This is a genomic window from Sedimentibacter acidaminivorans, assembly GCF_017873955.1.
GTDB lineage: Bacteria > Bacillota > Clostridia > Tissierellales > Sedimentibacteraceae > Sedimentibacter > Sedimentibacter acidaminivorans.
This window is the reverse complement of sequence record NZ_JAGGKS010000008.1, coordinates 1-57,671: the sequence shown is the minus strand read 5'-3', so window position 1 is coordinate 57,671 and position 57,671 is coordinate 1. Positions and strand designations below refer to the sequence as shown.

General features: G+C 30.1%; 54 protein-coding genes and 3 pseudogenes (1 of these 57 running past the window's edge). 53 read left to right on the top strand and 4 right to left on the bottom strand.

All coding sequences use genetic code 11. From position 1 onward, the window contains the following. From J2Z76_RS12810 to J2Z76_RS12575, 49 genes and pseudogenes are all read left to right on the top strand, one after another. On the top strand, positions 1–957 hold the 3' portion of the coding sequence (locus tag J2Z76_RS12810) for a DUF3991 and toprim domain-containing protein (RefSeq protein ID WP_209512468.1). The gene continues 48 nt to the left of window position 1, outside the view; 957 of the gene's 1,005 nt are visible here — the last part of the coding sequence; the start codon falls outside the window, past its left edge; the stop codon is at positions 955–957. Positions 958–1,055: 98 nt separating this feature from the next. Further along, entirely contained in the window at positions 1,056–2,579 is a 1,524-nt protein-coding gene (locus tag J2Z76_RS12805; protein ID WP_209512467.1) for a hypothetical protein, read from the top strand. After that, a complete protein-coding gene (locus tag J2Z76_RS12800; protein ID WP_209512466.1) occupies positions 2,576–3,310 on the top strand; it encodes an SAF domain-containing protein in 735 nt (244 codons plus the stop codon). The genes J2Z76_RS12805 and J2Z76_RS12800 overlap by 4 nt, the downstream gene beginning before the upstream one ends. 4 nt (positions 3,311–3,314) lie before the next feature. Next, complete coding sequence (locus J2Z76_RS12795; RefSeq protein ID WP_209512465.1) at positions 3,315–3,512, top strand: hypothetical protein; 198 nt, start codon at positions 3,315–3,317, stop codon at positions 3,510–3,512. Next, positions 3,509–4,216: a cellulose synthase operon protein YhjQ/BcsQ gene (locus J2Z76_RS12790; protein ID WP_209512464.1), complete on the top strand. Its 708-nt coding sequence runs from the start codon at positions 3,509–3,511 to the stop codon at positions 4,214–4,216. Before J2Z76_RS12795 ends, J2Z76_RS12790 begins: the two co-directional genes overlap by 4 nt. Beyond that, positions 4,206–5,504, top strand: a complete 1,299-nt coding sequence (locus J2Z76_RS12785) for a CpaF/VirB11 family protein (protein ID WP_209512463.1) — start codon at positions 4,206–4,208, stop codon at positions 5,502–5,504. Before J2Z76_RS12790 ends, J2Z76_RS12785 begins: the two co-directional genes overlap by 11 nt. Next, positions 5,491–6,411, top strand: a complete 921-nt coding sequence (locus J2Z76_RS12780) for a hypothetical protein (protein WP_209512462.1) — start codon at positions 5,491–5,493, stop codon at positions 6,409–6,411. Before J2Z76_RS12785 ends, J2Z76_RS12780 begins: the two co-directional genes overlap by 14 nt. A gap of 52 nt (positions 6,412–6,463) precedes the next feature. Beyond that, positions 6,464–7,357: a hypothetical protein gene (locus J2Z76_RS12775; RefSeq protein WP_209512461.1), complete on the top strand. Its 894-nt coding sequence runs from the start codon at positions 6,464–6,466 to the stop codon at positions 7,355–7,357. 52 nt (positions 7,358–7,409) lie between these two features. Then, positions 7,410–7,610 carry a hypothetical protein gene (locus J2Z76_RS12770; protein ID WP_209512460.1) on the top strand — a complete coding sequence of 67 codons (201 nt, stop codon included), beginning with the start codon at positions 7,410–7,412 and terminating at the stop codon, positions 7,608–7,610. Between the two features lie 17 nt (positions 7,611–7,627). Further along, a complete protein-coding gene (locus J2Z76_RS12765; RefSeq protein ID WP_209512459.1) occupies positions 7,628–7,840 on the top strand; it encodes a hypothetical protein in 213 nt (70 codons plus the stop codon). A gap of 56 nt (positions 7,841–7,896) precedes the next feature. Beyond that, positions 7,897–8,334 (top strand): hypothetical protein, encoded by a 438-nt coding sequence (locus J2Z76_RS12760; protein WP_209512458.1) that lies wholly within the window; start codon positions 7,897–7,899, stop codon positions 8,332–8,334. A 5-nt stretch (positions 8,335–8,339) separates the two neighbouring features. Continuing rightward, positions 8,340–8,858, top strand: coding sequence for a hypothetical protein (locus J2Z76_RS12755; protein ID WP_209512457.1), 519 nt, complete (start codon positions 8,340–8,342; stop codon positions 8,856–8,858). 243 nt (positions 8,859–9,101) lie between these two features. Next, positions 9,102–9,629 carry a hypothetical protein gene (locus J2Z76_RS12750; protein WP_209512456.1) on the top strand — a complete coding sequence of 176 codons (528 nt, stop codon included), beginning with the start codon at positions 9,102–9,104 and terminating at the stop codon, positions 9,627–9,629. A 446-nt stretch (positions 9,630–10,075) separates the two neighbouring features. Then, positions 10,076–10,408, top strand: a complete 333-nt coding sequence (locus J2Z76_RS12745) for a hypothetical protein (RefSeq protein ID WP_209512455.1) — start codon at positions 10,076–10,078, stop codon at positions 10,406–10,408. A gap of 771 nt (positions 10,409–11,179) precedes the next feature. Continuing rightward, complete coding sequence (locus J2Z76_RS12740; RefSeq protein ID WP_209512454.1) at positions 11,180–11,728, top strand: HD-GYP domain-containing protein; 549 nt, start codon at positions 11,180–11,182, stop codon at positions 11,726–11,728. Between the two features lie 93 nt (positions 11,729–11,821). After that, on the top strand, positions 11,822–11,911 hold the full coding sequence (locus J2Z76_RS17085; RefSeq protein WP_425347566.1) for a putative holin-like toxin: 90 nt from the start codon (positions 11,822–11,824) through the stop codon (positions 11,909–11,911). A gap of 310 nt (positions 11,912–12,221) precedes the next feature. Continuing rightward, positions 12,222–12,902 carry a peroxiredoxin gene (locus J2Z76_RS12735; protein ID WP_209512453.1) on the top strand — a complete coding sequence of 227 codons (681 nt, stop codon included), beginning with the start codon at positions 12,222–12,224 and terminating at the stop codon, positions 12,900–12,902. A 63-nt stretch (positions 12,903–12,965) separates the two neighbouring features. Beyond that, positions 12,966–14,252, top strand: a complete 1,287-nt coding sequence (locus tag J2Z76_RS12730; RefSeq protein WP_209512452.1) for an S-layer homology domain-containing protein — start codon at positions 12,966–12,968, stop codon at positions 14,250–14,252. 73 nt (positions 14,253–14,325) lie between these two features. Next, positions 14,326–20,766, top strand: coding sequence for a hypothetical protein (locus tag J2Z76_RS12725; protein ID WP_209512451.1), 6,441 nt, complete (start codon positions 14,326–14,328; stop codon positions 20,764–20,766). A 158-nt stretch (positions 20,767–20,924) separates the two neighbouring features. Further along, the gene (locus tag J2Z76_RS12720) at positions 20,925–22,223 is read left to right on the top strand and encodes a WG repeat-containing protein (protein ID WP_209512450.1); all 1,299 of its coding nucleotides are present in this window, start codon (positions 20,925–20,927) and stop codon (positions 22,221–22,223) included. A 105-nt stretch (positions 22,224–22,328) separates the two neighbouring features. Next, positions 22,329–22,772, top strand: coding sequence for a prepilin peptidase (locus tag J2Z76_RS12715; protein WP_209512449.1), 444 nt, complete (start codon positions 22,329–22,331; stop codon positions 22,770–22,772). A 13-nt stretch (positions 22,773–22,785) separates the two neighbouring features. After that, on the top strand, positions 22,786–23,007 hold the full coding sequence (locus J2Z76_RS12710) for a hypothetical protein (RefSeq protein WP_209512448.1): 222 nt from the start codon (positions 22,786–22,788) through the stop codon (positions 23,005–23,007). Positions 23,008–23,254: 247 nt separating this feature from the next. Beyond that, complete coding sequence (locus J2Z76_RS12705) at positions 23,255–23,602, top strand: plasmid mobilization protein (protein WP_209512447.1); 348 nt, start codon at positions 23,255–23,257, stop codon at positions 23,600–23,602. Positions 23,603–23,605: 3 nt separating this feature from the next. Then, positions 23,606–25,093, top strand: a complete 1,488-nt coding sequence (locus J2Z76_RS12700) for a relaxase/mobilization nuclease domain-containing protein (protein WP_209512446.1) — start codon at positions 23,606–23,608, stop codon at positions 25,091–25,093. 1 nt (position 25,094) lies between these two features. After that, positions 25,095–26,483 (top strand): hypothetical protein, encoded by a 1,389-nt coding sequence (locus J2Z76_RS12695; protein WP_209512445.1) that lies wholly within the window; start codon positions 25,095–25,097, stop codon positions 26,481–26,483. Then, on the top strand, positions 26,483–27,412 hold the full coding sequence (locus tag J2Z76_RS12690; protein WP_209512444.1) for a DUF3801 domain-containing protein: 930 nt from the start codon (positions 26,483–26,485) through the stop codon (positions 27,410–27,412). Before J2Z76_RS12695 ends, J2Z76_RS12690 begins: the two co-directional genes overlap by 1 nt. Further along, positions 27,412–29,331, top strand: coding sequence for a VirD4-like conjugal transfer protein, CD1115 family (locus J2Z76_RS12685; protein WP_209512443.1), 1,920 nt, complete (start codon positions 27,412–27,414; stop codon positions 29,329–29,331). Before J2Z76_RS12690 ends, J2Z76_RS12685 begins: the two co-directional genes overlap by 1 nt. A gap of 4 nt (positions 29,332–29,335) precedes the next feature. Continuing rightward, positions 29,336–29,647, top strand: a complete 312-nt coding sequence (locus J2Z76_RS12680; RefSeq protein WP_209512442.1) for a hypothetical protein — start codon at positions 29,336–29,338, stop codon at positions 29,645–29,647. Positions 29,648–29,835: 188 nt separating this feature from the next. Beyond that, on the top strand, positions 29,836–30,414 hold the full coding sequence (locus J2Z76_RS12675; protein WP_209512441.1) for a hypothetical protein: 579 nt from the start codon (positions 29,836–29,838) through the stop codon (positions 30,412–30,414). 142 nt (positions 30,415–30,556) lie between these two features. Beyond that, positions 30,557–31,435 (top strand): hypothetical protein, encoded by an 879-nt coding sequence (locus J2Z76_RS12670; protein ID WP_209512440.1) that lies wholly within the window; start codon positions 30,557–30,559, stop codon positions 31,433–31,435. Positions 31,436–31,518: 83 nt separating this feature from the next. Continuing rightward, positions 31,519–32,082, top strand: coding sequence for a hypothetical protein (locus tag J2Z76_RS12665; protein ID WP_209512439.1), 564 nt, complete (start codon positions 31,519–31,521; stop codon positions 32,080–32,082). 114 nt (positions 32,083–32,196) lie between these two features. Continuing rightward, positions 32,197–33,012: a VirB6/TrbL-like conjugal transfer protein, CD1112 family gene (locus tag J2Z76_RS12660; protein ID WP_209512438.1), complete on the top strand. Its 816-nt coding sequence runs from the start codon at positions 32,197–32,199 to the stop codon at positions 33,010–33,012. Further along, positions 33,012–33,395 (top strand): PrgI family protein, encoded by a 384-nt coding sequence (locus tag J2Z76_RS12655; protein ID WP_209512437.1) that lies wholly within the window; start codon positions 33,012–33,014, stop codon positions 33,393–33,395. The genes J2Z76_RS12660 and J2Z76_RS12655 overlap by 1 nt, the downstream gene beginning before the upstream one ends. Further along, the gene (locus J2Z76_RS12650; RefSeq protein ID WP_209512436.1) at positions 33,392–35,773 is read left to right on the top strand and encodes a VirB4-like conjugal transfer ATPase, CD1110 family; all 2,382 of its coding nucleotides are present in this window, start codon (positions 33,392–33,394) and stop codon (positions 35,771–35,773) included. The genes J2Z76_RS12655 and J2Z76_RS12650 overlap by 4 nt, the downstream gene beginning before the upstream one ends. 200 nt (positions 35,774–35,973) lie before the next feature. Then, on the top strand, positions 35,974–37,794 hold the full coding sequence (locus J2Z76_RS12645) for a C40 family peptidase (protein ID WP_209512435.1): 1,821 nt from the start codon (positions 35,974–35,976) through the stop codon (positions 37,792–37,794). 9 nt (positions 37,795–37,803) lie between these two features. Continuing rightward, positions 37,804–38,055 carry a hypothetical protein gene (locus tag J2Z76_RS12640; protein ID WP_209512434.1) on the top strand — a complete coding sequence of 84 codons (252 nt, stop codon included), beginning with the start codon at positions 37,804–37,806 and terminating at the stop codon, positions 38,053–38,055. A 110-nt stretch (positions 38,056–38,165) separates the two neighbouring features. Next, positions 38,166–38,378: a hypothetical protein gene (locus J2Z76_RS12635; RefSeq protein ID WP_209512433.1), complete on the top strand. Its 213-nt coding sequence runs from the start codon at positions 38,166–38,168 to the stop codon at positions 38,376–38,378. A gap of 1 nt (position 38,379) precedes the next feature. After that, positions 38,380–38,721: a type II toxin-antitoxin system RelE/ParE family toxin gene (locus J2Z76_RS12630; protein WP_209512432.1), complete on the top strand. Its 342-nt coding sequence runs from the start codon at positions 38,380–38,382 to the stop codon at positions 38,719–38,721. Positions 38,722–39,078: 357 nt separating this feature from the next. Then, positions 39,079–40,104, top strand: coding sequence for a helix-turn-helix domain-containing protein (locus tag J2Z76_RS12625; RefSeq protein ID WP_209512431.1), 1,026 nt, complete (start codon positions 39,079–39,081; stop codon positions 40,102–40,104). Between the two features lie 820 nt (positions 40,105–40,924). Beyond that, positions 40,925–41,410: pseudogene (locus J2Z76_RS12620) on the top strand (TIR domain-containing protein). A gap of 370 nt (positions 41,411–41,780) precedes the next feature. Then, positions 41,781–43,205: an SIR2 family protein gene (locus tag J2Z76_RS12615; protein ID WP_209512430.1), complete on the top strand. Its 1,425-nt coding sequence runs from the start codon at positions 41,781–41,783 to the stop codon at positions 43,203–43,205. A gap of 32 nt (positions 43,206–43,237) precedes the next feature. Continuing rightward, on the top strand, positions 43,238–43,921 hold the full coding sequence (locus tag J2Z76_RS12610; RefSeq protein WP_209512429.1) for a TIR domain-containing protein: 684 nt from the start codon (positions 43,238–43,240) through the stop codon (positions 43,919–43,921). 468 nt (positions 43,922–44,389) lie between these two features. Next, on the top strand, positions 44,390–46,450 hold the full coding sequence (locus J2Z76_RS12605; RefSeq protein ID WP_209512428.1) for a hypothetical protein: 2,061 nt from the start codon (positions 44,390–44,392) through the stop codon (positions 46,448–46,450). A 489-nt stretch (positions 46,451–46,939) separates the two neighbouring features. Then, positions 46,940–47,167: a helix-turn-helix domain-containing protein gene (locus tag J2Z76_RS17000; protein WP_209512427.1), complete on the top strand. Its 228-nt coding sequence runs from the start codon at positions 46,940–46,942 to the stop codon at positions 47,165–47,167. Next, positions 47,161–47,253, top strand: a pseudogene (locus J2Z76_RS12595) (IS3 family transposase); the annotation flags it as partial. The gene J2Z76_RS17000 and the pseudogene J2Z76_RS12595, both read left to right, overlap by 7 nt. A gap of 43 nt (positions 47,254–47,296) precedes the next feature. Continuing rightward, on the top strand, positions 47,297–47,698 hold the full coding sequence (locus J2Z76_RS12590) for a hypothetical protein (RefSeq protein WP_209512426.1): 402 nt from the start codon (positions 47,297–47,299) through the stop codon (positions 47,696–47,698). Between the two features lie 93 nt (positions 47,699–47,791). Next, positions 47,792–48,787 carry an AAA family ATPase gene (locus tag J2Z76_RS12585; protein WP_209512425.1) on the top strand — a complete coding sequence of 332 codons (996 nt, stop codon included), beginning with the start codon at positions 47,792–47,794 and terminating at the stop codon, positions 48,785–48,787. A gap of 549 nt (positions 48,788–49,336) precedes the next feature. After that, the gene (locus tag J2Z76_RS12580; RefSeq protein WP_209512424.1) at positions 49,337–50,647 is read left to right on the top strand and encodes a hypothetical protein; all 1,311 of its coding nucleotides are present in this window, start codon (positions 49,337–49,339) and stop codon (positions 50,645–50,647) included. Next, complete coding sequence (locus tag J2Z76_RS12575) at positions 50,637–51,722, top strand: hypothetical protein (protein ID WP_209512423.1); 1,086 nt, start codon at positions 50,637–50,639, stop codon at positions 51,720–51,722. Before J2Z76_RS12580 ends, J2Z76_RS12575 begins: the two co-directional genes overlap by 11 nt. 65 nt (positions 51,723–51,787) lie before the next feature. On the opposite strand, the gene J2Z76_RS12570 is transcribed toward J2Z76_RS12575, so the two are convergent. The 4 genes from J2Z76_RS12570 to J2Z76_RS12565 all read right to left on the bottom strand — a co-directional run bounded on the left by J2Z76_RS12570 (position 51,788) and on the right by J2Z76_RS12565 (position 52,794). Then, a complete protein-coding gene (locus J2Z76_RS12570) occupies positions 51,788–52,015 on the bottom strand; it encodes a hypothetical protein (RefSeq protein WP_209512422.1) in 228 nt (75 codons plus the stop codon). 141 nt (positions 52,016–52,156) lie between these two features. Then, positions 52,157–52,291 carry a hypothetical protein gene (locus J2Z76_RS16885; RefSeq protein ID WP_280922404.1) on the bottom strand — a complete coding sequence of 45 codons (135 nt, stop codon included), beginning with the start codon at positions 52,289–52,291 and terminating at the stop codon, positions 52,157–52,159. Continuing rightward, positions 52,272–52,400, bottom strand: a complete 129-nt coding sequence (locus J2Z76_RS16880) for a hypothetical protein (RefSeq protein ID WP_280922403.1) — start codon at positions 52,398–52,400, stop codon at positions 52,272–52,274. The genes J2Z76_RS16885 and J2Z76_RS16880 overlap by 20 nt, the downstream gene beginning before the upstream one ends. 163 nt (positions 52,401–52,563) lie before the next feature. Next, entirely contained in the window at positions 52,564–52,794 is a 231-nt protein-coding gene (locus tag J2Z76_RS12565; RefSeq protein ID WP_209512421.1) for a hypothetical protein, read from the bottom strand. A gap of 196 nt (positions 52,795–52,990) precedes the next feature. Here J2Z76_RS12565 and J2Z76_RS12560 point away from each other — a divergent pair. The 4 genes and pseudogenes from J2Z76_RS12560 to J2Z76_RS12545 all read left to right on the top strand — a co-directional run bounded on the left by J2Z76_RS12560 (position 52,991) and on the right by J2Z76_RS12545 (position 57,578). Then, positions 52,991–53,214 (top strand): annotated as a pseudogene (locus J2Z76_RS12560) (helix-turn-helix domain-containing protein). Positions 53,215–53,223: 9 nt separating this feature from the next. Further along, the gene (tcmP, locus tag J2Z76_RS12555) at positions 53,224–54,351 is read left to right on the top strand and encodes a three-Cys-motif partner protein TcmP (protein ID WP_209512420.1); all 1,128 of its coding nucleotides are present in this window, start codon (positions 53,224–53,226) and stop codon (positions 54,349–54,351) included. Between the two features lies 1 nt (position 54,352). After that, a complete protein-coding gene (locus J2Z76_RS12550) occupies positions 54,353–55,129 on the top strand; it encodes a radical SAM protein (protein WP_209512419.1) in 777 nt (258 codons plus the stop codon). Between the two features lie 10 nt (positions 55,130–55,139). After that, positions 55,140–57,578 carry a site-specific DNA-methyltransferase gene (locus J2Z76_RS12545; RefSeq protein ID WP_209512418.1) on the top strand — a complete coding sequence of 813 codons (2,439 nt, stop codon included), beginning with the start codon at positions 55,140–55,142 and terminating at the stop codon, positions 57,576–57,578. The last annotated feature ends 93 nt before the right edge of the window (positions 57,579–57,671 follow it).

Sequence of the window (57,671 nt, the reverse complement as noted above, 5' to 3'; positions counted from 1 at the left end):
GACTATATTGAAAGCAGAGGATATGAACTAATTTATAGTCATACAGACGTTAGGCTAAAAGAACATGACAGCTTAGTTATATCAAACAATAAATGGAAGTGGTTTTCAAGAAATAAGGGAGGTGGTACATTAGATTTTTTAATTGAATATGAAGGTAAAAATTTTAAAGAAGCTATGCAAACTCTACTTGGTGAAAAAGGTATTGATGAAAGTAAACCACAATATAAGGAACATATTCAAAAACAACATGAAATTAAACAAATTAGCGAATTACCAGAGAAAAATAATAGCTATAGAAGATTGTATGCATATCTAAGTAAAACACGTGGAATTGATGTCGAAATAATTAACGATATGGTTAATTATAAAGTTCTGTATGAAGAAAAAGAGCATAACAATTGCGTTTTTCTTGGAAGAGATAAAGCTGGTGAAGTAAAGTATTGTTTAAAGGTAGGTACAAATACATTTAAAAAGTTTAAAGGAGAAATACCAGGATCGGATAAAAGATTTAATGTTGAGTTATATTCTTCTCAAGAAAACAAAAGTGTTTGTATTTATGAATCAATAATAGACGCTATGAGTCATGCAACGTTAATTAAGCAAAGAGGATTGGACTATAAAAATCAAAATAGAGTATCTTTGGGAGGTGTATCAGATTTAAAACTTGAACAATATTTAAAAGATAATCCAAACATTAAAAAAATAGTTGTAGGACTTGATAATGATGAAGCAGGTATTGAAGCAGGACTAAAGATAAAAGATAAATACACTAAATTAGGGTATGAAGTGACAAAGATAGTACCTAAACATGGTAAGGATTTTAATGATGAGCTTGTAGGATTCAGAAGCAGAAAATCTCTTAAGGATATTAATCAAGGGGTATCACAATATAAATCAAATGCAAATAATAAGCTTCCTGAAAGAAAAGATATTTCATATGCAAGTCAAAGTAGGTGATTTTTATTAATACAAAAGTTATAACATTTTGGTCCTCAGTTAAACGCCAAGGATGCAGTACCAATACAGCTTTATACGCATCATATTTATCAAAGGTAATGAATGAAACAGAGAAAGCAGTAATATTTAGTATTAACACAGGTATAGATGCAACAGATTATATAACTTCTAATCAGATAAGAAATGGTGTAGATGATTTAATTTTTTTAAATGATACAAATAACATTAATACCAAAGAAGATATTTTAGTCTATACCCACAAATTATCAGAAAACCTTGATATACTTGGGACAGGAAAAAATCAAAACAATATTCAAAAACATTATAAAAAGATTATTGATCTTCTATCATTAGCCTATGATTACATACTAATAGATACTGTAACCGGTAATGATTTAATATATAAAAATGTAATGAATCTATCAGATTTAATAGTTGTTTGCTTACCCCAAGATAGATTTGTATATGAGAAATTGGATTTAAGCTCATTCGAAAACAAAAAAATTATTTTTCTAAGTTCAATACATAACTCAAAGAATGAATTTAATCTTAGTAAAATGCAATTGATGTTACCAGGACAAGTATATACATTAAATCAAAACGATAAAATCAATCAAGCTGTGTATTCACAAAATTTATACAACTTTATTGATAATGAATTTAAGAAAAAAACTAATATAATTACAGAGCTTTATGAAATTCATAAAGAAATAAACAGGCTTATTAACTTAGATAATTTAAAAATTACATATGAGATAAATAGACTTAAAGCCCATGATAAACAGCATACAGACAATTTATATATAGAGCCTGAAGTAAAAGTTATAAAAGAATACAAGTTTATTAAGGTAAAAAACAATATTGCGATAATTAATTTGAGTCAAGACGCAGGCTCGACTTTTGTAGCATTAAACATTGCATATTTGCTAAATGATAAAAGCATTGATATATCTGTAATAGAGATACCGCATAAAGAAATGAAAGCAGATATATACAATATTATTAACATTATTGATGATGAGTATATATCTCTTGCAGAGAGAATTAGTAATAATGAAGTAGATTATTACAGTAAAAGTACATTCCTAAAGGATAATATAAAATTCTATATAAATAACAAAAAAATAAGTAAATGGACTAGGGATAATAACATGGAATTTATAAATGTTATTAGCAAGGACAGCACAATAAATATTTATGATATTGGAAGCCAAGAAATAGATGAAAGCATAAATTTTATATTCAACATCATAGATGTCGTTATTGTAATAATAGATCCTTTGCCATATAAATTATTGCAGGCTGAAGAAAGAATAAAAACAATTAAGAAACTTGAAGAAAGAAATATTAACGTAGTTTACGCTTTAAATAGGTATATTAAGGATTTAAATATAAGAGATATTGAGAAGTATTATGATATTAGAATTACATCCAACATACCTTTTATAACTCCTGAAACAATATATTCTGCTAATTATTCTAATCAAACTGTATACAAATTTGAAAAAGACGAAATATTTCAAGATAGTTTATCGAAAATACTTAACCAAGCAAATGTATTAGAACATGTAACCCAAAAAAGTGATAAGAAATTTAAAATATTTAATTGGAGGCATAAGTGAAATTAAATAAAAAAGTGAATATTTTTAAGGCAACAGCAGCCTTCTTAATAATATTGGCTGCCGTTTTTTACTACTACGAAGAAATAAAGGTTCCCGAAGCAAACATAGAAACAATTGAGGTTATTGTTGCTACATCTAATATTAAGGAAAATACAGTAATTAAAAAAAATATGCTGTCTATAGAAAAGAGGTACGCTGAAGATGTTTTAAAGACAGGCAATATTGCAAGGACGTATGATGAAGTTGTAGGCAAAAGAACGATTGTGCCACTTTACAAAAATGAGATGATTAACAATAACCGTATTATAGAAAATAAAAAATATATGAACAATAAGGATCAAACGCAGATAGCAATATCACTTAACGAAGTAGATAAAGCTTTAGAGCTGCATCAGGGCGACTACATTGATATATGGTTAGAGCCTGTTTCTCAAAGTCAAGACAATCAGGAAGTTATAGAACCACATAAGCTAATTGAAAAAATTCAAATAGTCAGTATTCATGATTCAAATTACAATAATATAGAAAAAGAAAAAAAGACAGTATCTGAAGACTCAATAATAACATCGGATACTGTACATGTGTCTGCATATATAACAATTGAATTTTCTGATGAAGCATTAAAAGAAATTTACAGTGTAGATAAGAATCTATATACATTAAGAGTTACAAGATATGGAGAAGAAAAGTTTTATAGCATTGTAGGACGCATTATAGAAGGAGTTGAATAAAAAAATGCACATTTATATGGCAGTAACGCCTGATAAACTAGAATTGCCATTAGCAGTTGGAAATACTGCTACAGAATTAGCTAAGATATTAAGAATCAAAGAAGATACCATATATACAGGAATAAGCAGAAATTACAGTGGAAAAACAAAAGGAATGAAATTTATAAAGATAGATATTATAGAGGAAAGTGATGATAAATGACAAAGTTAATTACCATAACAAGTATAAGAGCTGGTACAGGAAGAACCACTGTAGCAGCAATACTTGCAGAAAAACTTTCTAAACAAGGTACAGTTCTTATAATAGATAATAACAAATCAAATATAAATATATATGATGTAAAAGTATCAAGTATAGAAAATATAAAGCTATACTTGTGTTTAGAAAACAAAGAAAGCTGTAAAAATGCAATAAAAGAAAGTGCAACAGAAATAAAAAATAATATATTTTTCTTTTCAGGAAGCCAAGAATTGCTGACTGAAAAAGAATTAAAATTCTTAAAAGAACAAGATAATTTTGATTATATTATCCTGGATACAATGGAGCAAATACCAAGCATTGCAGATACTTGTATTACAGTAATAAACCCAAACATTCATGAATATCATAAATATATAGAAGCAAAAAAAGATGAAGAATTAAGTAAATCAAATATCCTAATAAATAAATACACAGATGAAATAGAGTTTAAAACTTCAATAGAAGATTTTAAACTCTATTTTTGTTCAGAAATAATAAATTTTACAAATAGTTATGAGTTGAATCTGCAAGAAGATAATGATAACGAAATTTCAAAGCTCATAGAAAAAATAACTGGAGAAAATCATAAGCCAAGGAAAAGAAAAATATTCGATTTAATGAATATAAAAAACAAAAAGAAAGAAGGCAATAAAATTGGAATATAAAGATATTGAAAACTATGTATACGAAAAAATAATAAACAAAGAAGGAACAAAGGAGTTAAGAGAAATACATACTCAGAATCTTATAAATTGTTCTGCTGGTGATGTAGCTGCTAAGAACTATGTTCAGACATTAATTAAAAACATATTATTAGATATGAATATTCAGCAAGAAAAAATAAAGGAATTCACAGAACAGATATTTGCCAATAAATGGGGACTAAGAATACTTGAAAAATATAATTTGAAGGATGTTGATGAAATAATAACACATGGTAAAAAAGTATTGTTAAAAAAACAAGGTGAAATTATAGAAGTGCCTGAAAAATTCAATGATGAAGCTGAAGTAATTTCAGTTATTAGACGTTGTCTTGAATTTGATAAAACAAAGGACTTAAATTATAACAACGCTATTATAGAAGCAAAAAGAAAGGACGGATCAAGAATAAATGCAGTATGTGAACCTATAGGTAAATATCCATATCTTAATATAAGAAAATTTGATTCATTTCTTCCAACAACTGAAAATATGCTTAAAACACAAACAATTAGTAAAGAGGAAGTTGAAGTTCTATCAATGTTAGTTAAGGGTAGAGCAAACATATTAATAATAGGAGAAATGGAATCAGGTAAAACAACCTTTATTAACTGGTTGCTTCAATTTATACCTTTAAATTTAATTACAGGCATTATGGAAACTAAAAGAGAATTATATCCAGATATATTATATCCTGAAAAACACTGGGTACAATTAGAAGAAAAATTACCAGATTACCCTATGTCAATTCTTTTTAGAACAATGCTTAGAATGAGCGTAGATATTATAGTAGTTGGAGAATGTAGAGGGGAAGAAGTAAATGAACTTATAAAATCTATGAGTAGGGGACATTCAGGAAGTATGGGTTCAGCACATAGCATGGATGCTCTTGGTGCTATAGATGACTTTGCAGATATGACTCTGGAGAGCGGTAAAATTATGGATTTAAAGGCATTAAAATATCGTATAGCAAGATCAGTTGATATAGTAATAAAACTTAGAAAGTTATCAACAAAAAAGGATGGGAAGAGAAGAAAAGTATGTGCAGGTATATACGAAATTACAACGGAACACAATGACATGAGTTACGATTCAGTACCAATATTTGAATTTGAAATAGATGAAGAAAATCCGTCTGATGGAGGGATTCATATTAGAAAAAGTACAATATCAAGAAGGTTAAGAAAAAAACTGAACGAGTACGGTGTTAAGATGAGTGAAATAAATAAGGTGTTTGGCCATGAATATGTATAAAGTTATTATTGCAGTAGCATTTATACTTATTATTTTAGACATTGTTCTAAAGCCACGAAAGATGAGATTAAAAGTTAAAAGTGTAAGAAAAAAAAGCAATATGCTAAAACAAATAGATAGGGTAATATGTAGAAATAAAAAATTATTAGACATCAAGGAAGAATATATTACAAAGCTAAATGTAATCAATCAGAAAGATAGAAATACAAACAATACATATATTTTGAAATACATAATTATGGATGCAGCCATTTCCATAGCTTCATTTATAATTATCACATTATTGTTGACAATGTGGTATGCAGTTATAACAATATTCGTATCTACATTTTATTTAATATTATACGCAGGAATATTATACATTAAGAAAAAGACAAGTAAAATACAAGAGCAATTTCCTATTGCTTTACAATGCTTTGTAGATGAATATATAGCAAACAAAAACATAAAAAATGCAATAAATAATTCATATAATAAGATGCCTAAAGAAATAGGATCATCATTTGAATTACTTGCAAGAGAGTTATCTGGGGGAGAAAAATACAAAGAATCAATATTTAATCTAGCTAAAAGCTTATCATATATTTGGGGATACAGCTTTGCAGAGATACTGATAATGAGCTATGAAGGACAAGGTGATATAACAGAAGAACTGTTATTTTTAAGTAGCCTTGTGTCGGAAGAAATTACAGTAGAAGAAGAAAACAAATCCAACAACTTTGGAAACAAAATAACATTTATGATACTAAACGCAGTTACACTGATAGGATTTATAATTAATATAGCATATAACAGCCTATCAAAGAATCTGTACTTTTATACGCCAACAGGAAATATGTTATTAATATTTTGGTTAATAGTATTTATCTTTGGTATTTTAACAATATCTATATTTGAAAAAACATAAAATCATTAAAACATGAAAAACAAGAAAGAAGGTGATTTAAATAATATATGTATTGCTATTGGTAGTAGCATTGGCATTGATAATAATAGATATTATTCCTAAAAAAAAACTAAGGCATAAAAGAACAATAAAAACAATTATGCAAAGTATAAGCAAGATGCTAAGTGCTATACAATATAAAGAAGGCAGTAAGAAATATGAAGAGTTAAAAAATTACTTGAAAAAAGCAGGATTAGATATAACACCTGAAGAATATCAAACTATGACAATATTAATGCCAACAATAATTACCATTATATACACTGCTTTTAAGATATTAAACTATATAAATTTTATGGTCAATACAAAAGAAATAAAAAAAGTTGCAGAGATATTACAAGATCCAAGTTTACTAGATGTAAAATTAAACATAAGATTTTTAAACTTGTTGTTAGTTTGGTTTATAACACTATTAGTTGTTAAATCTATACCAAAAATAAGAATATCATTAAGACAAGCAGCAAGTGAAAAAGAAACAATGATATTACAAACCTATACAATAATGATGTTAAGAACAGATAAGCCTACAAAAGAAATACTGAAGAGTTTGTATGAGAGAGCAAAAATATTTAGACCATACCTGGAAAAAGCAATAAATAAATTTTCGACAGATTCCAACAGGTCACTAACAGAGCTTAAAAATACAGTGCCAAATGATAACTTTAAAAAGATATGTATCGCATTAGAACAATCATTGAACAATGACAAGAAGCATAGCATAGATTATTTAGAAAATCATAGGATTTTAATAAGAGAAGTAAATAGGCAGAAGAGAATGCGAAAAGGAATAAAGAATCAAATCATAGGAATGCTTTTAATGATACTCCCAATGTTAGTATTTGTATCAATAATAGGATATCCAATCATAATGTATACAATAAAAAGCATTAAAACAATACCAATATAAACTGACAGTAAAAAATTAAAACTGTCGGTTTTTTAATATATATAAATTATTTTTGAAGGGAGGTGAAAAAAATATAAAAATAAGAAAATATATAAAAAACGAGAAAGGTGTAACGACAATACAAGTCATAGCACTATTGGCATTAACAGCCATGATTGCCATTGAGTTTTTGCCAAAATTTCAAGCTGCAATTGACACGAGAAATGATGCAGTTGTAGAAAATTTTAATTCTACAGATACCAAAATTGATTAAAAGTAAAGGAGAGAAAATTGAAAACACTTAAAAAATTTAAAGAAAAGGCAACAAGAATATTAAAAAATAAAAAAGGTGCAGTAACAACAACTGAATTAATAGCATGGACAGGAGCAATATCAATAATATTGTTTCTTGCAATAGTAGCAATAAAGTCATCAACCATTGACGGAACATTAAAGCAAACAACGCAAAGGATGACAGAAATGGAAGATGTATTAAAGAAATAAAAGGATAGGGCTGTAGCTCTATAGCTATAGCTCTATCCTTAAGAAGGGTAAATAGGATGAGAAAATATATAAACAATGAAAAGGGTGCATTCGAAATAATAACATTTTTGGTTGTTTTGCCTTTTATAATATATTTTATAGTGTACATAGTTATAGGAGGACTTTTCTTAATAGAAAAGAATGAGTTAACAACAATTGTAAATAAAAAATTAGACCAGGCAATTGTAGTGGGACAGTTTACAGTAGACATAAAAACAGAACTGATACAAGAATTAGATACAAAAGGTTTTAAACAAGAGAAACTTGAAATAACAATAACACCAGCAGTAGCAGGAGATAATGACAATAATACATACGCAACAAGAGGTCAAGAAATATCAGTAAAGGTAATATATAAAAAAGCTCATACATTTTACTATATAAACGGAAAATTAGGAACAGAAAATACTTTTTATCCAAAAACAAAGGGTGCAGGAATGTCAGAGAAATGGTGAAGAAAATGAAAAAGAAAAGGTATTTAAATAATAAAGGAAATTCATATATTTGGCTTATAATTTTTGTAGTTATTTTTTTAGGAGTAGGGATGTTAGTGATGGATCAAGGGAGTATATACTTAAATAACAAAAAAGTAAAAGAAGGATTGAATAGATCCGTCAAAGCTGCAACGTTAGCAATTAAAGAAGATGAAATGTTAGCTGAAGGACGTTTTAAAATAGATGAAGTGAATGCACAGATAAACTTTAAAAACATTTTAGCAGAGAATCTAGGATTAGATAAGACAACCTTAGAACCTTTAGAAACAGGAAGCTTAGTTGATAAAAAACCAGATGTAAAAGAATTTGTAGTTGAGAACAATACCCCGAAAACATATTATTCAACAATATTAAACCATTCTTTTGAATTAGAGAATCCATCTGTCATGGCAGTTGTCCAGGTTAAAGTTAAAGGCGTTTTTTCAAGCAAAATTATTACAATGTACAAACTATCTAGCAGCCAGTTGACGAGCATATATGAATGATGGAGGGACTATGAGTAAAAGGCAAAAAAAAGGAAACGAGGTAAAATCCATGTATATCCTTAATTTAAATGAAAATATTTTTCTGCATTTTATAAAAGTTTACCTGATAATTTTAGGAGGCTTTAACCACAATTACAATATTGTCTTTATTATTTGAAAAAATACAGAGAATGAGATATATAAATAAAAAATTTAAAAGGAAACGGTACAGAAGAACTGTTAAAATAAGGGGAGGAGTAAGACGTGAAAGCAACAGCAGGTATACTTAAAAGTATCTTTTTGCAAGGATATACAACAGAAAAAAATATTATACTAATTCCTTTAAGTATAATTGAGATAATATTTTATATTTTTTATTCAGCTTTAAAAAAAATCAATGCACAATTTATGCTTCCATATATTATACAGTCTATAATAATTTCAGTCATTTTCTTTAATATTTTGAGCATTGTATATAAGGGCAAATATCGAAAAAGCCGTATTATTATATTGCTTTTTTTTACGTATCCTATACTTGCAGAATTTCCAGAAATTCAATCAGAAACATATTTGTTGAAAAATACATTGAACATTGCATGGATAACTGAAATTATTAAAGAATACATATTTTTTGATGTAGATAAATCTTTTAATAGAACTATGACAACTTTATTTATAATGTCATGTCTAATAGTGCAATTAGGAGTAAATTATATATTGGTTCTAATACCATTTCTCCTAATTACAGGGAATTTAATAAATATTTCAAAAATAAATTGGAGAAAAAAATAGAAGCTTATGATATAATTGTTAAAAATGTGGGGGCAATTAACATGTACATATTTATTAAAACTACCTTTCTGAAAATTTTTATATTTACAGATTTGGTAGCTAATTTATTAGAAGGAATCTATAAATTCTATCTTGAGTATAAGAGTGAATATATGAAATATAGGTTTGTAATTGAAATACCGATATTTTTAATATTACTTTTAGGTTATCGAATCAATAATAAAAATCTGATGATAACTTGTATATGGTTAATAGGTTTAATTATCTTTGTGCCATACCTAATCAAAAGGATTCACTTGTATAGAAATTCTATATTCTATTTTCTTTACACTATTTTAATTGTTTTTTCTTTGTTGTTTTTGATTATTTCAAGCTATTTAGGGTCAGAATTTTATTTGTCAAAGCTACCCCATTTAATATACTTAGTCTTGTGCATCTTTTTTAGCATGATTGCTAAAAAAGATGTCGCATTGATTGGAAATGAAATAATTGGAACTATAGCAACTTTTATATATACGCTTATTATGCACTATAAAGATAATATATCATGGTATGTAAAAGGATTGTTTTTAAATACTCCGGTGAGGCTTGAATTGACAGCTAAAGATATACAGGAAATAGAAGAGTTCGATAATTTCATTACACAAGCTACATCAGGCTTCCTAATTATAATATTTATATCTGTTACATCAATTACGTTAATTCATCTTAAAGAATATTGTAATAACAAATATTTAAACCGTATAGTAGATGAATACGATGAAAATAAATGCGTATAATTTCGTATTTAAATTTAAATATCAACGAAATCAATATAAAAATACATTTAATAAATTTTACACAAAGATGCTATATGGTCAATACGGCATCTTTTTTTAGTTCGCCCAGCATGGGCGTAATCTAATGGGTGAAAGTCCCTAACATACCCTGATAGTGGGAAATGTATAGCCGAGGGCAAGGGTGTCCATCGCGAGGTGGAATCTGAAGGAAGCCTAAGTGCAAATCTCTGGTCTGACGAACAGAAATCATATATAAGGCAAGGTATATTGGGTAAGGTTGCTAAACAAACTGAAGCCCAATAACTATCCGAAGATATACAGTGTAAATGTGGCAGATAGATGGAGTGAAAGATTACGCACCTTAACTGGGGAGGTCTGAATGATATGCCTTGCATGAGGATGAATTTCTTCTCTTGGTAACCCATATCGGGAGATATGATTGAGCATTCAGAAGTCAGTTCAAGTCGTAGTATCAAAGATGTTAGTGAAAGCTAATGGAGAAAAGGGCTTGACGATAGACTTTAAATAGTGATTATAAACAGAAAGTTATAATGATAGCAGATAACTTCATTATGAAGACTATCTAATCGGAGGATAGAGTGGAACTCGAAAGTAAAGGATTAGAAGTGCTTAGTAACGCTGACGTCTAATCCATGCAATAGCAATTTATAGTTTATCGAACCGCCGCTTGCGGAACCGCATGAGCGGTGGTGTGAGAGGACGGGGGTTAGTCACCCCCTCCTACTCGATTGCCAGAAGGGAGTGAAGCTGATGCAAATGATAAATAATCTTAGATTGATTAAGCACAGTATAAAGGTTGCTATATTCTCATATAACTTAGCAAAAAAAATTAATCTTTCTAAAGAGCAGTGCAGAAATATTTTTATGGCAGGACTGCTACATGATATAGGAAAATTGAAATTAGATCAAAGTATTCTCAATAAAAAGAGTAAGCTTTCTGAAGAAGAATTTGAATATATAAAGTTACATGTAAATTTAGGGGTTCAAATACTAAAAAAATATAAAGTATCAGAATGTATCTATAGAATAGTAGAGCAACATCATGAGTCAGAAGATGGTACAGGTTATCCAAATGGATTTAAAGGTGAAGATTTATTAATAGAAGCAAAAATATTAAAACAAGCAGATATATATGATGCACTCACTTCAAATAGATCATATAGAAAGAAATATACGAAAAAGCAAGCAATAGAAATTATGGCAAATAGAAAAATATTATTAAATTCGCTTTCTGTAAAAAATATAAAAACACTTAAAATGGTTGGAAAATCAATAAAAAATCAAAGAAAATACTTGTGAAAATAACAAAAATATGGTAAAATATATATACGAATAGGTAGTGACAGGGTATAGCTGACCCAATCCAACGAAAGGAGGTAAAAACTCTTTTGAATGGTGGTGATGCTGATTATGTCTACATATGAGACTATCTCTCTAATGGTTGCATTTGCAATGTTAGTAGCAGTTATCATAAAAAAGTAGATACCCTGTTGGCCCAGAGTATCTACTAAATACAATTTATAATGTTTAGTCAGCTGTAGCCGACTACCTATTCTTTATCTTATGTATATTGTAACTCATTTATACGAAAAAATCAATACTAAATTAGAGATATATATGAAACTATCTCTCTAATGGTTACACTTACAATGTTAGTAGCACTTACCATAAAAAAACAAGATAGATTATTTCAATAGTATTGTTTATCTTTTATCATTATAAAAATTTAATAACTCATAAAAATTACTTGTAGTCATATAATTTAATATAAGAATACAAGTATGGAGGGGTTATGATTTCTAACGATATTGTTTCTGCTAATAATTTTAAAAATCCAAGTAATTGCATTACAATAGGAAGGATGGCACCTGATTTTACCGATTCATCTACTCAAGGAGTTATTACATTGTCAAAGTATAGGGAAAAGTGGGTTTTGCTTTTCAGTGAACCCGTTAATTTTGGTCCTATATCAACTACTGAATTAATTGCATTTACGCAGCTATATGCAGAGTTTGAAAAAAGAAATGTACAACTTTTATGTATAACAATAGATAGTACTTTTTCTGATATTGAATGGTTAATGGATATTTATAAAGCGACAGGACTTCAGGTTCCTTTTCCACTTTTGGCTGATAGAGATGCAGAAATAGCAAATCTTTATGGGATGGTCAATCCTGATAGAATATACGAAGAAAGTGTAAGAGATGCTTTTATAATAAATCCAGGAGGGAAAATAGCTGGTATTTTAACGTATCCAGTATCATGTGGCAGGAATTTATATGAAATTTTGAGGATGATTGATTCACTCCAATTAACTTATGAAAATAATGTTTATACTCCAGCAAATTGGATTCCAGGTCAACCAGTTGTTGTTCCTCCTCCTCATACTTTCGAAGAGGCATTGCAAAGAGAAAATGAAGGCGAAAGCTTAGGATTAAATTGTAGTTCTTGGTTTTTGTGCTATAAGGATTAATATAAATTAAAAGATATACAAATAACGCAAAAGAGAAGATTATCATTAGATAAGGAGGCAGGTATGAAAAAAATAATAACAACTATTGCAATAATAATTATAATATTTTCCTCTTCAGCAAGCGCAGCTGAAATAAATTTTACTGATGTTAAGACAGACGATTGGTTCTATAAAAACCTTCAGGAGCTTACGGAAAAAAATATTATTTCCGGATATCAAGACAGTACATTTAAACCAGGTAATACGCTTAAGTTTGAAGAATTTATAAAAATGCTTGTTGTGGCTGTTGAGGAAAAGCTGGTAAGTCAAAAAGGGAAACATGAATGGTATCAAATTTACATTGACAAAGCGATAGAGTGTAAATATATTACAGAACAGCAAAAATCACTTATAGATCAAAATATTGACAGACAGACAATGGCAGAAATATTATATAATGTGCTGACTGAAAAAGAAGAAATAACAGCATATACTGATGCAGAGCTTGAATATTTAAGTGACAGACGGACAGACATAGAAAAAACAGATGTAAAAATATTAACAATAAACGGAATAGGTGTAATCTCCGGATACCCTGATGGAACTTTTAAGCCGACTGGTACACTAACCAGAGCTGAGGCTGTAGCAGTAATAAGTAGAGTAATAAATCCGGAGCTGAGAAATCCAGTTAAGATTGTAAAACGGGATGCAAATGGAGTAATCGATGCAAATGATTTAGATAAAATTACAATTGAAGAGAGTGGATATGATAAATTGAAAGAATATGCTCAATACGGTATGCATAATGATATAACGTATAAAGCTGAGAATTTAATAAAGGCAGATATTTCAATGTTACCCATAAGATACGGAGGATTAGTCATAACAGGAATTCAAAAACTTCCAGCAGAGAAAGCTCCATACCATGGAGATACATCTATAGCATGGGGTCAAGGTGACTTAGACAATGTGGATGCGATAATTATTCATGCATATCCAATTGAAAAAAGTGATGACAATAAAGGCACAACTGATTATTGGGTGGATTCATCACTTAACGTGGCATTTGTAAATAAATCGGGAAGCTCATATGTTAGACCTGTAGTAAAAGCAATTTCGTCATATGGTGGTGAAGCTGTATATAATAAGATTAAGGAAATGTTTCCAAATTATGCTCTTGGGGAATATCCAAAAGTAGAAATAAATCAGCAATTTACAACCATGGCATTTACTAATAAAGGTATTATAAGATTTGAGTTAGAAAACTTAAGCAAAATTATTATTATGGACACACGAGGAACATATTATCCAGCAGCTTCAACGAATGATGTGCTTGAAATAGATGCAAGTGGTTTAAAGGAAATTAAATAAGGAATAGAATTTATCAATTAAGAGCATAGAAATATGTTCTTTTTTTAATGCAAAAATAAAAGGAGAGGTAAGAATGCAGAGGAATATAAATAAAAAAACTATAATTATTGCTATAGTGCTTATATTAGCAACAATAATTTCGGTGTTTGCCATATCTAATGCAATACAAGAGAGCAAGTCAGCAATAAAAGCAAATATATCGCCATACAAATATGGTTTAGTTGTAGCCTATTACGGGTACTGGAAAACTGGAGATTCATATTTTGCTGATGTAGACTATCCAGGTCAAAGAAAAAATATAGGGCAGGTTCCTTCTGAATACGCTGAATTTGACTTGACTTTTCCAACAACACTTATTGAGGGTAATTATGAAATTGACAGTATAATAGATCTTAGAAATTACAAAGGATCATGGAATGAATTAAATTATCATAATATGACTGAGAATGAAGTTAGGAAGCATTACATAGAACATGCTTCAATATGGAACCCACAGGCTTATACGGGGGAGAAAAATACAGAGGTTACATTTACAGCATCCTTTAAACTTCTTAATCCTCCTGATCCAGGCTTTTTGGGAAGTAAATTTGCAAAGGATATGGGTGGGGGCGTGTATAAATGCTACATCGCAGTAGTAATAAAATATGTTGATTCTGATTACTTAGCTGATCCTGAAGGTTGGTGGGAAGACCATGGGGGCAATCCAGATGATCCGGGTGATGGAGATATAAATGTAACTATTAAATATGTGGATGAAGACGATAACAAGCTTATGAGTGACAAAACAAGAAAGACAAACCTCGGAGCTAACTTAATTGAGAATTCTGAAAGAATAGATGGATATAAATGCACTGGATATAGCATAACTGGTAAAGAAACAAAAAACTTCTTGGACAATTCAACAAGCTTTGTTGTGGGGCTATTTGACTATTCAACACCGGTAAATAATAATCTCAACATTACATTCCATTACGAAGAATATGAAGAGCCTGAAAAGCCTAAATGCGACCCTCAATTTGATACTGAAACTGAAGATAAAAGAGTAACAATGAAAAGAAGAGATTTTGATAATGCGACAGATATATTTTTCAATAATGTAAAAATAGGAATTGGTGATTTTGAAGGTGGATTCAAACAATTAAGCGGAACAGAGTGGGAAGAAGTTGAGGGAGAACATAAATTCCACTCTTTTGATATTTATTTGAAATATCCCGGTAGTACTTCATACGACTTTACAAGATATGATATTTATTCAACAGCGTATCAAAATTTAAATGTCCCAGCAGTAAAATTTACTCCGACAAACACTGAAAAAACAGAATATATCGCAGAAATTGAAGTGACTTTAGGGGTGTTTTGTACATGTGGAGGATTTAATGCAGAAAAAACAACTTTACGTTTATATGTAGATATCGTAGAAAATAAGCCGCCTACTGCATTTTATAGATATGCTACAAAGAAGATATTGCCTTCAGGAACAGAGAGCAGAGTATATGGAAAGGCATTCATAGGTAAAGATGTTGTTATTGACAATTACTGTAATGATCCAAACGGTTTAAAAGATATTGATTATGTAAGATATATCTTTAGAAATATTAATGACACAGGCCAAGTTAAATCGATTCAATTTAAAATGATGCCTTGGGGTGCATATGAGCTAGATGAAGCAGACAACTTCGAAGATACATCAATCATTTTTAATGGGTATGATAATGGAAACATAAATGTTGTTTTTACTACTGACGAAGAGTGGGAATTAACAGTATATGTACAGGATACGGAAGGATTAAATGACACATATAAAGAAACAATAAGGCCAGAAGTTCTAAGCTTAAACCCGACAGCAGTTATAAAAGATACATCAAGCTACAGATATCCGATAGATCACGAGTTTTATGGAAAACAAAACAGGGTTATAAAGTTAAACAGTAACAGTTCACATGTTGCATCATGGTTACATGACATGGACATTACAATAGATCACAGTAAAGATATGTGGGAGATAGAACCTTTAGATGGTCAAAATATTAATTCAGTTAAATTTGAAAGAGACATAAATAAATTAATAACTGGCAATGTATTGAATGCAAGATATGAGCCATTAAACATAAAGATGATGTTCAAAGAGCCAGGAAAATATAAAATCAGACTTCAAGTCACAGATACTGATGGTAATGTATCAGATTGGACTGAACAGGTATTAACAATAAACGAAGATTTACCACCTACCATAACAGCAAATGTAAATTCAAAACATTATAGAAATTCTAGTAAGAATGCAACAATTAAGTTTAATGCTTTAGCAACTTCAACTGATGATGATTTAGCTGAAGTTACAAAAGTAGAATACAAGTTTGATAGTAATAATAACGGTAGTTTTTTAGATGAAATTTTGCAAACATCAAACTTATCTCATAAAGATGTTAATATCAATGGTATTCTTTATAAGGAAATTACTTTAACATCTTTTAAGGTAGGTAAATATCAGTTTGTTATTAATGTTAAAGAAGATTTTAAACAAGAAACTATCGAAAAATATATTACAAATGAAGATTATAAAACTGCTTTTACAACTATAACTACAGAAATTGACAATACAGCTCCAGTAGGTACATTGGGATTAGAAAAATATAATAAAATTGATGTAAAGGTATTGACTACTGGATTAACTGGAACAAGACAAGTTGATGTAGATAATAATTTAAATAACTTAAAACTATGGTTAGAAAGTAAAAATAACATAAGGATAGGAAATATTGATGTTTTAAATCTTGCTGATGAAGTAAATGGATTAACAGAAGGTAATACACTAACTTGGAAAAAGGTTACAATGAATGGCTATGTTGATGATCATAGATTTGAATATGAAGAAATTGAAGATGTGACAGATACAGGCGGTAATCCTGATACTGACCCTGAAAAACCATTAGTAGGGTTTTGGTACAATATGTTACCAAGTGGAATATATGCTGATGGTTGGAATGGAATACCAGTACCAAATTTATATTTAGGAGGTAATTTATCAGGTATTGATATAAGCAATCTAAAATATAAAGATTTAAATAGAACTTGGGGTAATAGCTATCCAGTACGAATAATAGAAAGAGACTACTATCATTTAAATTATGGTTATAATAATGTTAATACCAGTATAAATGGCTATAGTGTTTGGAATGCTCCTTATTCAGATGTAAATTTTTATTCTGCAATTTCAAATGAAAAACTAATCGATTTTGATATTGAGTTTGATTTAAGTATTAGCCCATTGAAATATGGCGAAGATGATATGGGAGATGCGGTATTCTTGTTTAATGTACAAGATAAAAGCAATTATTTTGTTTACTCTGAAAAGTATTATAAAAATTGGATGGCAGGTAATAAAATTGCTGAAATCGTACAAGTAAAAAATGGTGTATCTAATATTCTTGAAGAATTTTATTATACTAGAAAAAAAGAACATGGGGAATGGGAATATTATGAAACTACTGTTTCAAGAATTAGACAAGTGGGAAATTTATTACAAGCATACGATGGTAGTAAATTGGTATTTGAAAAAAATATAAATAGTTTAGATGCAGGGGGTTATTTAGGAATATCTGCAAAAGACGGTTATACTTCAAAGAACGTAGATCTTAATATTGAAAAGTTAACATATATAAACAACAGTAGTATTTATGAAGCTGTTAATAATTTAAGTTGGGGAAATGAAACAGATAAATACATTATTAATTTAGTGGAAAATAATAAACTTAAAGAATTAACTGACAATGAACAATTAAATAAAACAGCAGGGTTATTACAAGGGAAAGAAATAAATCTTATAAATATAGGTGTTAATTCAGTTAACGGAACTAAATTAAAAGAGCTTACAACAAAAAATCAAAACAATGGTACATATATAGAATTAAACAATGTATATGATAATTTAAATACTGCGACTTCGTATATAAGAAATAAATATAGTGGCTCAAATACATTGGATCAATATTTGTTATTAGAAAACACAATAAATTACAAAGAAAATTATTCAGATAATGAAAATGATCCTTTGTTTTCAAAAGCATTTAAATTTTATCATTTACCTACTTATTTTGAAAACAATTTAGGGACTATAGACATTAATAATATTTGGGTTGGTAAACCAATAGAGAATTTTAGTAAAACAGGAAAGTATACTTTAAATTATAGGGTAAAGGATAATCCTTTGTTTCCTGATTTGAATTTATTAGATCCATTTAATAGTTATAGAAAATATAGCAATATATTTGCACAAGATATTTATGTACATAGAAAACCAATATCGAATTTTGGTATAGCTGATTTTTCATCTAATGCATATAAAAATACTTTATTAGTTGAAGATTTTGAAGATGAAACTTATGTATTAGAACCGATTTTTACAAGATACGAAGGAAATGCATCTTTTCAAACGGGTAGCATAAGAAATGGGTATTTAGAGTTGTATGGTACAAATAAAAGGGATGACGAAAGTTATACATATGCTGAATTTAAAATTAATGTACCTGATAATGCAATATCAGCTAAAATAAAGTTTGATATAATTGATGATAATAAAAAAGGAACTATAAATGTTAAACTAATAGGGACAAGTATAAATCAAACATTCTATGATAGTGCTAATGTAGAATATAAATTATCAGAAGGCAATTATTCGTTGTTGTTATTAGTACCTAAATATAATGAATGGTCAGGTAGACCAAGTTTTCTTATAGATAATATGAAATTAAGTTTTAGTTTACCAAATGAGAATGTTTTAATTAATATAACTGAAAATTCATATGACATAGATCATAAAAGTCTTTCTAATAAAGGAGTTTATGAATGGCAATGGAAATTAATCAATCGGGATGGTATAACAACAACTCAAAATTCTACAAGTAAAGCTAGTGGAATAACATGGATTCAGAACAGTTTAAAAAACTCTAAATGGTTTAATGCTACAGTATTATTACGAGTAAAAGACCTAGAGGGTGTATGGTCGGATTGGAGTAGTAAATATATAGACGGTGAAGCTATTAAAGATGGTTGGTATCCTGAATTAAATGAAAGTATACCTATTGCAGACTTTTTAATAGATAAAGATCCATTAATAATAAATTCTGAAAGTCAAACTATTACAGATACAAGTTATGATACAGGTGGTTCAGCCTTAAATTATATATGGACTGTAAAAAAGGATAGTAAGAATTTATTTACAAGTACACAAAGAGATATTAGCAGCACTTTAAATAGTCATATATTAACTAATGGTATTGGAATTTATGAAATATCATTGATGGTTAGAAATTCTTCAGGTGTTTATAGTGAAATTGTTACAAAGTCTTTTGAAGTTACTATATACAATGATGCACCGACAGTAAACTTTAATCTTGTAAGCAATGAAAACCCTGCTTGGTCATTTCCTAAAATATTAGGGTTATACACATTAATATATAGACCATCTAATACATTATTTTCAGAAGAATATGCAAGGTTTGACACAAATGTTAATGATCCAAATACGGACAACACAGGCTTCACATATAACTGGAAATTAGAGCGGTTTGCTGTTAAAGATATGAATAATATATCAGGAGGAGCAGCAGCAACAAACACATACAACTACACAAAACAATTTCCATTTGTAAATAGCTTTAAAGGTCAAGGTCTACCATGGGGAGCATATCGCATAACGTTCAATGTTACTGATAAACCACCTATACCACCTTATCAAATTTCTGATGCTAAGTCTGCAACAGTCACAAAGAATTATTATATTGTTCCAGAATTAAGCTTGATAGGAAGTTTTGAAAGTGATAAGAGTGAAATAATGGTTGGAGATTCTATTAAGTTGAAAGCGAAGACCAATAAAATTACTGATACTGTTGGCTGTAGCTTTAACGGCACAAGTTATGTATTAAGCAAGGTATCTGAAGATAGTAATTATGCCTACTGGGAGAAAAATATAACCATACCTGAAAGCATAACCGAAAGTGGAACTTACAATTTGCAGTTTATAGGCAAGACAAATTATGGCGGTAACGGAAATGTTACAAGAGAAGTAAAGGACAATGTACCTATTGATATTGTGGCTTTAAAGCTTATAAACTTCCGTATAACGGATATAGTTAATCATCCACACATAACATTCCCTTACACAAAAGACATGATTTTAAGCGATTTAATACCTTATAAAACAGGGTATTATGTAACATTTCAAATAGATAGCAAAGGTAAGCCAGATAGTGTGTATGGCCGTATAGATGTAGGAAACAATGGAAATATAGATCAAATTATAAGTATGACAAAAGTTATAACAGGAGATACAGAAACATGGCAAGGAAGGTTTTATTCTTCAGCCCACTTGCCAGTAAATACGATTATAAGTATCAAGCTTGATTGTTCAAAAGGTTCTGTAACTTATGATTATAATGAAAAAGAAAATTGGAATGGTCGAAGTTTGGTAGTAAATGGATCAGTTTTTCAAGATGGACGTATAAATTTAATATATTAATAAAGAGTTGTTTTTATTTAATTTTAAGAAAAAAGAGTAATTGCAAAGTTACAATAATTATGGTAAATTATTGAAGTGCAAAATTTAAGTTCTACATGCTAATTTCTAATTTTAAAAATGAATTTAAGAAATTTAATAATTAATATATGGAGGATGAAATGGATAAAAAAATAAAATTATGGGTAATTTTTATTGCTATAGTAATAAGTTTAACAGGATGTAGCCTAAGTAATACTGAGGAAGTAGATACAGATGTAAATGTTAGTTCTAAAGTTGCGGAAGATTTGAATGATAATGTTATCGATGGTTTAATAATTGAACAAAAGGATTTTTCAAGTGTAAAAAACCGTGCTACAGAAAGATTAATAGGTGTACAAAGTGTGAAAAATTCAATGTGGGGATTTATTGATGCTATTAGCGGTAATTATGTGATAGAACCACAGTTTAATGACGTGCAGGAATTTTCTGATGGACTTGCTGCTGTTCAAAATCGAGAAGGGTATTGGGGTTTCATAGATAAAAATGGAGAATTAGTTATTGATTATAATTTTGATTTAGTGAGCAGACTAGCAGTTTATAATTCGTATTATTCTTTTAATAATGGATATTGTTTTGTAGAAGCTGAAAGTTTAAATTCTGGTATACCAGAATTTGCAATAATTAATAATACGGGTAAGGTACTTTGTGAATTAGAAAATCATAATACTGTCAGAGGAGAGTGGAAAAATATTGGACAATATGCATTATCAACAGAAGGAGATTTATATGATGTAACACTTAACAAAATAGTGGATAGTAATGTTAAAGTAATCGAAGAAGAATACTATATTGCATATAGAGATAGTGCTTACGTTGGCTTTGATTATAAAGGAAATGAAATATTTAAAATTGATAGTAAAACTGATAAGTATGATGTAGAAGGGTATGAGGAATATTTTATATTATTAAGACATAGCGATAAGAATTCGGAGGTATTTTGTTCTTTATATGATATAAAAGGAAAAGAGATAATAAATGAGAATGATAATCTTCAAATATTACATCTAACAGATAATAAATTGTTGGTAAAAACAATTACAGGCATAAAGATATTTGATATAGAAACTAAAGAACTCACGGACACAGATTGGGATAACTTTGATACTTGGAGTAGAAAAATAGAAGTAATTAATGATAGGTACATAGTGGAACATACTTCTCTATATGATATAGAAAATTGTAAAATGTATGATTTTAAGGAATACGGAGCATTTGTCGCTTCGGTTTTAGGTGACAAAGTTGCGCTGATTGATAATGGAGGTATAAATGAAGGTAATGAATTAATTGCTATAAATTTATTGACTGGAGAAGTTGAGAAAAGTGGAATTGTAAATCCAAAGGAAAGATGTAGCATTCCATTGTTTATTTGCAAGCCTTCATTTACTGAAACAAATAGTTACTTTGTAAGGTGGGAATAAAGGATCATTTAAAAATAAAAATTTTATTACTTGAAATTCTGGTTACAAAAAAAATGATGTTATTAATTTAACGTCATTTTTTTATAGAGCTAAAGGAGATATCCATTGCAAATAATAATTTATATTATAACAATTCTGATGTTAATAAAAATTTCAAACATAGATTACAAACAAAAAATAATTCCTGACATGCTAAGCTTAATAATAGCTCTGTTGGGAATTTTTAATTTAATAATAAATTTTCAAAACTGTAAAGTATATATTGCATCAGCTGCAATTGCATTTGCAGTTTTTTTATTAATAGCCATAATAACCGGTGGAGGAATTGGAGGAGGAGACATAAAACTTCTAACTGCTTTAAGCTTAATATTTGGTACAAATATTTTAGATATTGTAGCAATAACATTTACATCTGCAACAATTATTTTAATACCAGGGCTAATTTCAAAGCGAATAAATACGAAAGTAAATTTAGCATTAGCACCTTATATTTGCTTTGGAGTAATAATTATATCAATGATATTAATATGGAAAGGACAAATAACATGAATGGAGAAAATGAATGTCAATTACAATTGATGATATTAGAAAAATATTTCTAGATACAAATAAAAAATATATGGTCAAGGATAATTCAAATTTAAGAAGGCTTGAATGTTGTTTAACACAACAAACAGACTTTCTTTTTATTTTTACTTGTACACAAGAATCTTATGAGAAAAATAAGATATGCATCAGCAAAATCGATTACTATCTTAACCACAATTTAATAAAAGAAATATAAGGAGTGTGACGTTAAAATGAAAATAGATAATGAAATACAGAATGACAAAACAATGAAATCGGTAAAGATTAAGGTTGAAAGACAGTGGTGTCTTTCTTTTTTTCTTTCAGAAAGCCTGTATACTTAAAACCCTGTTTTGAGTATAGCAAGCATTGGAAGTGGCTATCCACTTCCGGTATTTAGGGGATACCCCTAAGACCCCTTGCGGAAGCAAGAATAACAATTGAATATAAATAATGGTGATGATATGAATAAAAAAAGAAAAAGAAATAAGCAAATCATAGTAAGGACTACGGAAGAAGAATATACAAAAATAATGGAAAAGGTAAAGATATCAGATATGACAATGAACAGATTCTTTATAAATGCTGCATTGAGAAAAGAAATAATAGTTTATGACTTTACAAGCATATTTGAATTATCAGCTCAGGTTAGCAGAGTTGGAAATAACATAAATCAAATAGCTAGAAAGTTAAATCAGGGTGGGATTACTAATAAAAGTGAAGTTGATTTTTTAAAAAGCTCTTTGAAAAATATAAATAATGTACTTATGGAAATTTATAAGGATATCCAGAAATCACAAGATGAGGCATAAAATATGGCTTATGTAAAACAAAAATCTATAAAAACAACTGTTCTAAAAAATATTGTATATATAGAAAATAAAGATAAAACAGAAGATAAATTTTTAGTAAGTTCATACAAATGCAGTACTGATGAAAGATTAGCATATAAGGAATTTTATTTGCTAAAGAAAAAATATGATAAGGAAGGTGGAATACTTGCTCATCATTTTATGCAGTCATTTAAACCTGGCGAAGTTGATCCAGAGACGGCTCATAAGATAGGAAAAGAATGGGCAGAAAAATTTCTTGATGGGAATTACCAATTTATACTTACAACTCATACAGATAAAGATCACATTCATAATCATATTACTGCTAATTCAGTAGGATTAAACGGCAAGAAATTTAATACATGTAGAAATGAATTAAAAGACATAAGAAAATATTCAGATTTAGTTTGCAGAGAGCATGAGTTAAGTATTATAGAACCAAATAAAAGAAATAAAAATAAATCATATAAAGAATGGAAAGAAAGCAATAACAAAACTTCTTGGAAGGATGTTGTTAGAGAAGATATTGATGCAGCTATTTCTTGTTCAGATAGCTATGAAGAATTTCTTAAAAATATGCAGGACCAGAATTATTATATCAAGCAAGGTAATGTAAAATATATAACTTTCAAAAAACAAGGAATGAGTAAATCTGTCAGAGGTAAAACACTAGGGCTAGATTATGATGAACATAGTATCAAACAAAGAATTAAATTTAAAGAGCATAATATTGGTTCGTTTAAATCAAAAGATAAAAAGTATTATAGAATCGATAAAAATAGTCTTGAATATCAAATGAAGAGATTGTCATATAGACATGGAACATTAGAAACTAATGTTAAATTAATAATATTATTACTAAAAATGATTTTTAATAATAATCAAAACTCATTTATAAAAAATGACAGACCAGTAAAATATACATACGCACAGAAAAAAGCAATCAAAGGTATTGAAGATTTATCTACCAAGCTAAATCTTTTAAATAAATATAATTTGCATAAAAGAGGTGATGTTCAAAATCAAATCGAAATTTTAGATAATAAAATTAGACAAGAAGAAATGAAGCTTCAAAAATTAAAATTATTAGAAATTAAAATGGATGCAGTTTGTACAGAAATAGAATTATATCATAAGTATAAAAAATATAACGATGAGTACAAACAATCATTTTTAAAGGGGGCGTATAAAAAACAGCACGAATATGAATTAGAAAAATTTGAAAGGTGTAAAGAAAGATTAGAAAAATTCGGATTAAAAGATGAAGCTCAATATGATGATTTTATTAATCAACGAGAGGACATTATTGAAAAAATTAAAGGGGTCGAAAAAAGAATAAACAATATTAGTAATGTACTAACAGATATAGAAGATTTGCAACAGTATCTTAATAAGAATGAAAGAAATAAATTTATTGAAGATATACAACTTGAAACCAATATAAAAGATGAAAAAGAAAAGGAGAGATAAGATGACATATCAAGATGAAGTAAATAATACTGTAGTTGGTAACAAAAAAATTCAAAGTAACAACATTTTAGGAATTTATGATAAAGCTACTAATAGCTTTATTAGTATTGAAGTGAATGAAGGAAGTAATATTGAAATTGCTCAAGGAAAGAAATCAATACTTGATGCTTGTAAAAAGTTGCGTGAATATGAAGACTTAAATAAAATTGAAGAAGACAAAAGGTTAACAAATGTTTTTGCTCTTGATAAAAACATAATTGTGAAAGCTAAAGGTGTCAGTGATAAACAGATTTTTGATGAGCTGGATAAATATAATAGTGAAGTAGCACTTAAAGAAAATCAAGTAAAGATTTTAGAAAATAATCTAGACAAATATAAAAAGCTATATGATTATGAATTTTCATATAAAATTCCTTCTTCTGAGACATTAACTCAATGGTTTGGAGATTACTCGAACTATGAGCCTAAATTGGGTGTTACAGAGAAGCAGATAAATAGTAGATTAGCATACTTTGATAAAGTATCAGAATTAATAACTAACTTAATTAAGAATGATAAATTAATAGACAAATTTATGATTATTATTAATACAAAAGGTATAGAGGAAGCATATATAGATGATGAAAGTCATAAAGGGGTAACCGAAGGAGCTGTACAGTTTTTATCAAGGCAAGAACAAATAGAAAAAATAATGAGCACTTTAATTACTTTTAAAGATCCTGTAATTGTAAATTCAAAAGAAGAACTTGAAAAACTTCAGGCTGAATTTAGAGAAGCACATGGAGAAAAGTCGCATAGATCAGAAGAAAAAGAAGCTGTCAGAGATAAAAAAGCGGAGCTTTTAAAACTTATGGAAGGACAAAATACACGGGGATATATAAGAATATCACATGAAGACTATTATGATGTGAAAGAACTAATAGAAGAAATGGATATGCCTTTTATTGCGAAGGAAAGTGGAATAAAAGTTGGAATGAATATAATAGTTCCAACTGACAGAATTCAGGAACTCAAAAACATGCTTTTAGAAACCAATAAAGAAATATTGCAGCAGGTTGAAGGGAATATAGATTGGAACAAAATCAAAAAAATACAAGATATTAGAGGATATGGCAATGTTAATATTGAATCATTAAGGGATTTTCAAAATATGAATAAGGATGCTTTTAAGTACATTGCATTTGAAAAAGATGGCAAATATTCAGTATATATGGAACCAAATTGTTCCGTTATTATTAAAGGGGACAAGTTAGAGAAAAAGGAAAAAAATAAAACAAGTGATAAAAAGACGCTAAAAGATGTAAATAAGATGAAAAATGATTACAAAAAGTCTAAGGAAGAAGTTGTAACTATGGTTAATAAAAAAAATAATAGTAGAGGTGAAAGATAATGAATACAGGTGGAGAAACAGCAGGAATCTTAATGGGATTTGCAGCAGATTTAAGCAAGGAAGGGATTAGAGATTTTGGTAAGTTAGGAGGAGAAGTATTAAAATATATATTTCTTTCATTGTTAGGAAAGTTGAACAGACAGCTGAATACTGGAGAAGTAAATATTAAGAGATTAATAAAAAGTGGAGACGAGTTAGTAACGCTTGACTTAAATGATAAAGATGCAGCTATATTTGCTTCAAAAGCAAAATCAACAGGATTAACATATGCTATATTTGATGTTAGTCCTACTGATAATAAGGTTACTTATGTATATAAGAAAGGTGAAGCAGAAATGGTCAATAAAATACTAGAGAAAATGGCAAATGATAAAGTTAATGGTATGGAAAAAGAAGTTGATAGTAAAATATTAGACGAGTTTATTATTAATAAAGAAGGTAGTGTATATTTAGTTGATAAAGAAAGTCCTGAAGACTATATTCAAGTAAATAGAGAAGAAAAAGAAATATTGAAAACATATATAGTGGATAAAGATAACACTGCTAATTACATTAAGATGACTGAAAATATGAAAGAAAAAACACTTTATGTAGAAATCATTATTGATGGTAAATCAGACATTTTAAACAGTAAAGATTATAGGAATGAAGATATTCAAAAAAGAGTCAATGAAGTTGGAAAAACTTTTTCTAATCCAGAATTTGTTTACAATGACATAGACTTAGAAAAGCTTAAAATAAAACAAAAAAATAGGGTAGAGGAAAAAGATAAGGACAAAAACAAGTTAGAGAATAAAAATCAGGTTAAAACAGATAGGAAGACAATGAAAGAAGTTGACGATAATATCAAGGAGGTGAGGGCCAAACAAACCAAAGCTAAAACAAAAGACAAAATCAAAGATAAGGCAAAAGAAAGGGGAGACAGGTAGTGACGGAGCAACAGAGACGTAAAAATTACAAATTACAAATGATTATACTTTCTGTAATAATGTTTATATTTGTGTCTTTTGTAACAATACATATAGGAGCAGTATTTAATAGCTATGAACAATTCGATTATACCATGCTTGGTAAATTTCAAGATGACATAGATGCACATATTAAATCTACTCCTTTTTTCATGCCACAAAAACAAGACTTGAAAATATTTATGTTTATAAGCTTATTGTATTGGGCAGTGGCTTTGTATTTTATTACACTAGATAAAAAGTACATGTTTGGAAAAGAACATGGTACTGCACGCTGGGCTGAAAAAGAAGAAATTAAAAAAATATTGGATAAAGATGAAAATAATAATATTATACTTACAGAAACTGAACAAATGAGTTTGAATACAAGGAAAACAAGAAAAAATCTTAATATATTAGCTCTTGGTGGTTCTGGCGCAGGTAAAACAAGATTCTTTGTTAAACCTAATATAATGCAGGCAAATACATCATATGTAATAACTGACCCAAAGGGTGAAATTTTAAGAGAAACAGGAGCACTTCTTCATCAGCAGGGATATAAAATAAAAGCATTTAATCTTATAGATATGGGTTATAGCAGTCGCTATAATCCTTTTGTTTATATAAGAACAGAAAATGATGTGATGAAATTAATAAACGGCTTAATAAAAAATACAAACCCTAAATCGGGTGGAGGTAATGATCCGTTTTGGGAAAAATCTGAAATAGCTTTATTACAGGCTATATTCTACTTTATGTGGTATGAGCTTGTTCCTGAAGAACAAAACTTTAAAACAGTAATGGAGCTACTTAGGTATGCAAGTGTAAAAGAAGAAAATGAGGACTATGAGAGCGATCTAGATATTATTTTCAAACAATTAAAAGAGGTAAAACCACAACATATTGCTGTAAGACAGTATGGTATATTCAAACAAGGTGCAGGCAAAACGACTAAAAGCATACTTATTTCAGTTGGTGTTAGATTGTCACTATTTAATTTAGAGTCATTATCTGATTTAACAATAAAAGATGAATTGAACCTTGAAACAATTGCTCATGAAAAAACAGCGCTATTTGTAATCATTCCTGATAGCGATAATACATTTAATTTTTTAGTGTCTATGATGTATGGGCAGCTATTTGAAAGATTATATTACATTGCAGATTTTCAAACTAAAGATGGCAGGCTAAAAACACATGTTAGATTTATGCTTGATGAGTTTGCAAACATAGGTCAAATACCTGACTTTGAAAAGAAGATAGCCACTATGCGAAGTAGGGAAATTAGTTCTACAATTATTATTCAAAACATGGCCCAATTAAAAGAAATTTACAAAGATAACTGGGAGAGCATTACGGGTAACTGTGATTCTACATTATTCCTAGGTGGACAAGAACAATCAACATTAGAGTATATAAGTAAACGTCTTGGTAAGGAGACTATAGATACAAGAAATATAAATTATTCAAAAGGCAAACAAGGAAGTACTTCATATAACTTTGGTATTCACGGACGTGAACTTATGCAACCTGATGAAATAGGAAGGATGCCTGACAGTGATTGTATATTGTTAATAAGAGGTATGCTACCATTTTATTCAAAGAAGTTCGATTTATCAAAGCATAGAAATTATATGTATTTATTTGAAGTATCGGAAGAGAATTGTTTTGATTATAGCAAAGTAAGAGATATGGAAAATCAGAAAGATAAAGAAGAAGAACGTATTAAAATTCTCGAAGGCTATAAGATGAAAGATTTTGAATTGGAAATAGAACAAATAGAACAGATGTATAAAAATATTGTTTTTATGGATGAAGAACAACAATATCCATTCAGCTTTGATGATGAGATACAAAGTTTTATAGATGAAAACGACATAGAAATAGAAGAGGAGAAATAGTATTATGAAAAAAATAAAGAAACTATCAATCATAGCTAGAAATATTTTAGCTATGATAGCAATTTATACTTTTAATTGTACAACAGTATTTGCGTCAACTACAGCAGGTGTAGATAAGTTTGATAACATGGTCGTATGGATAGCATCATGGGTAGGTAGAGTTGGACTGTTAGTAGCATTTTGGGGAGGAGTGCAAATTGCTTTCTCTCTCTCCGATCACGATGCAGGACAAAAGAGAAATGGAATTTTATTTCTTGTGGCAGGTCTTATGGTATTTGGTTTATCTGTAGGATATAAGACATTGCTTGGATTATAAATTTAAAAGTTAAGGGATAGTTTAATTTATTAACGGGTTCAGTTTTGAGGTGCAAAATTTATGAAAAATTCTTAGTGGTATTTTGATATATTTGATGTATAATAATGGTAAACGAGCTACAACTGTAGAATAATGTGCATCAACTAAAGTTGATTATTTTAAAGTACAGTTGAGAGGAGATTTAATAAATGAAAGTAAAAGCACGCTATATATTCATAGCATTTTCTGTATTAGTGCTATATTTATATTTTAATGGCTATAGATTTACACCAAGGCAGGCAGCTAAGGCACATTCTTTTTTAGAAAGAGATGCTCAACTAGTTAGTGAGGTTGATGTTGGTTGGGGTTATGCATATATTTACAAAGTTCCAGACTACTATTTAACGGTTATGGCTACTAAAAGAGGATTTCTTTGGAGAGCACCATTTAGTTCCCATACCAAAGGTATTAATGACAAAAATGATAAAATTAGAATGATTGGATGGATGAGTTGTACAAATAGTGAAAAAGAGAAAGCAACAATTTTAGTAATAGAAAATAAGGATGAAAATGTTGTTTTTATAGAAGCAGGTAAAGAAACTCAAAGAAATAAAAAGAATGTAGAAAATGGAGAATTGGTAACATTTGTTTGGGATGAAGCATTGTTCGTACATGACATCAAACCAATAGCATTGTCTAAAGATAATAGAGAATTATATAGATATGGATATCCTTTAGGAACAAGAACATTTAGAGATAAAGACTTGAAATGGTATAGTATCAAGTAATACTTCCTTACAAGTTTATGTGATAAAGAGCAGGATATTTCATAATATTAAAATTATACTACATAAACAATTTAAAAATATATGAATATAAGTAGATAAATGCGAAGTGAAGATTATTTATATAATATTTGGAGGAATTCTTATGAAAAAAAAATTAAAATCAACTCTAATACTTATACTTATTATGGTTTTTTTTGCTCCGCAAGCTGTTCATGCCAATATGGCATCACCAAGTAAGTCAGATATTGGCTCATCAGTGACATTTGAAAAAAATGGTGTAATTTCAGTTATTTCAGAGGTGTTAGATATAACAGTAGACGGAGCAGAAGCAGACATTTTCGTAACTTATAGAATGAAAAATACTACGAATGAAAGTATTTCCACACAGTCTATGTTTCTTTCTCCAAATATTGAAAATAGTAATACTGAGCTTTTAGTGAATGGAAAATCGATAGAATATGTTGCTGATAGTTATTCTTTAAATTACTCTACTGATATTAGCACAGATAATTGGCAATATGCGGTGCTTGTAGACGAGGAGATAGCCATTGAAAATAATGATAAAACTGTTGATACAATATCATTTCAAATGGATTTTGCACCAAATGAAGAATATGACGTAGTGGTTTCTTATTGTTACCGACTTGGTGGATACCCTGATTATAATTTCAATGTTAAAAGAGGAAAAATTGAATACTATCTTGCACCTGCAGCCATGTGGAAAGATTTTTCAAGTTTAACAATAAATCTATATCTTGATGAGGATATGCCAATTATAAAAAGTAGTAACCTTAAATTTGAGAAAATTGACACCCGGACTTATCAGTACGTTTCAGATACTCTTCCAGAGGAGAATCTTGAAATTGTCATAGATGAAAACTGGTGGCAAAATATATTTAGCACCATTAGAAATCCTTATCTACCGTTCACACTTTTAATGTTCTCTCCAATAATTTTGATAGTTTTAGTAGTTATTATCTTTGTAGTTTGGCGTGTACATCAAAAGAAAAAATTTTATTAAATAAACGTATATTGTAATTCAATTGCAGATTTTAACGACATTGAAAGTTAGAAGTCTGGTATTACTGTAATATTAAACAATGAATGATTAGAGGTGATATAGTGAGAAAAATGTCAGTAGCAAAAGTAATTAGTGGTATTGTAAAAATAATTATTGTTGCTTTTATAATTTATCTAATAGTATCAACTCTATTTGGTAGACAGTTATTTTTGATAAGAAGTGGTGTGTGCGAGTCAGATATAAAATATGAAACAGAGGAATTTTTGACAAAGTATTTTTTCTATCAAAATGATAATGAATGGGGACTTATTAGTTCTAACCGTGATTTTTCTTTATTTGAGAATTATTATAAGATTTCTATTGATACAGATACTGGTGACTATTCAACAATAATGGGACATCAGATTTTTAAAAAAAACTGGAAGAGCAATGTAGAAGAGAGTATTCCGAGGGCTTATTTTTCATCATATAACATTGATGCTACTAATGATCATAGAATTATAAGCTTTGGATTAACTCTTGATAATAAGGAGGTTTATTCCCACGCGGGAGAACTACTTAAACCTCAATTTAAGCAAAGCCTTGGCAATGGTTTTTATATTTATTTTGTAGATACTGATGCAAATTCTAGTCATGACAATAAATAATGTTACGACGCATTCCTTCTATTATTCGTTTTTAGATTTTACACCTCAAAACTGAACCCGTTATTTATGTTATAGTTACCCTTAACTTAACTATAACATCTTTGGAGGTGGAAAATGTTTAATATTGACGGCATCATATTGTCTATAAGTAAATTGTTTAATGATTTAAACTATGAAATAGGAGATATTGTAAATATAATTACTCAACCGCAAAGTGCAATGCCCGGATTATGGAATATGATCGAGGGCATTTTTAATTGTCTTTTACCAATCGGGTATAGCTTATTAGCATTGTTCTTTATGCTAGATTTATTGAACAATACAATAACATTTAGAATAGCAAAGATAGAAAATATTATAAAAATTGTAATAAGAGTAGTATTAGCAAAGGTCATTATGCAAAGCAGTTTTGTTATTTTAGAGCAGATATATTATTCGGTATCGGATATAATTTCTTCAGTATATGCTTCACCAGGAACTATTCAAAATATAGTTGATATTGCTGAACTGAAAACACAATTAGAAGCAATGAAATTTATGGAGTTAATTGCATTTCAAATGCAGTTTATGCCAATAAAACTAATTATGCAGATTTTGAAAGTTTTAATTGAAGTTATCTGTTATGGTAGAATTATTGAACTGTATATATTTACAGCTCTTGCACCATTGCCATTATCTACTATGGTAAGTGGAGAATATAATAATATTGCTAAGAGATTTGTGCAGCACTATATATCAGTATGCTTGCAGGGTCTAATTATAATGATAGCTTGCATGTCGTTTTCAGGAATAGCCAATACAATATTAGTTTCTACAGCTACCAGTAGTGCAGAGATAAGTATGTGGGGAACTATAACAGCATGTGTAGTGCTGCTTCTTGTATTAACAAAAGCAAGCACCTGGGCCAAACAAATAGTGGGGGTGAATTAATGATAGAGATTAAAATACCAAAAGAAGTAAGGAGTTATAAAGAAACAATCTTCTTTGGCCTAACATTAAGGCAAATAATTTGTCTTAGTATTGCATTGTCAATAAATGTACCTATGTATATATTTTTAAAGCCATATATAGGTGATGAAATTGCAAGTTGGATAATCATGTTCACAGGAGTTCCGCTATTTTTAATAGGATTCTTTAAATTTAATGGTCTACCATTCGAAAAATTTGCTTTGATTGTATTGAAATTTAAATTGTTTATACCACGAAAGAGGAAATATAAGGTTGAAAATATATTTACAGATATAGCTGCAGAACAAAATAAAATTAATATAGAAAATTTGAAGAAAACTAAGGAAAGGAAAAAGATAAAATGATTCTAAGAAAAAAACATAAATCAAATGCTGATCAAAGTAACAGTAAAGGAAAATGTAATAAAGTTCAAAAGCCTAAAAGGGTCAAAAAATCTAGTACATCACAAAATACTATTCCTATATTAAGCACTTATGAGGATGGCATAATAGAAACAAAAAAAGGAGAATACTCTAAAACATTACAGTTCTTAGATATAAATTATCATTTAGCAAGAGAAGATGATCAAATAGATATATTTTCTAAGTACTGTGAGTTTTTGAATTTCTTCAATTCAACAGTAAAACTTCAAATTACAATTAACAATAAGTCTATAAACAAAGATGAATTTGAAAATAAGATAGTAATTAAAAATAAAAATGATCAGTTGGATGTTTATAGAGATGAGTACAATGACATGCTAAAAAAACAAGTTATGCAAGGCCGTAATGATATAGAAAAAGAGAAATATATAACAATAGGTATAAAAGCAAATGATATAACAGAAGCGAGAAATAATTTCATTAGAATAGAAAATGAAATTATTGGCTTATTAAGACGTATGGGTAGTTATGGTAAGGTATTGTCTATAAGTAAAAGATTAGAAACATTACATGATATATATAGGAAAGATAATGTTGGTAACTTTGAATATAATCCTAAAATGTTAAAACAAAGATTTTCAAATATTAAGGATATTATAGCACCAGACAGCTTTGAATTTAAAAGAGATAGTATAATTGTAGGCAATTCTCATGCAAGAGTATTATTTATTCGAAGCTTACCGTCTTTCTTAAACGATAATTTCTTAACTGAACTAACTGATTTTGGATTCAACATGATGTTTAGTATTAACATTAATCCGGTAGAACCTGAATTTGCATTAAAAATGATACAAAGGCAAATAACAGGTATGGAGTCAAATAAAATAGAATTTCAACGCAAGAGTGTGAAGAATGGCTATCTAGATGCATTCATACCATATGATTTAAGAAATAACTTGCAAGAAGCTGAAGAATTGCTTGAAGATGTTATGAATAAAAATCAAAGATTATTTTTAGCTAATTTTGTAATACTTCTGATGGATGATGATAAAAATTTATTAGAGGAGCACACAGAAATAATTAAATCTACTGCAAGAAAATATTTATGCCAGGTAGGCTCATTAAACTATCAGCAGGAAGAAGGGTTAAATTCAGTACTTCCTTTAGGAATAAATGAATTGCAAGTTGATAGATGCTTAACAACAGAGTCTACAGCAGTATTTATGCCATTTACATCTCAAGAACTTTTACAGCCAAATGGAATGTATTATGGATTGAATGCAATTTCAAAATCTTTAATAATGTTTGATAGAAAGACATTAAAGAATCAGAATGGTTTTATCCTGGGAACACCAGGAAGTGGTAAATCATTTAGTGCAAAAAGAGAGATGGTAAATGTTTTGTTAAATACAGATGATGATGTATTAATTATAGATCCAGAAAGGGAGTATTCGGCTTTAGTTAAAAACTTTGGTGGCGAAATAATAAATATTTCTTCTAATAGTCCAAGTCATATCAATCCAATGGACATGACTATAGATTATTCAGAAGAGCCACTTTCATTAAAGTCAGACTTCATTCTTTCCTTTTGTGAGGTTATATTGGGCGGTAAAAGTGGATTGAGTGCAAGGGAGAAATCAATACTTGATAGATGTGTTAGATTTACATATCAGGATTACATGCAAAGTTTTGATGAAAAGCTATTACCAACTTTAGTAGATTTTTATGAAACAGTTAAGAAACAAAAAGAACCAGAGGCAGAAGGATTATCAGTAGCATTAGAATTATACGCTACAGGCAATCTTTCTGTATTTTCACATAAAACAAATATAGATATTAATAATAGACTTGTTTGTTTTGATATAAAGGATTTAGGAAAACAGTTAAAAACTATGGGTATGTTAATAGTATTAGACCAGGTGTGGAATAGAATAACAGAAAACAGGAAAAAGGGTAAACATACATGGATATATTTAGATGAAATATATTTGCTTTTTACAAATGAATATTCGGCTAATTTCTTATTTGAACTGTTTAAAAGATCAAGAAAATGGGGAGGTGTTGTTACTGGTATAACTCAAAACGTAGAAGATTTATTACAAAGTGAATTAGCAAGAAGGATGCTTTCGAATTCGGATTTTATACTGATGCTTAACCAGGCACCAATGGATAGAATTGAATTAGAAAAAATGCTAAATATTTCAGCAGCACAGTTAGCATATATAACAAATGTAGACTCAGGAAGAGGGCTGTTGTTTTCAGGTAATAATATTATACCATTTGTAGATGAATTTCCGACTAATACAAAGTTATATAAAATGATGACAACTAAGGTGGAAGAGGTTGTGAATGTGTCATAATGAAAATACAAAACTCAACTAATAAGTATATAAATAAAATAAATAACATTAATGACAGATCAAAGGGTAAAATCTATATTAATAGAAAATATTGTAGTAAACTACTGAAGTCAAAAAAGAATATAATAAGATCCGGGCCAAGTAATTTAACTATTAAAAACAAAAGAAATAAATTAAATAATAAATCGAAACCCGCAAAAATGAAAGGAAATACTTTTAGTAATGTAAAACGACATTTATCAGAAGAAGATAAATCAATAGCTGTACAAGCATACCTAAATACATCTAATAAATTAGATACAGTAATTAATGTAGCAAAGACACCTGTTAAAGTAACAACTTCAGTAATAAGAGCTAAAGATGTAATACAAAAAAGCAAAAATATAGGTTCTAAAAAGATAAGTAGGCCAGTTCTTATAAAACAACCAACAGGTAAAATAAATAAAAAATATTTACTGAATAAAGGAGTTGCTAAACTTTCAAAGAATAGCATTAAGATTGCTTCAAGCAGTAAAAACAGGGTAGTTGAAAATCTCGGAGATAAGTCAGATGGTAACTTAGGTGTACAAGCATATCTGAAAGTAGATAGAGACATTAGGGTTAGTGTAGATGCAGTCAAATCAACTAAAAACGTAGCAGTTGGGTCTTCAAAGGTAATAACCAATTCAAATAAGTTATTACGTGGATCGAGTAGTTTAATAAAGGAACGAATAACAGATAAAAAGCGTTATAAATATAAAAACATTAAAAAAAATATTTCAAAAGCAAATAAAATTAAGACCAGTACAAAAAAAACAAGAGTAAATAATGTACTTACTAAAAATGCTAGAAAAGGAATTAATAAGAATCACATATTTAAGAGTAAAACTTTAAATATTGCTAAATCTGCAGTTAGTAGTGTTAAGAAGTCAATTAAGACAATTTTAATGATTAAAAATCCTATTGTGTTAACTTCAACAGGAATTTTAATATTACTGATTTTAGTTTCCAATTCTGTTTCAGGCAGCATGGTATCAATACTCAGTCAAAATTATTTTATGGCAGATGAAGATATAGCTTTGAAATATAAGGATAAGGTTGAGCTATTGGATAATGCATTAAGAGAAGAAATATCAGATTTAAAAGACGATAATAAATATGATAGTACCAGGGTTGTTTATATTGGAGATAATCAGAAAATCTCTACTAATTTCAATGAAATATTTGCTATTGCTTCTGTTAAATTTGAACAGAATTTAACTTGCTCAAATAATGAGAAGAAATTTATAGATAAAATATATTCAGAAATATATGATATAAAAATTTCAACAGAAAACTATACAATTAAAAATTCAGAAGGAAAAGAAATAACAAAAAAAAGAAAGATTATAACCGTATATTCATATGATATGGAAACGGTTATGGATAAGATTAACTTTGATGATGAACAAGAAAGATGGGCTAGAACCTTAGTAACTAATTTTTCTGAGCAATTTCCAAAATTGGCAATACAATATGGTGAATTAACACAAGAAGAAATTAGAAATTTAATTGAAAATGCTCCAAAACTCACATCAAAACAACAAGAAAAGTTATATGATACAGCTCTAAGTCTCGTAGGAAAAGTAAAATACTTCTGGGGAGGTAAAAGTTCAGTCGGATGGAATGATGAATGGGGAGAATCTACATTAGTAACTTCTCCTGGTAATGATACAACGGGTAAATATAGACCATTTGGATTAGATTGTTCAGGATATGTTGATTGGGTATATAAGACATCAGGAATAAGCAATATATTGTCTGGTGGTGGAACATCTTATCAGTGGGGAAAATCATATCCAATCAGTAATGATGATCTGCAGGTTGGAGACTTGGCATTTTTACAAATGCCAAACTCGTCAGGGATAAATCATGTTGGAATATATGTTGGTAAGGATAAAGATAATAATAATCTTTATGCACATTGCCAATGGGGTACAGGGGTAACTGTCGATGGATACAAAGGATTTAAGTACTTTAGAAGAGTAGTAAAGTTTGAATAGGAGGTAAAAATGACACTATATGATAAGCTAAATAAACAAAAAGAACTTAGAGAAAAACTAGTTTTAAAAAAGGAAGATGTTATAAAGAAGATTGAACAGGTTGACGATAAAATAAAGATCATTCAAGAAGATATAGAGAATCAGGAAATGGATAATACCTTGAAAGTAATTAAAAGTAAGGGTTATTCTATATTAGAAGTAAAAGAGGCTTTGGAAGGAGGTGTTTTGGATGATTTATTGAAAAAAAATAATTTTATATAAATTTACGCATAACTTGACAACAAAATACAGGGCATTGCTATATAATTATTATTGTAATATATAATATTTCTACAATATATTGTAAATAATTACAATAGGTGATAAAATATATGAAAAGTGAACAAGATGATATAAATAAATTCAAAGAGGAGCAAAAGGGGGCTGAAGAAATGAGTACTATTTTAGTTGATAAACATTTATCTCCAAGGGAATCGCTTAAAGAAGCGTGTAAACAAATGAAATTACTCAGGGAAGGAAAGCTACCTAAAGAAACATGGAATGATTTCATGAAAGAATTAGAGGAAGAAAAAGACGAAGATTAGTATGTGCTATAAGGTAATCACAACAGATATATTTAAGAAAGATGTAAAATATTATTTGAAGAAAAAGAAATTTACTAACATTTTAAAGGATATAAATTATGTTGTAGATGAACTTGAAAAGGGAAATCCAATCGGTGAACCAATAACTGACTTAAACTTGAATTGTAATGAAGCAGCATACAAAGTCAGGGTTGTTAATTCAAATACTAATAGTGGTAAATCTAATGGTTATAGAATAATATATTATGCTATAAAAGATGATAAAGAAATATATCTATTGACGGTATATTATAAAAAAGAAGATATAAAAATATTAACAAAAAAAAATAGCAGATATAATTAATAAATATTGCAATTGAACCCATATCAATAGTTTTTTATAATTGATGCGGGTTTTTTATTTTATATAAAAAATACTTATTTAGATGTTTATATTTGTAAAGAAAATCGAGCAAGCAGATAAAAAAATAAAGAAAATATAGAGAAACTGGAAGATTAAGTACTAAATAAATAGTAAGAAAAATAAAATATATTTATGAAATAGGGTAGCCGAAAAACTATCCTATTTTATTGCAAAAAAATAACTGTTCGTAGCGGAACAGTTATTTTTATAAAAACACAATAATGTTGTCAAATTTAAGTTATTATACCATGTATAAATAATAAGGGCAATATTATTTTCTATAATATGGAGGATAAAATGTCAAATACAATAACAATGTCAAATTATATATTTAATAATCAAATAGATGTGCATAGTAAAATAGTATATGCTGGATTAAAAAAATTCTCAAATGGTGAAGGTATCTGTTTCCCATCAAGAAGTACACTAGTAGAATTATGCAAAATTTCATTATCTACAGTTAGAAAGGCAATTAATAGTCTTGTAGATGCAAAAATATTAGATAAGCAAGAAAGATATAGAGAAAATGGAAGTCAAACTTCAAACCTATATTCATTAACTCCTTTTATGGCATCTGGAGATTATTACTTCAAGGTTAGAAGTGATATATTCGACCTGCAGCTTTCTGAAAAGGAAATAATAGTATATATGTATTTATGCTCATGTGCTAATAAAGAAAATGAATGTTATCCATCTCTAAGACAAATAACAGCTGCATGTAGCATAAGTCAAACTAGTGTTAAGATAGCTATGAAAGAATTAGTAGAAAGAAAATTGATTTTAAAGGATAATCAATATAGAGAAAATGGTGGAAGAAGAAATAACTTATATAAAATAGTAACTGAGGAAGATGATAATATAAATAATAATCAAGGATCAGAGACTAATGATGAAGCTATCACTCATGAGTTATGCTCTGAAGATGATAATCAAATAGAAATTATAGATTGTAAAGAAATAGATGAAATCATACTTGAAAATAGTAATGAAGTTGAAGATATAAATGTTTCTATTCAAGATAATCATGTATTTGATACAGATGTAACAGAACAAAAATTGAAGGTATATATTCGAGATGATATTTTTAATTTTAAGATGTCAAAACACAGCATGTTAGTATATTTGTATATATGTACCCATAGTGATCTTAAAACTAAACATTTTCCCTCATATGAGCAAATTGCAAATACTTGTAAAATTAGTATAGCAAAAGTTGCAAATGCTATATTAGAATTAAAAACTAATGGACTAATTGGAATACTGAAACAAGAAAAGGTAGATGATAATATGGACAATATAGAACCCCCACCATGGACAATATAGAACTGCCCCCATAGTCGCCAGAAAACCACCCATAACTAGAACCTATATATAACTATATCTATAAATAATATATTGCATACTGAAAGAGAAATAATATAAGATAAATTATAGTAAAATTTAGAAAAATATATATATTTTTGTAGAAATATTTTTTATACTGGAGTATAATGGAAATGTTAATTAAAGGTTATTTAATATTTTTGAAATAATATAAACTAAGTTAAACTTCTTATTTGGCTAATAATCAGAAATTCGTAAATGTACGTATTGTAGCAATTAAGGGAAATTCGTTTGCTAATATAATCAACATGTGAACACGAAACACATAAGCGATAATAAAACGGGAACAAATTTTTATGGCCGAGATAGCGAAAGGAGATAATTAAATGGGCAGAATCTTTGAACAAGGGGCATTTCAACCATACGCACAAATTCGCTTAGATGAGGCGAGGTCTTCTGTTAGCTAATATTCTCAATATGGCGCAAGAATAACAACTGTTTTTATTTCGCACAAGCATGATGAACTTGACGATTTGAAAGGCGTATTAGGGTTCATGTAGACACAATATGGCGTAAAAATTTATATTGATAGTCAAGATCCTGCCATGCCAAAGATTACTTCTGCACAGACAGCAACCAATCTTAAGGAGCGAATAAAGAGATGTGACAAGTTCATTTTGCTTGATATTAATAGCGCAATAGAAATACGACAACGGCACTTATATCACAAAACGACACTATGTTGTAACTCCGAAAACGAAATCTTTATTATCAAAGATTAGCCACTTGGTTTTCGCATCGGTGATTAAGGAGGTAAAATATGGCTCGTAGAGCATTTTTTAGTTTTCATTACGACATAAATCGTTCTATGATTGTTCGTAATAGTTGGGTAACTCAAGGGAAAGAGGCTGCTGGATTTGCTGATAAAGCTTCATTTGAGCAAATTAAGCGCCAAGCTGATACTGCTGTACACCGCTGGATTGACCAACAACTTGAATGAACATTAGTTACCGTTGTGCTACTCGGAAGTGAAACTCTGAATCGACCATTTGCTCAGTATGAGATATGCAAAAGTCTCCAACGAGGTAATGCAGTTATTGGTGTTCATATTAACGGGATTAAAGATATGCGTTCATTTTTGACGTCTTCCAAGGGAAATACGCATACTGCTATTGGACATTATAGTGATAACTCTCCGGCGTACTTTGATAAAATCTGCGATGGAATATACGATTATACCACACAAAACGGGTATGCCAATATGGGGGCATGGATAGAAGCTGCCGCAAGAATCCGCAACAAATAGTATGTGGGAACATATGACTATGGAGAATAAACTTAAACATCTTGAATTGATTCATGACGTTATAAACCGCATTCGTGAAGTCTGATTATTCGTTAGCATCTGTTTGGTGTAAATACAAATTGAATTTCTATTTTGAACTTTGCAGACCAATTTATACAATAGAGACATAAGACCTCGACAACGGCGTCTATAGAAAAGGTATTTGTTTCGTGATCAAAAATATAGAGAATATGCAGTGCTGGAAGAGGCAAAGGTGTTAACTATTAATATCATACTGGACGTTCGTGCCATAATATTACTAAATTAAAAAAGAGAACATGGTTTCTTAGGTATAGACAGTGATAAGAAATCATTGATAGGAGGTGTCGATATGGCAACAAAGAAACAATTTCTTCGCGAATACATAAAGGCAATCAGAGATGGAAATGCAGCAGTGTTTGCTGGTGCAGGTTTGTCACGCCCATCGGGGTTCATTGTGTGGAAAGAACTCCTTCGTCCTTTAGCAGAAGATATAGGCTTAAATATTGATGATGAATATGATCTTACATCTGTTGCTCAGTACGTGAGAAACAAATCAGGAAATCGCGCGACTATTAATTCCTCTATCCTTGAAGCCTATAGCAAAGATGTAATGAGAAACGAAAATGTGACTATTCTCACACGACTTCCAATTTATACATACTGGACGACCAATTATGATCATCTTATCGAAGAGGGTCTTCGAGATGCCAATCGTAACTCTGATGTGAAGATTGAGTACAAACAACTATCCAGTACAAAAAGGGATCGGGATGCAGTAGTTTACAAGATGCATGGTGACGTAGATCACGCTGCTGATGCCGTCCTAACCAAGGATGATTATGTTAAGTATGATAGGAATTACCCATTTTTCAGAGGCGTGCTGCAAGGGGATCTGATATCAAAAACTTTTCTCTTTATAGGTTTCAGCTTTGAAGATCCTAATCTTGATAGTATCCTTGGGCAGATACGGTTACTCCTTGACGAGAACATCAGAGATCATTATTACTTTATGAAGCGAGTTGTACGTACGGATACAATGGGTGATGTGGACTTTGGATATCAGAAAGCACGGCAGGATTTGAGAGAGGAAGACCTGAAACGCTATGGTATCCAAACGGTTTTTGTCGATGATTACTCAGAGATTACAGAGATATTGAGAGAAGCCGAAAATGCGGTCCTTGCAAATAATATCTTTATTTCCGGTAGTGCTGATTTCTTTGAAGGCGACTGGACAAAAACAAGAGTCGATGAGCTCGCATATAAGCTTGCAAACCAGCTCGTGAAAGAAGAGTTCAGGGTAACATCCGGGTTCGGGCTTGGAATCGGATCTTCAGTTATCAATGGTGCTTTAGATGAAATCTATAGCAGTAGATTTAAACACCTGGATGAGCATTTGTGTCTTCGTCCGTTCCCGCAGGGAATAGCAAATGCAGATGAGCGTAAATCGAAATGGAAGAAGTATAGAGGAGAAATCCTTAGTGAGACCGGTGTGGCTATCTTTATGGTAGGTAATAAGAAGGATGCTGTAGGCAAGAAAGCAATTGCAGACGGTTGCTTACAGGAGTATCAAATTGCAAAGGAAAAGAGACGCGTAATCATACCAATTGGGAGCACAGGAGATGCTGCTGCAACAATTTATGCTGATGTGAAGACTAATAAGGATCAGTATCCTTACCTTGAGAAATATTTGAATATGCTTGGCACAGAAACTGATATAGACAAAATTGTGAGTGCAGTGATAGAAATTGTAAAAGCCCAAAGGACAGTACAATAATTAAGAAAAATTATATGGAGAAGGTGAATGTAATGGGGAAGAAAATCTTCATCTCATACAAATATGCAGATGATCAAGTTAAAAACCTGGTGCAGGGAGAGAACTCAACGGTTCGAGATTATGTCGATGAGTTTGAGAAAAAGGTGGATTCGTCCGATGACATTTTTAAGGGCGAGAGTGATGGAGAGGATCTAAGCGACCTTTCTGATGATACAATATGGGAAAGTCTCAAAGACAGAATCTATGACAGCTCTATAACCATTGTGTTCATTTCGCCTGGCATGAATGAAACCGGGAAGAAAGACAGAGACCAGTGGATTCCGTGGGAAGTATCATATTCTCTAAAAGAAACCTCCAGAAAGAACAAAAAAGGAGATTCTGTCACAAGCCATAGCAATGCAATGCTAGCGGTTGTCCTTCCGGACGAAGATGATTTGTATACTTACTATCTTGAATCAAAAAGCTGTTGTTCTGGTGGGTGTACCACACATCATACAGATAGGCTATTTACAATTATCAAGAAAAATAAATTTAACAGGACAGAAAATGCTTCCAAACGCACCTGTGACAATGACAATACAATCTGGACTGGAACGTGTAGCTATATTGAGGCCATGAAGTGGTCAAACTTCATAACGGATTATCAGAAATATGTGGACTCCGCAGTTGATCGCCAAGACAATATTGATGAATATAATATCTGTAAGGAAGTGTAGTCATTCCCAAAAGTAGTGTTACGCAAGAGGAAGTTGATTCTGATTTGACTCGAATTTCGCAGTTTGTTTAATAGTCATGATGCTCAGTTAAACATAATGACTAAGGGATTGACATTGACTGCTGCCTGAAGTTGGCTATCGTAGACATGGGTATATATATTTTTGTAGGTAATGCGTTCCGTGACGGCGTGGTTAAGACAACGGCTCGGATATTGACAAAAAATGAGTTGACATACTAATTTATTCCTGATATACTTGTAAAATACAAAGAAATCTTTTGCAACATTGTCCATAGATGGTGGAGAGTGTATGATGCGTCAGGATGGAAGTGTGTTATAATATGATGATAAAATACAGAGCATTTTTATATACATTATTGCCATGTGTTTTAGATATTTGACATTAACTCTTCTGATGAATTAGAAGAGTTTTTTTGTGCAAAAAATATCCGAATGGAGGAAAAAACATATGGTAACAGAGATTAGTAAGGAAATGATGGATGCAGTTGGAATGGTTGAAGGAAAGGGTGACCCGATTGCAATATCAGGAACAACAGAGTGTGGTAAATCTACGGCAATGGAGGCGGCAGCCAAGCATGAAGCAGTACAAGAACTACTCGGTATCAGAGAGGCATTAGGAAAAGGTAGTACAATAGAAGTAAGTATAATAGCAACTGATTATGTCGGAATTCCAGAAGACAAGTTAATTATGACAGCAAAGTTATGTCCTAAGACAATTGCTGATTGCAGTGATGATAATGATTTGCTTGGTAACATTGTATATTCTGCAGCTAAGGATTATAACAAAAATCCAGATGCAAACCTTTATAAGACTAAGCTTGCAAAGGCTCTTGCGAATGCGTTAGAACATCCAGCGAATGAGTCACTTGGCTACAAGATTAAGGGTATGACCGATGAAGATTTTAATGTGATAATGGATATTGTTATGCAATTTCCTATCGATGAGATTATGATAATTTTCAATGAAATGCTCGCAAGAAATCCAAAGAAGGGTCAGAAAGGTGTTAGGATATTTACTGAATTATTATCTGAGAGAGATTCGTTCGCTACTATTATCCAGAACTTTTGGAATTATATCGTTGATCTAATTAATCGTGACATTACTGATTTGGAGCATGAGCTTGATGAATGCGGAGCTACTTTGGAAAAATTCTCAGATGGAACAAACAAGTTTATTATAGCACTTGGAGCAGAAGATGTAGAAAGTGAAATTGTGCAAAAGCTTCTTAAGAGCGAGGATTGCTCTAAAGAGTATCTGTTGTCAGACATTTCATTGATTTTCAGAGGCGCGGATTACTTGTATGATGTAAGGAATTCTAATCTTTTGACGGTATCTGTATATGAAGGTAAGGAAATTCATTGTATCAGATTTATTGATACACAGGGACTGTTTCATGCTACAGGAGTTAAGACAAAGGATGAGTCAGAACGTATTATTGATATACTTTCCGAATATCATAGCAACAAGTTAGTGTTGGTTGTAAATTCGTATATTACGAATACAGTTAAGGATGGCTACGAAGCTGTTCGTATGATGCTCCAGGAAGCAAACCGCGACATTGAGGTTTATATAATGTACACACACTGGGATGAGTATTTAAAGAGTTATAGTCATCAGAGCGCATCTTCTAGCAGATTTAGTCGTGGAAAAGCAAACATTGATTGGGGGCAGAAGTACAAAGAGGCTAGCAAAGATCAGGATGCGTTGTCTAAAATGTTCCGGGATAGTCTTGCATCGAACACCTCAAGGAAGAAACCTTCTATTATTAGTTTTTATCGTGCAGCAATTCTATCTGACCCAGAAAGCCAGATGGAAAATGAATTAGAAAATAATAGTATTGATTATCCGTCAGCTTTGCATAACTTGGTTGAAGATGTCCTTAAAGTTGAGGCTAAAAGAGGACCAAGACATAAAGTCACAGAAGGGGTTGAAGAGTGCTTTGCGATTGATATTTCCAAACATGGAAATCAAAATATCAATGCTTTATATGAAAATATGGTTGTTGAATGTAAGGACTTAAAGCTATTCGCATCAACCGTAAGAGCTTGTAATCGTAAGTGGTGTGGTTCTGGTACCGTACATAAATCTGATGTGGCAGTTAATGACAATGGATTTATGAATATCACGACATCATTCGTGCAGGAGATTAGAAATTATGCCATGTCATATATAAGTAAATTAGACATCGATGCTACTCCGTATATTACGAATGAGGAAGATGTTGTCGGATTTACAGATGATTTAAAGGCTTATTTGTCTACGAATCAGAATGTAGGTCGAGAGGTGGCTAAACTTATCGGAAACGAAGCCTATAAAAATGGTTTTATCAAAGAACTGGGATTTAAGTATCAATATGACCGATTTACGGATATGATTCAGTATACACAGGATAATTACTTTATGGCTAAGAATATTCCTTTTACCACAACCTTTGAGGATTGTCTGTTTGCTGCAATTAAAGATTGTATCCGCAATTTTGTTGATGAAAAGTGTGTTGTAGTATATTAATTAATTATGTTATAGCCTTCACTAATAAAACTTACTTAGCAATGTGGGGGAGTAAACTATTCTTAAAGGAAAAAGGCACTTGATTTACCATTAAAAAACAACAGTATTTGACCTTTCGATATGTCGAATACTGTAAGTGAAATTATATTTGTATTTTCAACCCAAAAGGGAGAGTACACAAAATTTTTTACACATCCTAATTAATTTAAATTAATTAGAATCATTTTTTATCAAATATAACTTAAAATATTGTTGCAAAATGCAGATTATGTTTCAATTAAAGTTATATATTTTACTATAGATTTGCAAATCTCATAAATGAAAAAATTTCTACTAAATTGAAAATTATAAATAGTTATAATAAAAAATTATGGTAATGTCTTAACATTTGATAAACCTAGTAATATAGTTTGAAACACCTCAGTATTGGGGTGTTTTTTTGGTACGATACAAGTGTAAGTACAACTCTCGACTTCATTAACGCTTTTCATGACATCTGGAGATTATTACTTCAAGGTTAGAAGTGATATATTCGACCTACAACTTTCGGAAAAAGAAATAATAGTATACATGTATTTATGTTCATGCGTTAATAAAGAAAATGAATGTTACCCATCTTTAAAGAAAATAGCAGCTGCATGTAGCATAAGTCAAACTAGTGTTAAGATAGCTATGAAAGAATTAGTAGAAAGAAAATTGATTATAAAGGATATATAAGATGGTATAATGAAAAGAGAATTAAAAAATCGTTAGGTGGATTTAGCCCGTATGAGTATAGACAAAAACTTGGTCTTGTTGCATAGAAAGTCCAAATTTTTGTCGTCACCCCCCAGTGGTCAAATTTACTTGACAATCAATAGTAATACAGTGGAAGAATTAGCTAAGATGGATGCGGTGGATATATCCAATACAATTATTGATATTACCAATTTGATTAAAGATGGTAACTATTATAGAATTTTTACTGAAAGATATTTGTGGACAATAAGCGAGAAATTTGAAAATATACATTTTAGCTTGCAAACTAATTATTTAGATTCCTTCAAAGATAGATTCCCATATTTTTTTAACGAAGAAGAATTAAATTATGATTTTCAAAAAGTTGATAGCGGTGATATCGTTTCGGGTAAAGAAATTGAAATACATCAGCCATTAGATTTATATGTATATAAAAATCAAGCTACTATCAAAAAAATGTACAAAGATGGGAACGCTATTTCGTTAGCGAATTTGGTTGAAGAATTTTAAAGTATAGTATTTAAGTATAGTTTAGAAAATATTGTCTGCACAATATCGGAAAAAGATATTAGGGATATTGATCTATCATCTATAATAAAAACATTGAAATTACGTAGCGATTTAACCTTCCGATTTGAAACTTTGATTCATCAAGTAGCATCAACAAAAAATGTGAAATACAGTTTAGATAGTGGTTTAGTAACAGATGCTATTGAGCTTTTTCCACTTATTTTTGATGAAGAACATAACATCGATGATTGTGTTGATGAAGCTGATATCAGTTGTGAAGAGCCTCGAAGAGTGGATGTAAATAAAGTGAATTTATTGGTTGAGCAAATAAATGAAAAACTTAATGTACATATTACTTTTAAGGATGATTTTAAACACAATCTACTCAAATTCACATTCCTAAACAAAATGAACGAGCGAAAAATTTTATCAGTACTTTTATGCGGGGATTCAGGTATTGGAAAAACTGAATTTGCTAAGATAGCTTCAAATGTTATGTATCCCAATGAACCTTTAATTAAGATAAATTTTGGAAACTATTCAAAGCAAGGAGTTCTAAATAGTCTAATTGGCTCTCCGTTAGGCTATTATGGAAGTGAGGAAGGAGGCGAATTAATAAATAAAATTAGTACATCAAAATCTGAGATTATTCTCATTGATGAATTTGAAAAAGCAGCACCTAGCGTGTTTAATTTTTTTTATGAACTATTAGAAGATGGAAAATTCACTGACCGTCATGGCGTAGAACATAACTTAAATGGCTACATAACTATCTTTACCTCGAATATGACAGAGAAGCAATACCAGAAGCATATACCTAATTCTTTGAAGTCTAGGTTTGATATGGTATACAACTTTGAAGATATACCAGTAGAAGATAAGAACATATATATAAACAATACAACTATTAAGTTAGTTGGAAAGCTTAAAAAAGAATTTGGCGTAGAGGTAGATATCAAGTTAATAACCCCACAATTAAATGAGCTTGTTAAGTATAAAAATTTGAGAGATATGAAAAGAGAGATAGAGGATATTGTTTTTGGTGAATTTTTCAAGTATTATAAGAGAGCTGATTTGGAGCCAGTATAGTAAATAAATACGTTAAATATAATATTAAGACGAGCTATAAGACTATAAAGTATGGTTTATATAGTAGAAGATTGATAATGCTTTCCATTATCGTTAGGAAAGTTGTTTTATAGGCAGGTAGCTTCCATAGTAATGACAATTTTAAAAGTTACATCGACAACTACAGGACTGAATTTGAAAAATATTTTGTAAAAATTTATACCAGTAATTCTGATTATTTAAGTATTACGAAAGCTACTGATGAGCATGTAGATAATGGGTTCTAAATATACAATAAAGAAACACAATGTAAAATATTAAGATTATATATCCTATACCCCAAAAAATTGTGTTTGTACTAATTAATTGGAAAATTATGTTGAAAATTGTCAACCATAGCAGTATAATATGATTGCATAAAAACATTTGCAATTTAATTGGGTTTTACAGAGATAGTAGTCATGTTTATCAAACTACAACTATTAATATCTTATAAATATTATAACAAAATAGATTCGTTAGAGGTAATTCTGATGGTTTTTGAATAAATTATAGGAGAGGATCAATATAATGGATAATAGGAGTATTGGAATTAGAAGTTTAGATATTCAGACTGGCTTGTACAAATATAGTGATCCTATTTTAGATTTAAAAATTGGTGAAACTATTTTAATAGGAAAAGCTGCAAGCTTAGCATCTCACTTGAGAGGGATACAAGTTATCGAAGACTATGAAGCTTTAAAAGCTCTTGCCAGTAAGTTGGGTATAAATGCTACTGAATTACTCAGTGTGTTAGAGATACTTCATGAAATAGAGTACATTAGAATAATAGGAAACAAAAGAAAACCAACAAAAATTGAAGTCTTAATTAAAATATTTGAAGAGACGTACGATTTGTTAGGAGAAAAATGGAAAGATGATAAACCTGACGAATTTGAGCATAAAATGGTAGAAATTATAAATGACTTATCTAACTACAGGGTATCTAAGCAAGAGATCATATCAAAATATGATTTAAAAATCAAAGATATGGATATTATCACATATATTGGTCAAAATGGGGGTTTCCTAGATAGTTATTTAAGAGATGAAGTTAGGTATTTGTTTTCGCCTATTTACATGGAAGAAAATCCTGAAAAAATAATGAGATTTTTGGACTCTTATGATGAGAAAAACGTGAAATCTACAATAGATTTATTAAACGGTAAGCCAGGATATCCTATAGTAAACCTTGGAAATATTGAAGATGATATTATTTTAGGGTTAATGTCAAATAATATTTTACAAACTCCAGCCATCACTGCTTCTGGTGGAAAGGTGAATTTTTTGTTTACTCCTTATACCAATACCACCGATAAAGAAATGGTAAGACATGCTCGTAACGTAGTTTCTGCAGTTCGGTATGGAGAGAAGTTTTCGCAGTATTCAGAACTTAGATATCCAGATCTTTTTTTACAAAGATTAATTGAACGCGGATACATAGGGAAAACCCCTCATTCAGATATTGAGGCACAATACGGTGTACTTAGGGATAATGGGTTAGGAAGAATTGAAGAGGTTGGTATTGGAAGATATCGCTTTTACTTGGCTGATACACCTTATGCAAAAGATGTTGTTAGATTAGCAAAGTCTATGATTATTTCCAAACGTTCATTTGATCCGGAAATGCAAAGGGGTATTATTGCTGAGGCATGGGAAGAGCGACAATATCTATCTAAATATCATTTTAGCGAGTACATACCAAATTTAAGTAATATAAAAAATATTAAGAAGAGCTTAAACGAGAGAAAAACATTACCTAAATCAAATATAGCTAAAGATAAAATTAACGAAGCACTTAACAGGTTGTTTATAAGTGGAGGTGAACCAGATGTATTTTGATGATAAAGATTTTTTACAAAAGGTACGATTTCAGAAAATTTTGTGGGCTATGGGATATTGGTCTAGAATTGAGATTCCTATTGTAATATATGAAGATGACAATAAAAATAAAAAGTTACAAAAACATTATTTAACAGATATAGATGTTTATGGAGAAATTATTCAGCCTGATTTTTCATTTACAAAAAGCATTGGTGATTGTAAATCCGGGAAAAACGTTAAAGTATTTGAAAGATTGTTTTGGGTTAGTGGGGTAAAAGAATACCTTAATGCAGAACACGCATATCTGGTTAAAAAAAGCATATCATCCAAAGCTAAAATATTCATGCCTAAAGTTGACGTTAAAGGTGTTGATGATCAATCTTTGGCTGAGATGGAAAGTATTTTTCATTCAATGCAACTTGTGTTGTTCTCAAATAACTATTATAAAGCTAGAATAGAAATGATTAACCAATTATCAGACGAATATAAAAAAATATATGATTATATGAATACAAGATATTGGTTCACTGATTTAAATGTTAGTATGAAAGTTTTGATGACAATGCTAAAAAAAAGAAGTTTTTATAATTCATTTACTAAAAACAATAAAGTGCATTCCTTTTTATTATTAGAAATTTGTATCATGTTATCAAGAACATTAATGGATTGTTGCAGATATATTATGTCAAGAGATTTAACAAATGTCGAGAAAAGTGTTATGGAGTATATGCATGGGGGAATTGACGGTTACAATAATAAAATGCAAATGGTAAGAGAAATAAGTATTCCTATTAAAGAAATTTTTGGCACGGAGGAAGTAGCTAATAAGATTTTAGTTAAGCCTGATTATTATGATGAACTCTTAAAAATTATTATTACTTTACTTGGAGAGTCTTCACATACAAAGGATGTAATTAGATACCTAGAACTAATGCAGCATGAAATTTTGCTAGAAACAACTATAGATTATACCCAAATTACTGGCCTGCAGTATTCATCTGTTGGTCATAAAATTGCAAAAGATATTGTTGCTTTTTATTTAAAAACCAACAAAATTGATAATCATTTTTTTGACGACATTTTTCTGAAATAACCTGTAATTAGTATTAAAAATGATATTTAGAGTTTTGATCGTATTGGTAAATACTAGCGGCTTCCTTAAATCCTGTTTAAGCATGGCGTATTTTCATAATCATACTGCTTGTATAATTCGTTGACTTTGCATTTAAATTGTTTTATTGGTACTAATATTCTAGGAGCTTTGTTATTATCTTGCCATTCCATATCGGTCCATTCTTCTTTGTGAGATGGATATATCATATCCGCAGGGCATAGGCATGCAATGACTGTTTCGTTTCTTAGAATATTTTTAATGGCGGCATACATCTGACATTTGTGCCAGTGGAATATTTCATGGGCAATAATATTGTTGACAAATCTTATATTTAATTACCAATATATGTAAGCGCTAATCAGTATAGTACCGCGTTGTACATCTACTTTCTGATGAGAGCATTGGAATAATTCTTATACTTCAGCTTTGCCTGATGAAAACCAGATTTGCCTGAATATACTGAAATTGTCTGTGATTCGATGACCACGAATCATTTCTAACCCAATTCTTCCAATTCTATCTGCAATTTCAGCAATAGAAATTGTCATTTGGTGTCTCTATTGCTTCAGGATAATATTCTTCCAAAAAAGATGTTGTTTCTGCATCGAGATCTTCTTTATATATAACTGGAACAATATTTTTGGATACTTCATGCATATCAGTTTTATAATTGCGATTAGGTGTGTAATACTTATTTAAGTAATCAATAACGAGTTCAACATTTCTTTAACAATTGCCTCGCAAGAGGCACTCAGCCATTGACTTAAGTCGTATGAATGATTTCCACTATAGTCATTTTCAGTGAGATTAATTGTACAACTTAAAATGGCGCCAAATATAAGTAATCATCCTTTATTCTGATTTTACTAGAAAATTCTAACATCATATCTTCAAGTATAGCTGTATCTGGGTATCTGATACGTGAGTATGATAAATCTAATGAAAATGGATGATCTAATATATATGTATATACCTTTTCACAAATTGGTCGGTAACATATTTCGTAAATAAATTGTTCGATTTCTTTTCTGTGATTCCCAAAATCATACACATTCTTTTATTAATCTGAAATCTAATTATGTTTCTGTGATTTTATATTATATCAGAAAAGTGGAGAAAACTCAACTATTAGAAAAGCAAAATCTAGCATTTGTGAAGAAACTCTCTTGTTTTTAATAAATTTATGGTATACTTAGCAAGGTAACTTGAATAATTGTGCTTTTTTATATAATAGAAAGGTGGCAACTGTGGAAGTAAGTTATAAAAAAATATGGAAAATCCTCATAGATAAAGATATGAAGAAGAAGGATTTGCAATCAAACGCTTGTACTAGTTGGGATTCTGTTACGAAGCTTTCAAAAGGTGAAAATGTGAGTATGGATGTATTAATAAAAGTGTTATAGCATTAGAATGTGATATTGGTGATATTGTTGAACTGATTTCTCCAGAAAATAATTCTACAGAAATGTGAGGTAATAATATGGCAAGTAACAATAACGTAAAGATAATTAGTGATGCTCATCCTCATACAATCAAGAAATTTGAGTTGATTGAGACATACATAAAATCTTGGGCGCATAAATTAATGTTAACTGAAAGTTGTACAGGGATTGTTTTTATTGACTGTATGTGCAATAGTGGCATATATAAAGATGATGACGGAAAAAATGTATATGGAACGCCTATACGCGTTGCCGATGCTTTGCTTGATGTAGCTAGAACTTATCCTGATAAACAAGTGCATCTGTACTTCAATGATTATGATAAAAAGAAGATTGAGGAACTTGAAAAACATTTACCTCAAGAAGAAAGAAACTACAAGATAATTACAACTACACGAGATGGAAATGAACTCCTAAAGTGGATAGGTCCGCAACTTAATCAAAATAGCCATATGCATTTCTTCTTGCTATATGATCCATATGATGCGTCTATTGATTGGGATGCACTATTACCGTTTTTTAGAAATTGGGGAGAAGTGTTAATTAATCATATGATTTCAGATTCAGTTCGTGCAATATCGCAAGTTAAACGTGAAGATAAGAAAAAGAAATACGAAGGAACATATCGTGTAAATAGTATTTCTGAATTAGTTCCATATGGTAGCAATCAGGCTGCTTATGAGAAAAGAGTATTAGAAATCATTGAGCATATGAAGGGTTCAGCAGGAAGAGAGTATTATGTATCTGCATTTCCATTTTTTAACACAAAAAATGCATTGGTTTATGATCTCGTTCATTGTACTAGTCATGAGAAGGGGTTTAAGTTGTTTAAGTCAACAGCATGGAAAACTTTTGGTGACAAGTCATCATCTAAAAATAAACAAGGAAATAATGGTCAACTTTCTTTGGATTTTCTTACTGGTGAAACAGTTAGTGTTATTTCTGTTGATGAATACTGCTACGATGTATTTAATATGGCTGCATATGTGCAAAATAATTTCAAAGGTCAAAATGATGTTTCCCTGGAAAAAATATGGGAATTGTTAGATGATCATCCTGTTTTTCCTTCAGAAGGATATAAGAAGGAATTAAAAAGCATTTTGAAGAAAGATTACGACGCAAAAGTATCAACAAAGAGTATTACTTTTGCTGATAGGAGAGGTTAATATGCCTGAAATAGAGGAATATATACAACGGAAGACTATGCTCTATAAAACGGGCGTAGAATACGGAGATTACACAATCAATTTTGTGTTAGGATGCTCACATGGGTGTAAGTATCCTTGTTATGCATACACAATGAAAAAACGCTTTGGTGTCGTGAAATCTTACGATGAATGGTGCAAGCCCAAACTAGTTGAAAATACGTTAGAGCTATTAGATAAGGAAATCCCTAGATTAAAGAATAAAATTAAATCTGTTCAACTTTGCTTTGCGACAGATCCATTTATGTATGGATATGATAAGATTTGTCAAATGGGAATCGATGCAATTCGAAAATTTAATGACGCAAATATAAAATGTTCAGTATTGACAAAGGGAATTATCCCAATTGAATTAGAACAATTTTCTAAAGAAAATGAATACGGTATTACTCTAATTTCATTAGATGAAACGTATAGAGAAAAGATGGAGCCCGGTGCGGCATCTTACGAAGAACGAATAGCGGCTTTACGTGCACTCCATGATGCTGGGTGTAAAACATGGGTAAGTTTGGAACCATATCCTACGCCAAATATACATGAGCAAGATTTGCAAGAATTATTAGAAGCAGTTAGTTTTGTTGATAAGATTATTTTTGGAAGAACTAATTACAGTAAAGAGGCTAGTTCCTATAGAGGTCACAAAGCGTTTTACAATGAAAAGGCAGCTGAAGTAATACGTTTCTGTGAAAAACGAGGAATACAATACCATATAAAGGATAAAACAATTACGGAAGATTGAGGTGAATATTGTGGCATTATTACAAGACTTAATCCAACAGATTGATGATCCGGCTCTTAGGGATCGAATTCTGAAGGAAATAAATAAATTAGTGAAGCAGAAAAAATTTGGGCTAGTATTTGAGAACCATTTGCCGGAATGCACACCTTTATATGATATACCTGTTCGAGTTGGTTCAAAGGTGTCTTTGAAAAACGGTAAGGTCAACGACTTTTACGTTGTGCAGAAGATTGACGGTGAAGATGCACTTTGTGATCATAGAGAAACTCACGAAATCAAAACTTTTGTATTAAATGAACTAGTTGTAATTGCAGAATTTGGTGAGCCTATTTATCCTACATTAAAGCCCATAGATTGGGTGAATAATGCTCCTGCTAGTGATTTGTGGCATACATTGATTGAAGCTGATAATTATCATGCATTACAGCTTTTGGAGTATCTATACCCTAAAAAAGTCGATTGTATCTATATAGATCCGCCATATAACAATCGTGAAAAAGACTGGAAATATAATAATGATTATGTTGACCCAATTGATACTTGGCGTCATAGCAAATGGCTTTCAATGATGCAAAAAAGATTAAAAATTGCAAAGAAAATTTTAAATCCATCAACGGGAGTATTGATTGTTACTATAGATGAAAACGAGGTTCAACATTTAAGAATGCTTCTCGATGAATTATTTCCGGAAGCTGTAATTCAAATGGTCACAATCGTGATAAATCCCAAAGGAAATACAAGAGGTCGTTTTTCAAGAGTTGAGGAATATGCGATTTTTTGTTTCATGCAAAATGCGTATGTTGTTGCAGGAAGTGATTCTCTTTTAGGGGAACAAGTTTCAACCAAAAAACCAAGGTGGAAAGGATTACTACGTTCAGGAGCCGATGCACGACGAGAGGATAGTAAAAATCTTTTTTATCCAATTTTGATTGATTCATCAACAGGAAGAGTTGTTAAGGCATTAGAAGCACTTCCATATCCGCAAAAGCCAAATATAGGCGAAAAGATTGATGGGTATGATGTTGCATGGCCAATAAGAAATGATTTATCTGAAGGTCGGTGGATGCTGAGTACTGATACATTTAACAACTTGTTAGAGAATGGATATATTTCATTAGGACGTTTTGATAGTAAGCGTAAAACATGGGGATTATCATATCTTAGCCAAAGTATTCAGCGTCAAATTGAAACAGGTGAGGTTTTAATTACTGATAGAGATAATGTTACAGGTACGGTAAATATTGAATTTGTTTCTGAACAATCAAAACAGATAATGACGGTTTGGCATAGAAGTTTGCATGATGCTGGAGCACAAGGTTCAGACTTAGTGTCAAATATTATTGGCCAGACTAGAGCTTTTTCTTTTCCTAAGTCATTGTATTCTACAAAAGATGCAATAGCTGCAATAGTAAGAAATAATAAAACAGCATTGGTGGTAGATTTTTTCGCAGGATCAGGAACAACACTTAATGCCGTAAATTTATTAAATGCAGAGGATGGAGGAAATAGAAGATGCATAATTGTAACTAATAATGAAACATCTATTGAAGAAGCTGTTGAATTAACAAATAAAGGTTTTAAACCTGGTGACGAAGAATGGGAAGCTCACGGTATAGCACAATCTGTTACTTGGCCACGTACAAAATATAGTATAAAGGGCATGCGTAGTGATGGAACTCCATTAGATGGCGAATACATTACCACGCTAACAAAAGAAAAAAATAAATCACGTAATTTCACTCAAATTGGTTTTATAAGAAACTCTTTAGAAATGAAACCGACAGATAAAAAACAGCTTTTATCACTTTTTGCTAAAGGTATACTTCCTCAAAATTTAGTAAAAGCTGATACTCGTTATATTGTTTCTAATAATTATAAACATACTATTTCAGTATTATTTGATGATACAGCAGCAGATGAATGGTTAGAAGAGCTTAAGGAGATGAATCATATCACTGATTTCTATATAGTTACTGAGAAAAAATCAACTTTCAATTCGCTAAAAGAGAACGTTGCCGAATTGCTAGGTGATATAGTGCTTCAGGAACAGATAAAACTTCCGATGAAAGACGGATTTAAAACAAATGCCGCATTCTTCAAACTAAGTTTCTTAGATAAAACATCTGTAGCACTTGGACGACAGTTTAAAGAACTACTGCCAGTTCTTTGGATGAAGGGTGGAGCTGTTGGAAAATATCCCATACTGACAGAAAGTGAACTGCCACACATGTTAGTTCTTCCAAAAAACAAGATGGCAGTTTTAATTGACGAAATATATTATCCGGAATTTGATGAGAAATTAACAGAACATCCAGAAATAGAAACAGTGTTTATTATAACTGACTCTGAAACTGCTTATCGTGAAATGATACGCTCATATGAAGGAAGAGATTGCTATCAACTTTACAGAGACTATTTGGATAATTTCCGTATTAATACAGTGAGGTAAGTGTGAAAAAAGACTGTGGTTTTTGTGTAACTTTAACTAAGGGTTCGTAGAACCCAATAAAAAAATTTGATTAATTAATTATCGTTGCAATTT

What these genes read in the sequence shown, in the direction of transcription:
- J2Z76_RS12735 (WP_209512453.1), top strand. Translation starts at nt 12,222, where the DNA reads ATGATTTCTAACGATATTGTTTCTGCTAATAATTTTAAAAATCCAAGT.
- J2Z76_RS12740 (WP_209512454.1), top strand. Translation starts at nt 11,180, where the DNA reads ATGCAAATGATAAATAATCTTAGATTGATTAAGCACAGTATAAAGGTT.
- J2Z76_RS12725 (WP_209512451.1), top strand. Translation starts at nt 14,326, where the DNA reads ATGCAGAGGAATATAAATAAAAAAACTATAATTATTGCTATAGTGCTT.
- J2Z76_RS12655 (WP_209512437.1), top strand. Translation starts at nt 33,012, where the DNA reads ATGATAGAGATTAAAATACCAAAAGAAGTAAGGAGTTATAAAGAAACA.
- J2Z76_RS12780 (WP_209512462.1), top strand. Translation starts at nt 5,491, where the DNA reads ATGAATATGTATAAAGTTATTATTGCAGTAGCATTTATACTTATTATT.
- J2Z76_RS12755 (WP_209512457.1), top strand. Translation starts at nt 8,340, where the DNA reads ATGAAAAAGAAAAGGTATTTAAATAATAAAGGAAATTCATATATTTGG.
- J2Z76_RS12645 (WP_209512435.1), top strand. Translation starts at nt 35,974, where the DNA reads ATGAAAGGAAATACTTTTAGTAATGTAAAACGACATTTATCAGAAGAA.
- J2Z76_RS16885 (WP_280922404.1), bottom strand. Translation starts at nt 52,291, where the DNA reads ATGACAATTTCTATTGCTGAAATTGCAGATAGAATTGGAAGAATTGGG.
- J2Z76_RS17000 (WP_209512427.1), top strand. Translation starts at nt 46,940, where the DNA reads ATGACATCTGGAGATTATTACTTCAAGGTTAGAAGTGATATATTCGAC.
- J2Z76_RS12570 (WP_209512422.1), bottom strand. Translation starts at nt 52,015, where the DNA reads ATGTATGCCGCCATTAAAAATATTCTAAGAAACGAAACAGTCATTGCA.
- J2Z76_RS12710 (WP_209512448.1), top strand. Translation starts at nt 22,786, where the DNA reads ATGTCAATTACAATTGATGATATTAGAAAAATATTTCTAGATACAAAT.
- J2Z76_RS12610 (WP_209512429.1), top strand. Translation starts at nt 43,238, where the DNA reads ATGGGGAAGAAAATCTTCATCTCATACAAATATGCAGATGATCAAGTT.
- J2Z76_RS12615 (WP_209512430.1), top strand. Translation starts at nt 41,781, where the DNA reads ATGGCAACAAAGAAACAATTTCTTCGCGAATACATAAAGGCAATCAGA.
- J2Z76_RS12670 (WP_209512440.1), top strand. Translation starts at nt 30,557, where the DNA reads ATGAAAAAAAAATTAAAATCAACTCTAATACTTATACTTATTATGGTT.
- J2Z76_RS12760 (WP_209512458.1), top strand. Translation starts at nt 7,897, where the DNA reads ATGAGAAAATATATAAACAATGAAAAGGGTGCATTCGAAATAATAACA.
- J2Z76_RS12700 (WP_209512446.1), top strand. Translation starts at nt 23,606, where the DNA reads ATGGCTTATGTAAAACAAAAATCTATAAAAACAACTGTTCTAAAAAAT.
- J2Z76_RS12745 (WP_209512455.1), top strand. Translation starts at nt 10,076, where the DNA reads ATGATTGCTAAAAAAGATGTCGCATTGATTGGAAATGAAATAATTGGA.
- J2Z76_RS12680 (WP_209512442.1), top strand. Translation starts at nt 29,336, where the DNA reads ATGAAAAAAATAAAGAAACTATCAATCATAGCTAGAAATATTTTAGCT.
- J2Z76_RS12630 (WP_209512432.1), top strand. Translation starts at nt 38,380, where the DNA reads ATGTGCTATAAGGTAATCACAACAGATATATTTAAGAAAGATGTAAAA.
- tcmP (WP_209512420.1), top strand. Translation starts at nt 53,224, where the DNA reads ATGGCAAGTAACAATAACGTAAAGATAATTAGTGATGCTCATCCTCAT.
- J2Z76_RS12650 (WP_209512436.1), top strand. Translation starts at nt 33,392, where the DNA reads ATGATTCTAAGAAAAAAACATAAATCAAATGCTGATCAAAGTAACAGT.
- J2Z76_RS12805 (WP_209512467.1), top strand. Translation starts at nt 1,056, where the DNA reads ATGAATGAAACAGAGAAAGCAGTAATATTTAGTATTAACACAGGTATA.
- J2Z76_RS12580 (WP_209512424.1), top strand. Translation starts at nt 49,337, where the DNA reads ATGGATAATAGGAGTATTGGAATTAGAAGTTTAGATATTCAGACTGGC.
- J2Z76_RS12640 (WP_209512434.1), top strand. Translation starts at nt 37,804, where the DNA reads ATGACACTATATGATAAGCTAAATAAACAAAAAGAACTTAGAGAAAAA.
- J2Z76_RS12675 (WP_209512441.1), top strand. Translation starts at nt 29,836, where the DNA reads ATGAAAGTAAAAGCACGCTATATATTCATAGCATTTTCTGTATTAGTG.
- J2Z76_RS16880 (WP_280922403.1), bottom strand. Translation starts at nt 52,400, where the DNA reads ATGCATGAAGTATCCAAAAATATTGTTCCAGTTATATATAAAGAAGAT.
- J2Z76_RS12695 (WP_209512445.1), top strand. Translation starts at nt 25,095, where the DNA reads ATGACATATCAAGATGAAGTAAATAATACTGTAGTTGGTAACAAAAAA.
- J2Z76_RS12795 (WP_209512465.1), top strand. Translation starts at nt 3,315, where the DNA reads ATGCACATTTATATGGCAGTAACGCCTGATAAACTAGAATTGCCATTA.
- J2Z76_RS12635 (WP_209512433.1), top strand. Translation starts at nt 38,166, where the DNA reads ATGAAAAGTGAACAAGATGATATAAATAAATTCAAAGAGGAGCAAAAG.
- J2Z76_RS12790 (WP_209512464.1), top strand. Translation starts at nt 3,509, where the DNA reads ATGACAAAGTTAATTACCATAACAAGTATAAGAGCTGGTACAGGAAGA.
- J2Z76_RS12575 (WP_209512423.1), top strand. Translation starts at nt 50,637, where the DNA reads ATGTATTTTGATGATAAAGATTTTTTACAAAAGGTACGATTTCAGAAA.
- J2Z76_RS12550 (WP_209512419.1), top strand. Translation starts at nt 54,353, where the DNA reads ATGCCTGAAATAGAGGAATATATACAACGGAAGACTATGCTCTATAAA.
- J2Z76_RS12730 (WP_209512452.1), top strand. Translation starts at nt 12,966, where the DNA reads ATGAAAAAAATAATAACAACTATTGCAATAATAATTATAATATTTTCC.
- J2Z76_RS12660 (WP_209512438.1), top strand. Translation starts at nt 32,197, where the DNA reads ATGTTTAATATTGACGGCATCATATTGTCTATAAGTAAATTGTTTAAT.
- J2Z76_RS12605 (WP_209512428.1), top strand. Translation starts at nt 44,390, where the DNA reads ATGGTAACAGAGATTAGTAAGGAAATGATGGATGCAGTTGGAATGGTT.
- J2Z76_RS17085 (WP_425347566.1), top strand. Translation starts at nt 11,822, where the DNA reads ATGGTGGTGATGCTGATTATGTCTACATATGAGACTATCTCTCTAATG.
- J2Z76_RS12705 (WP_209512447.1), top strand. Translation starts at nt 23,255, where the DNA reads ATGAATAAAAAAAGAAAAAGAAATAAGCAAATCATAGTAAGGACTACG.
- J2Z76_RS12665 (WP_209512439.1), top strand. Translation starts at nt 31,519, where the DNA reads ATGATTAGAGGTGATATAGTGAGAAAAATGTCAGTAGCAAAAGTAATT.
- J2Z76_RS12720 (WP_209512450.1), top strand. Translation starts at nt 20,925, where the DNA reads ATGGATAAAAAAATAAAATTATGGGTAATTTTTATTGCTATAGTAATA.
- J2Z76_RS12690 (WP_209512444.1), top strand. Translation starts at nt 26,483, where the DNA reads ATGAATACAGGTGGAGAAACAGCAGGAATCTTAATGGGATTTGCAGCA.
- J2Z76_RS12625 (WP_209512431.1), top strand. Translation starts at nt 39,079, where the DNA reads ATGTCAAATACAATAACAATGTCAAATTATATATTTAATAATCAAATA.